This is a genomic window from Streptomyces sp. NPDC015130 (genome assembly GCF_043080005.1).
Classification (GTDB): Bacteria; Actinomycetota; Actinomycetes; order Streptomycetales; family Streptomycetaceae; genus Streptomyces.
The window spans coordinates 1-50,095 of record NZ_JBIBVC010000024.1 but is presented as its reverse complement, the minus strand read 5'-3'; the positions used below and the strand labels follow the sequence as shown (position 1 = coordinate 50,095).

78 protein-coding genes are annotated in these 50,095 nt (G+C 70.5%); 52 read left to right on the top strand and 26 right to left on the bottom strand.

Annotation, left to right across the window (positions count from 1 at the left end; all coding sequences use genetic code 11):
- Positions 1-68 precede the first annotated feature (68 nt).
- The 12 genes from ACF08F_RS34730 to ACF08F_RS34675 all read left to right on the top strand — a co-directional run bounded on the left by ACF08F_RS34730 (position 69) and on the right by ACF08F_RS34675 (position 5,596).
- A complete protein-coding gene (locus ACF08F_RS34730; RefSeq protein ID WP_392302529.1) occupies positions 69-605 on the top strand; it encodes a DUF3560 domain-containing protein in 537 nt (178 codons plus the stop codon).
- A 75-nt stretch (positions 606-680) separates the two neighbouring features.
- On the top strand, positions 681-1,082 hold the full coding sequence (locus ACF08F_RS34725) for a hypothetical protein (RefSeq protein ID WP_392302528.1): 402 nt from the start codon (positions 681-683) through the stop codon (positions 1,080-1,082).
- Between the two features lie 39 nt (positions 1,083-1,121).
- On the top strand, positions 1,122-1,292 hold the full coding sequence (locus tag ACF08F_RS34720) for a hypothetical protein (protein ID WP_392302527.1): 171 nt from the start codon (positions 1,122-1,124) through the stop codon (positions 1,290-1,292).
- Between the two features lie 22 nt (positions 1,293-1,314).
- Positions 1,315-1,509 carry a hypothetical protein gene (locus tag ACF08F_RS34715; RefSeq protein ID WP_392302526.1) on the top strand — a complete coding sequence of 65 codons (195 nt, stop codon included), beginning with the start codon at positions 1,315-1,317 and terminating at the stop codon, positions 1,507-1,509.
- Positions 1,510-1,583: 74 nt separating this feature from the next.
- Entirely contained in the window at positions 1,584-2,069 is a 486-nt protein-coding gene (locus tag ACF08F_RS34710; RefSeq protein ID WP_392302525.1) for a hypothetical protein, read from the top strand.
- Between the two features lie 56 nt (positions 2,070-2,125).
- Entirely contained in the window at positions 2,126-2,758 is a 633-nt protein-coding gene (locus ACF08F_RS34705; protein ID WP_392302524.1) for a hypothetical protein, read from the top strand.
- A complete protein-coding gene (locus tag ACF08F_RS34700) occupies positions 2,755-2,973 on the top strand; it encodes a hypothetical protein (protein ID WP_392302523.1) in 219 nt (72 codons plus the stop codon). The genes ACF08F_RS34705 and ACF08F_RS34700 overlap by 4 nt, the downstream gene beginning before the upstream one ends.
- Positions 2,970-3,326, top strand: a complete 357-nt coding sequence (locus tag ACF08F_RS34695) for a hypothetical protein (protein ID WP_392302522.1) — start codon at positions 2,970-2,972, stop codon at positions 3,324-3,326. Before ACF08F_RS34700 ends, ACF08F_RS34695 begins: the two co-directional genes overlap by 4 nt.
- Positions 3,323-3,913 carry a hypothetical protein gene (locus tag ACF08F_RS34690; protein WP_392302521.1) on the top strand — a complete coding sequence of 197 codons (591 nt, stop codon included), beginning with the start codon at positions 3,323-3,325 and terminating at the stop codon, positions 3,911-3,913. Before ACF08F_RS34695 ends, ACF08F_RS34690 begins: the two co-directional genes overlap by 4 nt.
- On the top strand, positions 3,910-4,275 hold the full coding sequence (locus ACF08F_RS34685; protein ID WP_392302520.1) for a hypothetical protein: 366 nt from the start codon (positions 3,910-3,912) through the stop codon (positions 4,273-4,275). Before ACF08F_RS34690 ends, ACF08F_RS34685 begins: the two co-directional genes overlap by 4 nt.
- Positions 4,276-4,291: 16 nt before the next feature.
- Positions 4,292-4,876: a hypothetical protein gene (locus ACF08F_RS34680; protein WP_392302519.1), complete on the top strand. Its 585-nt coding sequence runs from the start codon at positions 4,292-4,294 to the stop codon at positions 4,874-4,876.
- 81 nt (positions 4,877-4,957) lie between these two features.
- Positions 4,958-5,596 (top strand): hypothetical protein, encoded by a 639-nt coding sequence (locus ACF08F_RS34675; protein WP_392302518.1) that lies wholly within the window; start codon positions 4,958-4,960, stop codon positions 5,594-5,596.
- Positions 5,597-5,673: 77 nt separating this feature from the next.
- Here ACF08F_RS34675 and ACF08F_RS34670 read toward each other — a convergent pair whose 3' ends face one another.
- On the bottom strand, positions 5,674-6,162 hold the full coding sequence (locus tag ACF08F_RS34670) for a hypothetical protein (protein WP_392302517.1): 489 nt from the start codon (positions 6,160-6,162) through the stop codon (positions 5,674-5,676).
- A 278-nt stretch (positions 6,163-6,440) separates the two neighbouring features.
- Between ACF08F_RS34670 and ACF08F_RS34665 the strand changes: the two genes are divergently transcribed.
- From ACF08F_RS34665 to ACF08F_RS34655, 3 genes are all read left to right on the top strand, one after another.
- On the top strand, positions 6,441-6,821 hold the full coding sequence (locus ACF08F_RS34665; RefSeq protein ID WP_392302516.1) for a hypothetical protein: 381 nt from the start codon (positions 6,441-6,443) through the stop codon (positions 6,819-6,821).
- A 14-nt stretch (positions 6,822-6,835) separates the two neighbouring features.
- On the top strand, positions 6,836-7,225 hold the full coding sequence (locus ACF08F_RS34660) for a DUF6233 domain-containing protein (RefSeq protein ID WP_392302515.1): 390 nt from the start codon (positions 6,836-6,838) through the stop codon (positions 7,223-7,225).
- A gap of 249 nt (positions 7,226-7,474) precedes the next feature.
- Complete coding sequence (locus ACF08F_RS34655; RefSeq protein ID WP_392302514.1) at positions 7,475-7,744, top strand: hypothetical protein; 270 nt, start codon at positions 7,475-7,477, stop codon at positions 7,742-7,744.
- A gap of 47 nt (positions 7,745-7,791) precedes the next feature.
- Here ACF08F_RS34655 and ACF08F_RS34650 read toward each other — a convergent pair whose 3' ends face one another.
- The 4 genes from ACF08F_RS34650 to ACF08F_RS34635 all read right to left on the bottom strand — a co-directional run bounded on the left by ACF08F_RS34650 (position 7,792) and on the right by ACF08F_RS34635 (position 9,555).
- Positions 7,792-8,721: a Ku protein gene (locus tag ACF08F_RS34650; protein ID WP_392302513.1), complete on the bottom strand. Its 930-nt coding sequence runs from the start codon at positions 8,719-8,721 to the stop codon at positions 7,792-7,794.
- Between the two features lie 75 nt (positions 8,722-8,796).
- Positions 8,797-9,120, bottom strand: coding sequence for a hypothetical protein (locus ACF08F_RS34645; RefSeq protein WP_392302512.1), 324 nt, complete (start codon positions 9,118-9,120; stop codon positions 8,797-8,799).
- A gap of 23 nt (positions 9,121-9,143) precedes the next feature.
- Complete coding sequence (locus ACF08F_RS34640) at positions 9,144-9,395, bottom strand: hypothetical protein (protein ID WP_392302511.1); 252 nt, start codon at positions 9,393-9,395, stop codon at positions 9,144-9,146.
- A 4-nt stretch (positions 9,396-9,399) separates the two neighbouring features.
- Positions 9,400-9,555 (bottom strand): hypothetical protein, encoded by a 156-nt coding sequence (locus ACF08F_RS34635; RefSeq protein WP_392302510.1) that lies wholly within the window; start codon positions 9,553-9,555, stop codon positions 9,400-9,402.
- Between the two features lie 176 nt (positions 9,556-9,731).
- Here ACF08F_RS34635 and ACF08F_RS34630 point away from each other — a divergent pair, with 176 nt between their 5' ends.
- Positions 9,732-10,103 (top strand): hypothetical protein, encoded by a 372-nt coding sequence (locus tag ACF08F_RS34630; RefSeq protein WP_392302509.1) that lies wholly within the window; start codon positions 9,732-9,734, stop codon positions 10,101-10,103.
- 235 nt (positions 10,104-10,338) lie between these two features.
- Here the strand turns inward: ACF08F_RS34630 and ACF08F_RS34625 are convergent, their stop codons facing one another.
- Complete coding sequence (locus tag ACF08F_RS34625; RefSeq protein ID WP_392302508.1) at positions 10,339-11,952, bottom strand: terminase large subunit domain-containing protein; 1,614 nt, start codon at positions 11,950-11,952, stop codon at positions 10,339-10,341.
- On the bottom strand, positions 11,936-12,502 hold the full coding sequence (locus ACF08F_RS34620) for a hypothetical protein (RefSeq protein ID WP_392302507.1): 567 nt from the start codon (positions 12,500-12,502) through the stop codon (positions 11,936-11,938). Before ACF08F_RS34620 ends, ACF08F_RS34625 begins: the two co-directional genes overlap by 17 nt.
- A gap of 116 nt (positions 12,503-12,618) precedes the next feature.
- Between ACF08F_RS34620 and ACF08F_RS34615 the strand changes: the two genes are divergently transcribed.
- Positions 12,619-13,329 carry a hypothetical protein gene (locus ACF08F_RS34615; protein ID WP_392302506.1) on the top strand — a complete coding sequence of 237 codons (711 nt, stop codon included), beginning with the start codon at positions 12,619-12,621 and terminating at the stop codon, positions 13,327-13,329.
- A gap of 206 nt (positions 13,330-13,535) precedes the next feature.
- Here the strand turns inward: ACF08F_RS34615 and ACF08F_RS34610 are convergent, their stop codons facing one another.
- The 3 genes from ACF08F_RS34610 to ACF08F_RS34600 form a co-directional block, all read right to left on the bottom strand.
- A complete protein-coding gene (locus ACF08F_RS34610; protein ID WP_392302505.1) occupies positions 13,536-15,902 on the bottom strand; it encodes a type IV secretory system conjugative DNA transfer family protein in 2,367 nt (788 codons plus the stop codon).
- Positions 15,903-16,040: 138 nt separating this feature from the next.
- Entirely contained in the window at positions 16,041-16,418 is a 378-nt protein-coding gene (locus ACF08F_RS34605; RefSeq protein ID WP_392302504.1) for a hypothetical protein, read from the bottom strand.
- A 4-nt stretch (positions 16,419-16,422) separates the two neighbouring features.
- A complete protein-coding gene (locus ACF08F_RS34600; RefSeq protein WP_392302503.1) occupies positions 16,423-16,923 on the bottom strand; it encodes a hypothetical protein in 501 nt (166 codons plus the stop codon).
- Positions 16,924-17,326: 403 nt separating this feature from the next.
- Between ACF08F_RS34600 and ACF08F_RS34595 the strand changes: the two genes are divergently transcribed.
- Together ACF08F_RS34595 and ACF08F_RS34590 are read left to right on the top strand one after the other, a co-directional pair.
- Positions 17,327-17,596: a hypothetical protein gene (locus ACF08F_RS34595; protein ID WP_392302502.1), complete on the top strand. Its 270-nt coding sequence runs from the start codon at positions 17,327-17,329 to the stop codon at positions 17,594-17,596.
- Positions 17,597-17,608: 12 nt separating this feature from the next.
- A complete protein-coding gene (locus ACF08F_RS34590; protein ID WP_392302501.1) occupies positions 17,609-18,550 on the top strand; it encodes a hypothetical protein in 942 nt (313 codons plus the stop codon).
- Here ACF08F_RS34590 and ACF08F_RS34585 read toward each other — a convergent pair whose 3' ends face one another.
- From ACF08F_RS34585 to ACF08F_RS34530, 12 genes are all read right to left on the bottom strand, one after another.
- Positions 18,551-19,234 (bottom strand): hypothetical protein, encoded by a 684-nt coding sequence (locus ACF08F_RS34585; RefSeq protein ID WP_392302500.1) that lies wholly within the window; start codon positions 19,232-19,234, stop codon positions 18,551-18,553.
- A gap of 3 nt (positions 19,235-19,237) precedes the next feature.
- On the bottom strand, positions 19,238-19,747 hold the full coding sequence (locus tag ACF08F_RS34580) for a hypothetical protein (RefSeq protein ID WP_392302499.1): 510 nt from the start codon (positions 19,745-19,747) through the stop codon (positions 19,238-19,240).
- A complete protein-coding gene (locus ACF08F_RS34575) occupies positions 19,747-19,983 on the bottom strand; it encodes a hypothetical protein (RefSeq protein ID WP_392302498.1) in 237 nt (78 codons plus the stop codon). The genes ACF08F_RS34580 and ACF08F_RS34575 overlap by 1 nt, the downstream gene beginning before the upstream one ends.
- Positions 19,980-21,173 (bottom strand): hypothetical protein, encoded by a 1,194-nt coding sequence (locus tag ACF08F_RS34570; protein ID WP_392302497.1) that lies wholly within the window; start codon positions 21,171-21,173, stop codon positions 19,980-19,982. The genes ACF08F_RS34575 and ACF08F_RS34570 overlap by 4 nt, the downstream gene beginning before the upstream one ends.
- A 40-nt stretch (positions 21,174-21,213) precedes the next feature.
- Entirely contained in the window at positions 21,214-21,402 is a 189-nt protein-coding gene (locus tag ACF08F_RS34565; protein WP_392302496.1) for a hypothetical protein, read from the bottom strand.
- Positions 21,399-21,629: a hypothetical protein gene (locus ACF08F_RS34560; protein WP_392302495.1), complete on the bottom strand. Its 231-nt coding sequence runs from the start codon at positions 21,627-21,629 to the stop codon at positions 21,399-21,401. The genes ACF08F_RS34565 and ACF08F_RS34560 overlap by 4 nt, the downstream gene beginning before the upstream one ends.
- 43 nt (positions 21,630-21,672) lie before the next feature.
- Positions 21,673-21,912: a hypothetical protein gene (locus ACF08F_RS34555; protein ID WP_392302494.1), complete on the bottom strand. Its 240-nt coding sequence runs from the start codon at positions 21,910-21,912 to the stop codon at positions 21,673-21,675.
- 75 nt (positions 21,913-21,987) lie between these two features.
- Positions 21,988-22,179, bottom strand: a complete 192-nt coding sequence (locus ACF08F_RS34550; RefSeq protein ID WP_392302493.1) for a hypothetical protein — start codon at positions 22,177-22,179, stop codon at positions 21,988-21,990.
- Between the two features lie 72 nt (positions 22,180-22,251).
- Positions 22,252-22,434, bottom strand: coding sequence for a hypothetical protein (locus ACF08F_RS34545; protein WP_392302492.1), 183 nt, complete (start codon positions 22,432-22,434; stop codon positions 22,252-22,254).
- Between the two features lie 67 nt (positions 22,435-22,501).
- Positions 22,502-22,921, bottom strand: a complete 420-nt coding sequence (locus ACF08F_RS34540) for a hypothetical protein (RefSeq protein WP_392302491.1) — start codon at positions 22,919-22,921, stop codon at positions 22,502-22,504.
- The gene (locus ACF08F_RS34535; RefSeq protein WP_392302490.1) at positions 22,918-23,127 is read right to left on the bottom strand and encodes a hypothetical protein; all 210 of its coding nucleotides are present in this window, start codon (positions 23,125-23,127) and stop codon (positions 22,918-22,920) included. The genes ACF08F_RS34540 and ACF08F_RS34535 overlap by 4 nt, the downstream gene beginning before the upstream one ends.
- The gene (locus ACF08F_RS34530) at positions 23,127-23,447 is read right to left on the bottom strand and encodes a hypothetical protein (protein WP_392302489.1); all 321 of its coding nucleotides are present in this window, start codon (positions 23,445-23,447) and stop codon (positions 23,127-23,129) included. Before ACF08F_RS34530 ends, ACF08F_RS34535 begins: the two co-directional genes overlap by 1 nt.
- Positions 23,448-23,627: 180 nt before the next feature.
- Here ACF08F_RS34530 and ACF08F_RS34525 point away from each other — a divergent pair, with 180 nt between their 5' ends.
- The 6 genes from ACF08F_RS34525 (at position 23,628) to ACF08F_RS34500 (ending at position 29,266) form a co-directional block, all read left to right on the top strand.
- A complete protein-coding gene (locus ACF08F_RS34525; protein WP_392302488.1) occupies positions 23,628-23,927 on the top strand; it encodes a hypothetical protein in 300 nt (99 codons plus the stop codon).
- Between the two features lie 196 nt (positions 23,928-24,123).
- Positions 24,124-25,329 carry a helix-turn-helix domain-containing protein gene (locus tag ACF08F_RS34520; RefSeq protein ID WP_392302487.1) on the top strand — a complete coding sequence of 402 codons (1,206 nt, stop codon included), beginning with the start codon at positions 24,124-24,126 and terminating at the stop codon, positions 25,327-25,329.
- A 206-nt stretch (positions 25,330-25,535) separates the two neighbouring features.
- Entirely contained in the window at positions 25,536-25,811 is a 276-nt protein-coding gene (locus tag ACF08F_RS34515) for a hypothetical protein (RefSeq protein ID WP_392302486.1), read from the top strand.
- Between the two features lie 103 nt (positions 25,812-25,914).
- The gene (locus tag ACF08F_RS34510) at positions 25,915-26,910 is read left to right on the top strand and encodes a GIY-YIG nuclease family protein (protein WP_392302485.1); all 996 of its coding nucleotides are present in this window, start codon (positions 25,915-25,917) and stop codon (positions 26,908-26,910) included.
- Positions 26,907-28,466: a hypothetical protein gene (locus tag ACF08F_RS34505; protein WP_392302484.1), complete on the top strand. Its 1,560-nt coding sequence runs from the start codon at positions 26,907-26,909 to the stop codon at positions 28,464-28,466. Before ACF08F_RS34510 ends, ACF08F_RS34505 begins: the two co-directional genes overlap by 4 nt.
- 86 nt (positions 28,467-28,552) lie before the next feature.
- The gene (locus ACF08F_RS34500; protein ID WP_392302483.1) at positions 28,553-29,266 is read left to right on the top strand and encodes a hypothetical protein; all 714 of its coding nucleotides are present in this window, start codon (positions 28,553-28,555) and stop codon (positions 29,264-29,266) included.
- 107 nt (positions 29,267-29,373) lie between these two features.
- On the opposite strand, the gene ACF08F_RS34495 is transcribed toward ACF08F_RS34500, so the two are convergent.
- The gene (locus tag ACF08F_RS34495; RefSeq protein WP_392302482.1) at positions 29,374-29,814 is read right to left on the bottom strand and encodes a hypothetical protein; all 441 of its coding nucleotides are present in this window, start codon (positions 29,812-29,814) and stop codon (positions 29,374-29,376) included.
- Positions 29,815-29,873: 59 nt separating this feature from the next.
- On the opposite strand from ACF08F_RS34495, the gene ACF08F_RS34490 reads away from it, so the two are divergent.
- The 5 genes from ACF08F_RS34490 to ACF08F_RS34470 are packed head-to-tail and all read left to right on the top strand — an operon-like array spanning position 29,874 to position 31,869.
- The gene (locus ACF08F_RS34490) at positions 29,874-30,260 is read left to right on the top strand and encodes a hypothetical protein (protein ID WP_392302481.1); all 387 of its coding nucleotides are present in this window, start codon (positions 29,874-29,876) and stop codon (positions 30,258-30,260) included.
- A 2-nt stretch (positions 30,261-30,262) separates the two neighbouring features.
- Positions 30,263-30,628 (top strand): hypothetical protein, encoded by a 366-nt coding sequence (locus ACF08F_RS34485; RefSeq protein WP_392302480.1) that lies wholly within the window; start codon positions 30,263-30,265, stop codon positions 30,626-30,628.
- Positions 30,629-30,686: 58 nt separating this feature from the next.
- Complete coding sequence (locus ACF08F_RS34480; RefSeq protein ID WP_392302479.1) at positions 30,687-31,268, top strand: hypothetical protein; 582 nt, start codon at positions 30,687-30,689, stop codon at positions 31,266-31,268.
- A 53-nt stretch (positions 31,269-31,321) separates the two neighbouring features.
- A complete protein-coding gene (locus ACF08F_RS34475) occupies positions 31,322-31,618 on the top strand; it encodes a hypothetical protein (protein WP_392302478.1) in 297 nt (98 codons plus the stop codon).
- Positions 31,615-31,869 carry a hypothetical protein gene (locus tag ACF08F_RS34470; RefSeq protein WP_392302477.1) on the top strand — a complete coding sequence of 85 codons (255 nt, stop codon included), beginning with the start codon at positions 31,615-31,617 and terminating at the stop codon, positions 31,867-31,869. Before ACF08F_RS34475 ends, ACF08F_RS34470 begins: the two co-directional genes overlap by 4 nt.
- A 239-nt stretch (positions 31,870-32,108) precedes the next feature.
- On the opposite strand, the gene ACF08F_RS34465 is transcribed toward ACF08F_RS34470, so the two are convergent.
- Positions 32,109-32,792 (bottom strand): HNH endonuclease family protein, encoded by a 684-nt coding sequence (locus ACF08F_RS34465; RefSeq protein WP_392302476.1) that lies wholly within the window; start codon positions 32,790-32,792, stop codon positions 32,109-32,111.
- A 237-nt stretch (positions 32,793-33,029) separates the two neighbouring features.
- Entirely contained in the window at positions 33,030-33,584 is a 555-nt protein-coding gene (locus tag ACF08F_RS34460) for a hypothetical protein (protein WP_392302475.1), read from the bottom strand.
- Between the two features lie 184 nt (positions 33,585-33,768).
- On the opposite strand from ACF08F_RS34460, the gene ACF08F_RS34455 reads away from it, so the two are divergent.
- From ACF08F_RS34455 to ACF08F_RS34410, 10 genes are all read left to right on the top strand, one after another.
- Positions 33,769-34,338: a hypothetical protein gene (locus ACF08F_RS34455; protein ID WP_392302474.1), complete on the top strand. Its 570-nt coding sequence runs from the start codon at positions 33,769-33,771 to the stop codon at positions 34,336-34,338.
- A complete protein-coding gene (locus ACF08F_RS34450) occupies positions 34,332-34,616 on the top strand; it encodes a hypothetical protein (RefSeq protein WP_392302473.1) in 285 nt (94 codons plus the stop codon). Before ACF08F_RS34455 ends, ACF08F_RS34450 begins: the two co-directional genes overlap by 7 nt.
- Positions 34,613-35,620, top strand: coding sequence for a hypothetical protein (locus ACF08F_RS34445; RefSeq protein ID WP_392302472.1), 1,008 nt, complete (start codon positions 34,613-34,615; stop codon positions 35,618-35,620). The genes ACF08F_RS34450 and ACF08F_RS34445 overlap by 4 nt, the downstream gene beginning before the upstream one ends.
- Before the next feature lie 3 nt (positions 35,621-35,623).
- Positions 35,624-35,917, top strand: coding sequence for a hypothetical protein (locus ACF08F_RS34440; protein WP_392302471.1), 294 nt, complete (start codon positions 35,624-35,626; stop codon positions 35,915-35,917).
- Positions 35,918-35,919: 2 nt separating this feature from the next.
- Complete coding sequence (locus ACF08F_RS34435; RefSeq protein ID WP_392302470.1) at positions 35,920-36,732, top strand: hypothetical protein; 813 nt, start codon at positions 35,920-35,922, stop codon at positions 36,730-36,732.
- A gap of 130 nt (positions 36,733-36,862) precedes the next feature.
- A complete protein-coding gene (locus tag ACF08F_RS34430) occupies positions 36,863-37,408 on the top strand; it encodes a hypothetical protein (protein ID WP_392302469.1) in 546 nt (181 codons plus the stop codon).
- Between the two features lie 503 nt (positions 37,409-37,911).
- Positions 37,912-38,748 carry a helix-turn-helix transcriptional regulator gene (locus tag ACF08F_RS34425; RefSeq protein WP_392302468.1) on the top strand — a complete coding sequence of 279 codons (837 nt, stop codon included), beginning with the start codon at positions 37,912-37,914 and terminating at the stop codon, positions 38,746-38,748.
- Between the two features lie 92 nt (positions 38,749-38,840).
- On the top strand, positions 38,841-39,911 hold the full coding sequence (locus ACF08F_RS34420) for a PhlD (RefSeq protein WP_392302467.1): 1,071 nt from the start codon (positions 38,841-38,843) through the stop codon (positions 39,909-39,911).
- Between the two features lie 96 nt (positions 39,912-40,007).
- The gene (locus tag ACF08F_RS34415) at positions 40,008-40,271 is read left to right on the top strand and encodes a hypothetical protein (protein ID WP_392302466.1); all 264 of its coding nucleotides are present in this window, start codon (positions 40,008-40,010) and stop codon (positions 40,269-40,271) included.
- Between the two features lie 133 nt (positions 40,272-40,404).
- Positions 40,405-42,264 carry a hypothetical protein gene (locus ACF08F_RS34410; protein WP_392302465.1) on the top strand — a complete coding sequence of 620 codons (1,860 nt, stop codon included), beginning with the start codon at positions 40,405-40,407 and terminating at the stop codon, positions 42,262-42,264.
- Here ACF08F_RS34410 and ACF08F_RS34405 read toward each other — a convergent pair.
- Positions 42,227-42,979, bottom strand: coding sequence for a hypothetical protein (locus tag ACF08F_RS34405; RefSeq protein ID WP_392302464.1), 753 nt, complete (start codon positions 42,977-42,979; stop codon positions 42,227-42,229). The two genes, ACF08F_RS34410 and ACF08F_RS34405, sit on opposite strands and share 38 nt — an antisense overlap.
- A 270-nt stretch (positions 42,980-43,249) precedes the next feature.
- On the opposite strand from ACF08F_RS34405, the gene ACF08F_RS34400 reads away from it, so the two are divergent.
- From ACF08F_RS34400 to ACF08F_RS34345, 12 genes are all read left to right on the top strand, one after another.
- Complete coding sequence (locus tag ACF08F_RS34400) at positions 43,250-43,999, top strand: hypothetical protein (protein ID WP_392302463.1); 750 nt, start codon at positions 43,250-43,252, stop codon at positions 43,997-43,999.
- A 104-nt stretch (positions 44,000-44,103) separates the two neighbouring features.
- Entirely contained in the window at positions 44,104-44,859 is a 756-nt protein-coding gene (locus tag ACF08F_RS34395) for a hypothetical protein (RefSeq protein ID WP_392302462.1), read from the top strand.
- A 15-nt stretch (positions 44,860-44,874) separates the two neighbouring features.
- Positions 44,875-45,927 (top strand): major capsid protein, encoded by a 1,053-nt coding sequence (locus tag ACF08F_RS34390; protein WP_392302461.1) that lies wholly within the window; start codon positions 44,875-44,877, stop codon positions 45,925-45,927.
- Positions 45,928-45,933: 6 nt separating this feature from the next.
- Positions 45,934-46,233, top strand: coding sequence for a hypothetical protein (locus tag ACF08F_RS34385; protein ID WP_392302460.1), 300 nt, complete (start codon positions 45,934-45,936; stop codon positions 46,231-46,233).
- Positions 46,234-46,355: 122 nt separating this feature from the next.
- Positions 46,356-46,700 (top strand): hypothetical protein, encoded by a 345-nt coding sequence (locus ACF08F_RS34380; protein ID WP_392302459.1) that lies wholly within the window; start codon positions 46,356-46,358, stop codon positions 46,698-46,700.
- On the top strand, positions 46,697-47,545 hold the full coding sequence (locus ACF08F_RS34375; protein ID WP_392302458.1) for a hypothetical protein: 849 nt from the start codon (positions 46,697-46,699) through the stop codon (positions 47,543-47,545). Before ACF08F_RS34380 ends, ACF08F_RS34375 begins: the two co-directional genes overlap by 4 nt.
- The gene (locus ACF08F_RS34370; RefSeq protein WP_392302457.1) at positions 47,545-47,778 is read left to right on the top strand and encodes a hypothetical protein; all 234 of its coding nucleotides are present in this window, start codon (positions 47,545-47,547) and stop codon (positions 47,776-47,778) included. Before ACF08F_RS34375 ends, ACF08F_RS34370 begins: the two co-directional genes overlap by 1 nt.
- On the top strand, positions 47,775-48,167 hold the full coding sequence (locus tag ACF08F_RS34365; RefSeq protein ID WP_392302456.1) for a hypothetical protein: 393 nt from the start codon (positions 47,775-47,777) through the stop codon (positions 48,165-48,167). Before ACF08F_RS34370 ends, ACF08F_RS34365 begins: the two co-directional genes overlap by 4 nt.
- Positions 48,167-48,616: a DUF6093 family protein gene (locus ACF08F_RS34360; RefSeq protein ID WP_392302455.1), complete on the top strand. Its 450-nt coding sequence runs from the start codon at positions 48,167-48,169 to the stop codon at positions 48,614-48,616. The genes ACF08F_RS34365 and ACF08F_RS34360 overlap by 1 nt, the downstream gene beginning before the upstream one ends.
- Positions 48,613-48,999, top strand: a complete 387-nt coding sequence (locus ACF08F_RS34355; RefSeq protein ID WP_392302454.1) for an HK97 gp10 family phage protein — start codon at positions 48,613-48,615, stop codon at positions 48,997-48,999. The genes ACF08F_RS34360 and ACF08F_RS34355 overlap by 4 nt, the downstream gene beginning before the upstream one ends.
- On the top strand, positions 48,996-49,445 hold the full coding sequence (locus tag ACF08F_RS34350) for a hypothetical protein (RefSeq protein ID WP_392302453.1): 450 nt from the start codon (positions 48,996-48,998) through the stop codon (positions 49,443-49,445). Before ACF08F_RS34355 ends, ACF08F_RS34350 begins: the two co-directional genes overlap by 4 nt.
- A 98-nt stretch (positions 49,446-49,543) precedes the next feature.
- Positions 49,544-50,017, top strand: a complete 474-nt coding sequence (locus ACF08F_RS34345) for a hypothetical protein (RefSeq protein WP_392302452.1) — start codon at positions 49,544-49,546, stop codon at positions 50,015-50,017.
- Positions 50,018-50,095: the final 78 nt, after the last annotated feature.

Sequence of the window (50,095 nt, the reverse complement as noted above, 5' to 3'; positions counted from 1 at the left end):
CGGACACCGGTAGGGCGCGGTGACCTCGCCGCGCCCCGAACGCCCACACGGCCTTGAAGGAACAGCCCATGCCGAACCAGGACCCGAACGCCGCCCGCCGCCGTGCTGAAGCCGCCGAGCAGCGCGCCGACCGTCTTAAGGCGGAAGCCGAACGCCGCTCCCAGCAGGCCTCCAACATGTACGGCCGGTTCGCGGGAGGGCAGCCCCTCCTTCGCGGTCACCACTCCTACCGCTCCGCCCGCCGTGACAAGGCCCGCGCGGACGCCGCCTCCGAGCGCGCCATCGATGCCTTCAAGGAAGCCCAGCGCGCCGATCAGCACGCCCGGTGGGCCCGAATCACGGCTGACGCGAAGACGGAGATGGCTGAACGGCTCTCGAAGCGTGACCGTTCCTGGACGCCGGCGGACTTCCAGCCCGGCGACATCGTCGGGGTCCGCACCTTTCAGACCTCCGTCGACACGTACCGGGTGAAGCGCGTCAACAAGAAGACGCTCACGCTCGACGGCGGCGGAGGCGGATGGGACGACCCGAAGCGTGAGTACGACCGGGTCTTGTCCCGGACCCGCGACGGAGTGACCGTCACCAACCCGGCCGACCTCGACTGAACGGTACCTGCGGGGCGGGCTCGGCACGACGGCCGTGCCCGCCCCGCACTGCCACCACCCCGGAGACACATCGCAATGACCCTCGTCACCCGAGACCCCGCCACCGGCCTCAGCCGGAACCCGATCCGCTACCCCGACGGTCAGCCGCCCACCCCGTACGGCTGCCGCTGGTGCGGAACCGAACAGGGCGGACACGGCCGCCGCTGGAAGCCCGGCGCCGGGCTGCACGTCTGGGAGCAGCCGACCGACGCGCAGATCCTCGCCCGCATGCGCGCCCGCCGTACCGCCCGCCTCGCGGGACCGGCACCCCTCCACGCCACCACCGCCTGGGCGCCGGACCCCGACGGCGAAAGCGCCGACTCGTACTGCAGGGACTGCGGCACGTCCGCATGCCCCCGCTGGTGGCGGATCGACAACCGGCTCCAGCTCCGCCGCCAGGGCCTGCGCCGTTGGCCTCGCAACGACGTCCCGTTCTGACCCCGCCCGCTGACCCGCCACCACACCCAGGAGAACCCCATGGCCCGCCCGACGATCGTCCACGGCATCACCCGCGACGGCCACCACACCACGCACTGCATCACCCCCACCAGCCGAACCAGCGAGCACCGCACCGACTGCCCCTGCCACACCGTCGACACCCGCCCCGCCCGCATCCGGCGGCGCCGCAAGCCCACCACCAACGCCTGAAACCTAAGGAGACGAGACCACCATGCAGACGACCATCGACGACCTCCTCCACCGACTCGCCAACACCCTGAACGCCCTGCAGGACGCCGGGTACAGCCCCGACCCCCGCAACGGCGTCCACATCGGCCCCGGACACGGACCGAGCGCGGACCGACACACCGACCGAGTGGTCTGGGATGAGGACGCCGGCCGCTGGACTGTCGCCGACCGCGCCTGACATGCCGCAAACCGCCCCGCGGGAATCGGGGCGGTCTGGACACCTCGACCCTACCCACCGAAGGAGCAACACCCATGGCCGAGACCGAGAAGCACGAGCCCGAGAACTGGTTCTGGGACGCCGACAGCGGCGACTGCCCCCACGGCCCCCAGCCCGAGGACGACATGTCGGACGCGTGGGACGCGTGGATGGACCGCCACCAGTCCTACGCCGACGGGATGCTCTGCCTGGACGCCCCGGCCGGAGAGGCCTGTGGGGAGTGCTCGGCCGAGCACGGCGAGATGGTGCCGTGGTCGCAGTGCAGCGTCCGTACCCACCGTCGCCCGCGCCCCACCGTCGCCCCCGTGCCGGCCGCCGACCACGAGCAGGTCCCCATCTGGGTCGGCACCACCGAGTGCCTCGAGCGCGAGTGCGACGACTACTTCGACGACGACGGCGACGAGATCCCCGGCCTGGAGCACTGCCCGCACATCCGCGTGGAGACCGCGTGCTCCTGCCAGCAGCAGCCCGACGGCGACTACAGCGAGCAGCCGTGCCCGCTGGCCGTCTCCGCCGCCTGACCCCCGCCCCGCTGCCGGGCCGCGCACCACGGCCCGGCCCACCCAAGGAGCCCCGCATGACCGAACAGCCCGAGGCCTGCCGCAGCACCCAGCATTGCGCCACCCACGGCTTCTGCCACCGCTGCACGCCCTCCCTGGCCGACGCCTCGCAGCACCTCGTCAAGGCCATCGACGCCGCCGGGATCACCACCGGATCCGGTCGCGTCTACGCCCAGCTCGCCGCCACGGTCCGGGACGCCGCCCGTCAGACCGGCGCGTGCAGCTGCGGTGAGCCCGCCACCCCCGACGTCGTCCACTGCCAGGGCGCGCCCTGCTACATGGACCAGGACGGCGGCCTCCAGACCGTGGAACTGCCGGCCCCGGCCGCCCGCCAGACCGGACACCAGCCGGACACGGGCGCCCGCGGCAGGTGCCCCGTGATGTTCGAGGGCGGCACTCAGTGCGAGAAGGACGCGGACCACCGCGCAGGTCGGAGGTCGGACGACCCCCACGTGCCCGGGGCCGCCCCCGCTGCCGGTCTGGACAACAACCAGCCAGCCGACGCCCCGCTCACCGCCGCCGAGCGCCAGTTCCTCACCTTCGCCCTCGACCTCGCCGACAACCGCATGGCCAACCGCTCCGACGAGTTCACGACCGACGACTACGAAGCCCTCGCTCGCCTCCGCCGCACGGTCGAGGAGGGGCGATGAGTCGCATCTGCCGCCACCGCCTCCGCTACGTGCCCCACGCCCCGCAGTGGCTCGCCTGCGACACCTGCCAGGCCGACTTCCCCCACCGCGACGACTGCCCCGGCCACAACACCACCACCTGCGTCCTGTTCTGCCAGATGCCCGAAGCCGAACGGCAGGAGATCGCAGCACTCGAAGTCCAGTTCGCACTGCCCGCCGCCGAGGAGCGACGATGACCCAGCCAGCCGTGGACGACATGCGCCGTCAAATCGTCCTCCGCGAGATCAACCAGGGCGCCCTCGCCGGGATGCCCTCCGAGATCAGCGAAAACGCCGCCGACCTCGTGCTTGCCGCGCTCGACCGCTACGACGACTGGGCCGCCAAGGGCGCCGTCGGGCCCTCCGCCCGACTCGCACGCATCGCCCAAGCCCACACCCAGGACACGACATCGGGCGGCCTGACGACCGGCAACTGCGTGGAGTGCGGCCACCCGTCGCCGTGCCCCACCTACACCTGGGCCACCACCGACCGCGACCCGCTCGCCACCTGGGACCCAGCCGACGACGAAGACGAGGAGACCAACCGATGACCCAACCCAGCTACCCGCCCGCCCAGTGCGGGACGACATGCACCGAGCAGCACACCTACCGCCTCGACGAGTGCGCCCTCTGCACCGCCAACCTCCACGGCGGCTACGCCAGCCCCGCCTGGACCGTCCCATGCCCCCGCTGCTGCACCCTCGCCGACCGGCCGTGCCTCCGCCGCGACGGCGCCGCCGCCAGCGTCGACTGCCAGGAACGCTGGACCGCCCACAACGAGCAGCAGAACACCCAGCCCGAGCCCGCCCAGATCCGGCACACCGTCGACACGCTCCGCAACCTCGCCGACCGCGCCGAACACCACGGCGGACTCACCGGCCAAGAGGCCACCGCACTCCGCAACGGCATCAACGACCTCACCATCCGCGTCTGGGACGCCAAATCTGCCCGCGACGCATGGGCCGCCAAAGCCGACAAGCAGCAGCAGCGCGCCGAGCGGGCCGAGGCCGCCCTCGACGCGGTTCGCGCTTTTGCGGAGGACATCGACACCCCAACGTGGCGGGCACCAGGTACCGAAGTCGCCGCCAGGCTCCGCGTCGCCCTCGACGCCCACACCAACCTCAAGGACCAGACGTGATCCAGCCCGGCCAGATATACCGATCCGCCGACCCCCGCGGCGGCCCTCGCATCCGCATCGAGCGCTTCACCCCCGGACACAACCACGTCTGGGCCGTCGACGCCCAGAACGGCAAGCGGGCCCGCTGGATCCTCATCCGCAACCTGCACGCCACCGCGACCACGAAGACGGGCGCGCGCCGGCGGACCGGCTACGTCCTCGAGCAGTCGGACGTGCCCGAGCCGGAAGTGGACCCGGGCGTGCAGGCCTTTCTTGACCTCCACGCCCCGCTGGCGTTCCCGCTCGCCGACCACGGCCGGGCGTGCGGCGGGCCGGCCGTTCCCCAGCTGCGCCCCATCACCGACGTCCTCACCACCCTCTGATGCGAAGGAGCACCCCATGACCGCGCGGAACAGCAGCGCGGCGGGCCCGTCACCGGCTGGTGGCGGGTCCGCCGCGTCTCTGACAGACATTGAGCTGGCTGTCCTTGAAGCTGTCAGCACCGGTGCGACCTACCGAGCTATGGCGAAGCGGTTCAGCATGCACGTGAACACTCCCAGCAAGATCTTGCCCCGGGTGGTCAGGAAGTTCGGGGCTCGGAACGTCACCCATGCTGTCTACCTGGCCTGCCAGTGCGGTCTGCTGCCCATACGGAGCGCGGGAGACGCGGCGGGTATGACGCAGGCTGGGCCGAGCCTGCGTTTGTTGCGGTCGCTGGTGGCTGAGGGCTTCAGCGTCTCGGTAATCGCTGGCCGTATGGGCATGGGGCAGCCCGAGCTGAGCGACGTGATGGCGCGTACGACGATCACCTTGGCCATGGAGGCCCGGGTGCGCCTCGCCTTCGCGGAGCTGGCCGGCCGAGACCCGCTGGCGCTGGGTGTGCACCCCCGCGGCGTGACACGGGCGCGGAATCGGGCGCGCGCGGAGGGCTGGGAGATCGTTCCGCCGATGTCCGCGCCGACCGTTGAGCCGCACGCAGCCTGATTTCGGTTGCCGAGAGTCACGAAAGGCACCGCACCCCACGGGCGGGCGCCTACCTACTGTCACATTCCCAGAAGGAGGGCCATGTCCGCCCCTAAGCACGTCTGCCGCTCCGGCGCGAGCGTCTACTACTGCCCCGAGGCCGGCCAGGTGGAGTCCGAGTGCCACGGCGGGTTCGACACCTGCTGCGGGCACCCCGAACTCCACGAGCCGATCGTCGCGGCCAAGGCCGAAGGACTGGATGCCCGACGCCGGTACCTGGTGCCTGCCGGCGTCCTGCGGCTCTCTGGCGAGCCGGACCATACGCATCTGGCGTTGTACACGTGGAATGCGCGGATGGACGGCTGGCTCGTCGGGCAGGGCCTGTGTGGGCGCTCCGTCGGGGGCACGCCGCGGTTCGGTGGGCCGGCTGTCGCGTGTGGAGCGTGCGTGGAGTACCTGCCGGTGTACGAGGCGGCGCTCGGGCAGGAGATCGCCGGCCTCCACGCCCGCGCCCAGGACCGTACGGCGCGCGCCGATGCCGGGGACACGGTGGAGAACGGGGCCTGGCACACCGTGTGGCTCGAGGGCCGCTGGGCGTGGGTGACGAAGAAGATGACGACCGAGCAGCGGGAGTTCGCGGCTGACCGGGTGGCGGCGTACAGCGCGTTCCTGGCGGCTGTGGACGGTGAGGTCGAGCGGGCGGAGCCGGAGGGCCTGCGGTGGTGGCGGGAGCCGAGCTAGGGATGGCGCGAGGCAAGAGGGCGACGGCCCGCCGGCTCCTTTCGGGGCGGGCGGGCCGTGCTGCGTAGTGGCGGGGGTCAGTCGTTGAGGCCGACGAGCTTTGCGATGCGTTGGGCGTCGAAGTGGCTCTGGAATGGGCTGGGCTTCCAGCCGGTGAGCTGCTGGATGAAGCCGCCCTTGTCGTTGTGGCTGGAGTCCCAGAGCTTGTCGGTGACCGGCAGGCGGGCCCAGTTCAGGCGCTCTCCGGTCTTGGCGTGGGTGGGCCAGGTGTAGTGGGTGAGGAAGTCTTCGGGCAGGTAGGGAGAGGGGCTGAAGGGGGCGGTCTCGAAGATGTTGGTGCCGCGGACGGACCAGTTGATCGGCGCTGGCGCCTTGGTGGCGTGTGCGGCGAACCAGAGGTCCCAGAGTTCGCGGGGGGTCACTTCATCGGGGGTGCACTCGTCGGTGAGCCAGTCGCCTTCCACTTCCCAGTACAGGCACAGGGGTGTGGTGGGCTCGTAGTTGCTCGTGCGGGTGCGGAAGGTCCAAGGAGTGTCGGTCGGATACGGCTTGTGCTGTGTATGCATGGCGGTCATCCTGCGGCCGGGCCGGCTCTCGCGGTGGCGTGATTCACCCGTGAGGGGGATGATCTGGCTGATCGCCTTGCATTCTGGGCGACCTCCATGATTGGGGGTGTTAGTCCCAGTCGGGTTCGCGTGCTGCGCCCCACTCGGGGTCGGCGGTGAGTCCCCAGCCGGTGTCGTGACGCATGGTGTCCTCCCGTGTGTGAGCTGTTGGGGTGACCGTAATCGCAGGTGGCGTGTGTGACTAGCCTCCAGAAATCGAACAGAGGTACGTTTCTCTTGTGGCAGACACCCTCCCCTTTCCTGACGACCTGATCGAGCTCCAGCAGCGCCTGCACCAGGCACGTGCCGAGCACACAGCCCTGTGTCGAACCCTGCCCTGGTCCGTCGAGCCGCTCCCCGGATGGCCCGGCACAGCCCACCCGCACACCGGTGAGGTGACCGGCGGCCGCGAGCCGTCCCCCGGCTATACGCCCGAGCAGGCGGCCGAGGAGACGCGGCTGTGGGACCTCGTGCGCGAGCTGTCGATCGAGGTGTCCACTCACCCGTACTGGGCGACGCTCCCGAAGGACGACAAGCTCGTGAAGGCCCGTATGGAGCTCAAGCGGCACCCGAAGGCCCAGCCGGACGCCGCCGGGGCGGGCGACGCGCTGGCGGCGTGAGCGGGGCGGTCTTGATGGAGATGCCGATAGCCGTCCGGCTGGAGATGAAGCGGACGGTGCTGAAGTGGCTGCGGTGGCAGGTGACGGTGACCGAGCGGGACATCCGGGACCTCGAGCAACAGGAAGCCGAGGAGCGCCGGCGCCGGGAGGTAGCGCACCGGGAGCTCCGCTGGACCGTGAGCGAGCCCCGCGCGGTCGAGGGTCATCCCGTCCTGCACCGGGGGAACTGCTCGCTCGCGGCCCAGTACGGCGGGGCGCAGCTCCTGGACCGGGACGGCGTGATTGCCGCGGCGGAGATGCACCCAGACCTGGAGATGTGCGACGTGTGCGCGCCGTGGGGCAGCCTCGGCATCGACAAGCCTGCCGGCAGGCCGCTGACCGGTCGGGAAGGCGAGTTTCCCTAGCCCATCCCGCTGATAGGGCGCCCTTCTCGTCTGACAAGATGAGCGCCCTATCTAGAGGGGGGCACTATGAGTGAATCGGCTACTTCGCCTGGTAGACCAGGGAGCAGCCAACGACCTCGCCGCCACTGGGGGGTCGTCGCGGCGCCAGTTCTTGTCGTAGCTCTTGCCGCAGCATTCCTCGCTGGAAGGGTGACGGCAGACGACTCGGGAAGTTCCGCTGCCGGGTGTGCGCCTGTCCAGGACGCACTGATGGAGGAACTCGGCATCATTGACTCGCTGAGCACGAAGGCCGGGACAGGTTCGCTGACGGCAGATGAGCAAGCGAGGCACGAGAGTGGGCGCCGGACGGCCGCAAACTTGATCCTCACGAACCCGGACTGCTTCGATCGAACCGAAAGGGCCACCGCGCAGTCCATCCGGGACCAGCTGAGCGCCGAGCGCCAGAGCCAGGACCTCGACGATTTGCGCCGCTCCGTGTGTGCCGCATCGGATGAGCCCTGGTGGGAGTGCGCCAACTAGCCTTCCGGGCTCGGCGGCGGCAGACACAGGCCAAGAGCAGGCCGAGCCTAAGCGGACTTCTTCCGCCGCGCGGGCGCTGTCTTCTTCGCCGCGGACTTCTTGGCCGGCGTCTTCTTCGCGGCTGAGGGAGCCTTCTTCTTCGGCTTCGGCATCTCGTGCACGGTCGCCTCGCCCCCGGGTGGCGTCTCGCCGCGGGACTCCTTCGCCTTGGCCACAGAGGCCTCCAGCGCGGCCATCAGGTCCACCACTGGCGCCGCCATGCTCTCCTCACCCGCGGCAGGCTTCGGCGCCCGGTGCTCGGCCTTCGCCTCGATCACCTCGTGGAGCGCCTCGGTGTAGTGGTCGGCGACGTCCAGGTCGGCGAGGTGCTCGACGGTCATCGTGTCCATCAGCGCGAGCGCGCCCTCGATCTCGTCCTCGGTCAGCTCGGTCTCGGGCGGGGTGATCTCCTCGGAGGAGCGGATCTCGTCCCCCCAGTGCAGGCCGGACAGGAGCAGCGCGTCCTCGAGGGGGCGGAGCAGGCCGAGCCGCTCTCTTCCGCGGAGGGCGTACTTGGCGACGGCCACCTTGTCGTTGCGCTCCAGTGCCTTCCTGAGTAGCACGTATGGCTTGGCTGCGACCTGGCCGGCCGGGGTGATGTAGTACGAGCCGGCGCCGTGCTGGACGGGGTCGACGGAGGCCCGGTCGACGAACGCGACGATCTCGATGGCCTTCGCGGTGGGCAGGGGCATGTCCGCCAGGTCCTGGTCCGTGATGGGGATGATGTGGTCCTTGCGGTCCTCGAAGCCCTTGCCGATCTCGTCCTCGGTGAGCTCCTGGCTGTCGATCTCGCACGTCTTGCGGTACCGGATCCGGCCGCCGTCCTCGAGGTGTACCTGTCGCAGTGACACGTCGTGCTTCTCGGTCGCGTTCTCCAGCTTGCAAGGCACGGTGACCAGGCCAAACGAGATCGCTCCGGACCACAGAGGACGGGGCATGCGTGCTCCTCACAGGCCCCCCTGGGCGTGCTCCCAGGCTATCCAGACCCGGCCCGTGATCGCACGCCCCTGTGGCTACCCGGTGACGCGGACGCGGAGCTCGTACCGGGCGCCGGTGCTGATCGCTTCGGCCTGCTCGGCGAGGTCGGCGCCGGTGAAGCCGAGGAGCGCCTTGTCGGCGGCCGCGCGGAGCAGCGGCTCGATCTCGGCGACGGGCCGGCCGCGGCGTGTGGCGGCGAGGTCGGCGAAGGCCTCCTGGTAGGAGACGTTCGTGCTCGCCGGGTCGTGGAGCAGGTGGTCGATGCGCTGCGCGCTGACGGTGATCTCGCCCATGACGGGCTCCCAGAGCCTGGGGCCCGGCCGTTCCAGGCCCTCGTTCATGACGGTACGGGCGGGCACTGACAATCCGGGCGGTGGCGGGGTCAGCCTCCGTCGACGTGGTCGTACAGGATGACGGGCGTGTCGTCGGTCGGCGGCGCGTACCGCGGTGTCCGGTCGGGCTCGCTCTTCTCGAGAAGCTCCGCGTCCGACAGGGCGAGCGTGGCGGCGGCCTGCTGGTCGGTCATTCGGGCGACGCGGCGGGCCAGGAAGGCCTCGTCCGCTTCCCGGTATCGGGGTACGGCCTGGAGCCTGGCGAGGAGCTGCTGGCGGGCGGGGTCGAGGTCGTGGGCCACCGCGTTACTCGCCGGGCTTCACCGGGACGATCCGCACGTCGGTAACGCCGTCCTCCTGTTCCAGGCGGGCCTTGCGGCTTTCGGCGCTCGGCTGGTCGTAGGAGACGCCGGACCGCTTCTCCCGGCCGTCCTGGACCCACGTCACCCGGTAGTTCTGCACAGGTCGCTCTCTCTCGTCGTCTGGGGCCCGGCGGCAGCATCGGCTTGGGTGCCGCCGGGTTCCGTCAGGGTGCCATGGGGGTCTGACAGGGGCGCGCGCCAGCTGTAGACGCCTCTACAGCTGATCTGTAGAGTGGTCTACATCGAGAGGTGATCGCCACCTCGGAGGGGACCGCTATGCAGCGCTACGAACTCGACGCCTGGCTCGGAGACGACCACGGCCTCACCGAAGAGCAGCTCAGCGACCTCCTCTGGCAGGCCGACGAGATCGAACTCGCCTACCCGGACCCCGACGACGAAGACGAGCGCACCGCCGCGCTCACCGTCGCCTACCGCATCATCAGCGGCGAGGAAGGCGTGGTTGAAGAACTGGCCCGCGCCCGCGCCCAGGCCAAGGCCGCTGAAATCCGCGCGCTGGCCGGACTGAAGCGCGCCGCGATCATCCAGGTCTCCGGCATCGGAACCGAGTCCGAGGCCGGATTCGCGCGACGGGCGAACGTCGACCGCATGGCCGTCCGCAGCTGGCTCGGGAAGCGCGGGAAGCACTGACCCTCCCCGAGGGTTCTGTGCGCGCCTGTGGCCTCCCGTGGGGAGCCGGGAGGCGGGCGCGGCCCTGCCCGCTGTCGGCTCGCGGAAGGTGCCGACGAAGCGGCCCGCTCGGGCAGGGCCGACGGGCGACCCGCGGGGGTGAGGGCGGGGCGCCGCATGCCGTCCACCCTGCCACCGGGCCGTACAGGTACGCCAGAGGCGTGCACGAAACGGCCTCCGGCATATGCGGCCCGGTTCAGCGGCGTCCTGCGAGCCGCTGGTCGCTGTACGAGCCGCTGCTCGTCGCCGCGGCGGCCGGGTCGGCGAGCTCGGTGAGCGCGTGCACGAGTGCGTCCATCCGGTCAGGGGAGTCCATGCCCGGGATCCACGTGACGAGCTGCCCCTCCAACCGGGGGTGCTCCCCGACGTGGTGGACGAGGCCCTGGGCGTAGAGCTGCGCGATCGGCTCCGCCCGCAGCCGCTTCGACTGCTTGGCGCGCACCGGGATGATCGCGGGCATCAGCCGGCCCTTCGTCTCCCCGTCGCGGACGAGGTCCGCCCACGCCTGCCGGATGATCTGCTCCATCTGGTCCCCGCCGAAGTTGTCCTCGACGACGATCGCGTCGGCGTCGACCTCGAGGGCGAGCCGGCCGACTTCATGGCCGCGGGTATCGGCGCCCATACGGTCGGAGCGGTCGGAGACTACGTAGTAGTGCCCGTCGCTCGTGCGTCCGGTCGCTACAAGGCCGGTCTCGTCGTTCTTCTCGTCTCCGCCGCCCGCAGTGTCGACGGCAACGACGACGCGCGATAGGTCGACGCCTCGGAAGGCGACCGGGTTGGTGCGGTTGTCCATGATCCACGGCCACTTCCACACACCTCCCTCGAGCGGGCGGGGCTTCTGTTGGTAGAGGCTCCACCAGACGCGTTCGCCGACTGCGCGGCGGATGGCCTCGAGCGCGCGGCGTCCGTACCGCTTGGGCCACAGTGCGGCGCCGATCGGCCGGCCGAGGGGGTCGTCGTCGGAGTCGCAGATCGCGGGGAGGTCGAGCTTGATCCAGTCGGAGGTGTCCTGGCCTTCGAGGATCCGGCCGGCGAGGTCCTGCTCGTGCCACCTCGTCTGGATGACGATGATGGACCCGGCGGGTTCCATGCGGGTGTTGAGGACGGCGGTCCACCAGTCCCACAGGCGGCGGCGCATGGTGGGGGACTCTGCGTCGGCGGCGTCTTTGATCGGGTCATCGACCAGAGCGACGTGGGCGCCCTTGCCAGTAAGGCCGCCGCCGACGCCTGCGGCGACGAGTCCTCCCTCGAGTCGGTCGCCCGTGACGGGGTCGGCGAGGTCGAAGCGGCCGGCGGCCTTGGAGCCGGCGTGGAGTGCGATGCCCAGTTGTGGGCCGTAGGTGTTGATGGCGTCGCGGATCCACCGGGAGTGCTCCTCGGCAAGGTCCGCGCCGTATGACGCGATCATGATGCGGTGGTCGGGGTGCCGGGCCAGGTACCAGAGCGGTGCCCACCGTGCGGCGCGCCGGGACTTCCCATGGCGAGGAGGCATCGTGATCAGGGCCTTGATGCGCTCCCCGCGCGCGATCCGCTTGAACAGGCCGTCGATCAGGTCGAGGTGGGGCGCCTGCATCTCACGGCCGTCGGTGAGGATCGCCGCCATCGACCCCGGGGCGCGCTCCAGCGCCATCGTGCGTTCGACGGTGGCGAGGACGGCCCGGACTTCGGGGCTGGCGCGGCGGGCAACTCGGCGGCGTTCGGCGCGGCCCAGGCGCCGGTAGGCGGCTGTCAGTCGGGTGAGCTGCTCGGCCTCAGAGACGACCTCGACGCCGCCTTCGGTGTCGAGGTCGAGGTCAGGCTGCGTCGCCATCCTCGTCCTCGTCCTCGTCCTCGGGGTCGTACGTGCCGGCGAGATCGGTGTCGTCTTCGTCCTCGGGGTCGGGCTCGCCAGCTGCGGAGATGAGGGTCTGGAGTTCGGTCAGGCCGACGGTGTTGAGGCGGACCGCGCCGCCACCAGGTCCGGAAACCTCAAGTGCGGCGGGCATCTCGAGGCCGAACAGCTTGGCGCGCAGGGCGATGATCTGGCGGACTTCGCCGACGGCGCGGGTGTCGACGCCCTTGCCGACGTACTGGCCTTCCTTGCCGTAGATGGGGCGTTCCTCGGTGGCTTGGGGCCAGAGGGCGGCGAGCATGGCGTCGAGGCGTTCGCCTTCCTGCTGCCGGTACACCGACACCTCGGCTGCCTCGTCGTCGCGGTTCGTCTCCAGGGCGCGGATGAGGTCCTTCGACGCGGCGCCGCGGGAGGCGTAGCCGAGGCCGAGGATGCGGGGGTCGTCGAAGGGCACGCCCTGGCGGCGGAGGCGGACGAGCTGGGCGCGGCGGTCGGCGGTTTCTGCCTGTTGGGCCTTGGAGGCTGGCACGGTGGGGCTCCCGTGTGTGGTTGTTGGGGCCCCGCGCCCTACTGGTGATGATCCCCGATCAGGGCGTTTGTGATGCCCCGGGCGGGTTGCGGTGGCATTCTGCGCGGATGAGACACATGCGCAAGGTGGGTGCCGCGGTGGCCGGGTTCGCCGTGCTGGCATTGCTGGGAACGGGGTGCGGCGGCAGCGGCGGTGATGGGGCGTCGGAGGAGCCGGCTGCGGTGAGCGAGGTGCCTTCGGAGATGGTCGAGGAGACGCCGAGCGAGGATCCGTTCGCGACGGAGACTGAGGAACCGCCGGTCACGGAGGAGCCGACGAAGTCCGGGCCGGCCAGTGAGATCGATGCCATGGCGGCGACGAAGGGCTGGACTCCGGTCGGGTACGCCACGGCGTCGGAGTTCGTTCAGGACATGTGCGATTCGCTGCCGGTGAGCGCGATCGATGGGGCGTCGCGGCCGCAGTGGCTTGCCGAGGGCGGCTACATGGAGGGCGATGGCGCGGCGATCCTGCAGTACGGGGTGCCGAAGATGTGCCCGAAGTGGACGTCCGCGGTGAAGCAGGCGGTGTCGGGGAAGTTCGACCGCTGGTACGGGAACGGCACGTACGTGGTGTCGTCGGAGCCGGTGGAGGGCGAGGAGACGATCCCGCCGGGCACGTATCAGGCGACGGGGAAGATGGACGACTGCTACTGGGAGCGGACCAGTGAGTCGGGGGAGATCATCGACAACACGTTCGCGACGAGCGCCCGGAAGATCACGGTGACGATCCGGTCTTCCGATGGGCAGTTCACGTCCGAGGGCTGCGAGGTGTGGAAGCCGGTGAAGTAGCGCGGCGGGTCGGGGTATGGGTCGGCCCCGCCAGACGAGCGTCTGGCAGGGCCGGGGTGGATGAGGAGCGGACTCCGAGAGCGCGGGGACACTTCGAAACGAGGAACTTCTGCATCCGGGATTCATGGTGGCAGTCCGGACGCGGTTTGTCTGAGGTGCTATCCCCCGGTGGCCGGGGGCCGGTTCGTGGGCGCAATGTCGGGTGTTCAGTCGCTTGAGTCGCTGGTCTCGTCCGCGCTGTCGTCCGCGGCCGGGGCCGGGGCCGGGCCGTGGCCGTACATGCCGCGGACCTCTTCGCCGCCGCCGTCGAGCTGCCGGTGGATCTTCCCGGCCTTGACCAGGGCGGAGAGCCGGTTGTTCAGGGTCTGCTCCTTCACGCCGGCGAGCGCCCCGATCTGGTCGCGGTGGAGGTAGACGACGTCGAGGCCGGCGGGGTCGGCGACCTGGGCCAGCGCGGCGAGGATCTTCTCGTCGGCGGTCTCCGGCTTCTTCGGCGCGGCGACGAGGGACGGCGGCATGGATCCCAGGGTGCCGAGGCCGCTGTCGTCGAGGTCGAACTCCTTCCCGTCGTCGATGACGGGGGTGGCGGCGATCTCGTCGCGGCGGTCCCAGTCCGGCCAGTCGGCGGGGTAGGCGATGGCGTTGGTGTCGATGTAGGGGGTGGCGTCCTCGAGGAGCCAGTTCCGCATCATCTCGGGGTGCGCGCCAGGGCTGGCAGCGAAGCCGAGGCCGAAGGTACGGGACGGGTGGTTCTCGGGGAGGTTCGGGTCGAAGATCAGGGCGCGGTCTTCGGTCCAGGCAGCGGGGATGTCGGCGGGGTTGCAGCCGGCGAAGTTCTCGGGCAGGTCGATCAGGTGTTTCTGCTGGGAGTCGGAGCGCAGCAGGATCAGGGAGCCGCCGTAGAAGACGTTGTCGCGGATCGCGGCGTCACCGCCGAGCTGGGCAAGCTGCATCAGCTGGTTGGCGATGGTGAGAGGCATACCGAGGGACCGGGCCAGGGTGGCGCCTGCGTTGATGATGAAGGTGGCTTCCTTGCGGTGTGGGGCGTTCTCGCCGAGGAGCTTGCTGGCCTCGTCGAGGATGAGCGTGGCCCATGGGCGGTCGGGGCCGGGCTGGAAGTTCTTCATGCCGAGGCGGGCGGACTCTGCGACGCGGTATTGGAGCAGGGCGTACCAGACGCGCAGCGCTCCCATGGCGGCGTCGGGCCCGAGGCCGGAGTAGGCGGCCATCTTGTCGATTGCGGGGTTGGAGGAGCCCTTGGGGTCGGCGTTGAAGATCGCGGATCCGTTGACGTGGTGGGCAAGGGCGATGAGCTGGAGGGTGCCGCCCTTGCCGGAGCCGGTGACGCCGGCGATCAGGGCGTGCTGGGCGCCGAGCTTGGGGTCGAAGAGCTGGATGCGGGCGGGGAAGCCGGAGATGCCGCGGCCGATGGTGACGTAGCCCTGCTCGTTGGCCTTCAGGACGTGGGTGCCGGGGAATTCGATGCCTTCCTGGAGAGGGTTGTGGTCCATCACGCGGATGACGGCTTCGCGGGGGTTTTGGCGCGGCTCGTAGGAGACGAGGAGGGGGGTGGTGCGCAGGGCTCCGGCGAGGGAGGCCCGGTCGGGGGAGGGCAGTTTGTCGAGGTTCTCGTCGGCGACGACGCGGGCGACCTGGCCGCCGGTGTTGGGGTCGTTCTGGATGTCCTCGAGGTGGGTGTGGGCGAGGACGCCGCCGCTACGGGCGACTCGCTTGGCCCAGGCGCCGGCGAGGGTGGTGAGGTCGAGGGCGGCGGGGGCGGTGCGGTGGACGGTGATGAGCTGCTCCCCAGCGTGTCCACCGGGCAGGAGGTCGACCCAGTCGGGGCGGACCTGGTAGACGCTGGAGACCTTCTCCTGGGTCACGTTGACGCTGGTGCCGATGGGCGCGGTGATGGTGCCGGACCAGGCGGTGTCGTCGAGGGCGGTCAGGGTGAGTTCCTGGAGCTTGTGGGGCCCGGTGTGCGGGTTGGAGATGTGCTGGGCCCACAGGTAGGTGATCTCTTCGGCGAGGGTGACCGGGACGCGGGCCTGCTGCGGCCCGTACGTGCCGGCTGCCGCGGGCTGGTGCGCGGTGTGGTGGGGCTTGCGGCGCAGGACGCGGCGGAGCTGGAACGGCACGAACGCGACGCCGGCCCACCAGCCGAGGGACAGGATCCCGGGGATCGACGGGAGGTCGAGGATGCCGCCGCCGAGGGCGTCGGCACCAGCGGGCCCGGCGAGCGCTCCGGCGGCGAGCGCCATGCCGGTGGTGAGGGTGGCCGCGAACAGCGGTACCCGGTGCGCGCGGACGATGTCGGCGCCGGGGATCTGGGCAAGGACGTGGTCGGGGAGGCGGTTCATGTAGTTGGCGCCGAGGAACCCAGCGATGCCGCCGTAGGCGACGGCGGTGAGCCAGGTGGCGCTGTCGGCGAGGAACGGGGTGCCAGCGACGGTGACGAGCGGGGCGATGGTGGTGGCGAGGGCGACGGTGCGTTCGGCGGCGGGCCGGGGCGCGGCGGCGGCCGGGGTGGTGGGCGTCGGTGTGGGGGTCTGGTTCGGGGTGGGCGTGGTCACGGAGGGCTCCAGGGGCGGCAGAGAGAAGGCAGCAGGAGGGGCGCGGGGGTGCGGGGTGCGGGGTGTCCGGGCCGGGAATGGGCGAGGGCCCAGAGGGAGACGCGGGCGCGCGGGGTGGCCCGGCCCCGCGCGGGGGAGCTACTCCTGGCGGAGGAACTCGCGGCTCACGCCGGTGATGTCGACCGGCGCCCGGCTGACCTGCTCCTTGATGCCCGCGTGGGTGGTGCGGGCCTGCTGGGCGGCGGCCGCGGCGACGCGGGCGGTGGTGTTCCCGGCAGCGGAGTAGGCCAGCACGGCCGTGCCGACACCACGCAGGGCCCTCGCCACCTCCTTCGCCTCGGCGATGGTGAACGGGTCGACGGCGAGGGCGCTGAGGACGTCGGCTTCCCGGGCGGTGTCGCCGGCCATCTGGTCCATGGCCTCGGCGTTGCTCCGGATGCGCTCGGCATCCTGGAGGAGGAGCTTCTCGAACGTGGTGATCGCCTTGAGGAGCTGGGTGTACGTCATGTCGGCCATGGGGTCAGTCCTTGTAGAAGTGGAGGTCGGCGGGCGCGGTCTCGTCGCTGTCGACGACGGCCTGGAACACGCCGCCGTAGCGGGTGGAGACGTTTGCGAGGAGCGCGCCGGTGGCGTCGGTGGCGCGGGCCGCGCGGGTGAGGGTCTCGACCGCGAGGGTGGCCTGTGCCTTGGCCTGCTCCTCCAGCCGGGCGAGGACGGCGCCGAGGTTGTTACCGCCCTTGACGGTCTTGGCCGCTTCGAGCAGGCGGGTCGCGTGGGCAGCGCGTTCCTCGGCGAACTGGGCCAGGGCGCGCATCCCGTCGGAGACCTTGCCGACGTCGCCGTGCCGGACGGTGAGACGCCGCTCGTAGTCCTTGAAGGTGCGCAGCTCACCGCGGGTGACGGAACCGGCGGTGGCTTCGGGGCCGAGGTGGACGTGGGAGGCGTCGACGCTGGTGACGGTGATGGGGGAGCGCGAGTCCGCGGGAGGTGTGGTCGGCTTCGGCGGGGCGGTCGGCGGCACGGGCTGGTCCTTCCGAGGAGCGGGAACGGGCGCAGGAGCAGGGGTGGGGGTGGTGCGGTTGTCGCGGGCCTGGTCGAGGAGCTGCTTCTCCTGCTCGCCGTCGCGGAGGGCGCGGTCCCAGCCGTCGCGGAGGCCGTCGCCGTAGGCGCGGGTGTGCGCGGCGATGACGCCGGCGCGGTGTCCGTCGCGGTACCCGGTCTCCCGGGACGACTTGGTCCGCAGCTGGCCGGGGGTCTTGCCCTCCTTGGGGCCAGCGCCGGGGGCGCCGTGGGGGGCCGGGGCCGGAGGGGTCTTCGGGTTGATGGGTGTGGTGGGTCCGGTCGGCTGGTTGTTGGACTTCGAGGTGGGGCCCTGGGGCTGGGGGTGCTTGAGCGGCTTGGCCGGGTCGTTGGTGTGGCCGGCCTTGAAGCTCCTGCCAGCGCTGCCGTTGGCGGGCGTGTCGGAAGCCTTCGGGGACGTGGAGCCCGGTGCCGTGGTCGGTCCCGGTGCCGGAGCGGGGGTGGGCGACGACGGCTTCGGCGTGGACGAGGTGCTACTCCCCGCGGTGGAGCCCTTGCCCGTTCCTGCGCTCGTGGTGGGGGTCGGCCCCTTGTGCGTGCCGGTGGAGCCCTGCGGCGTGAGGGCCTTGCTCGGGCCGGTGGTGGACGTCCCGCTGCCCTGGGTGGGCTTCTGAGGCTTGTTCGGTGTGCCCGCCGACGAGGTGTTGCCGGTCGGCGTGCTGCCGCCGCCAGCGGGCGCCTGGGGGCCCGCCGTGGGCTTCGGCGCCTTAGTGGCCGGGGCGGGGTTCGTCGCGGTCGTGCTCGAGCTCGCCGACTTGTGCTGCTTCGGCGCGGGCGCGGGGGCCGGGGCGTGCTGCGGCTTGCTCTGCTTCGGAGCAGGGGCAGGGGCCTTCGGGCCGGGCGCCGGTACCGGGGCCGGGGCCTTACGCGGCGCCGACGACGACGATGACGAGGCAGGGGACGAGGGAGCCTTCGGCGCCGGGCCCGGGCGAGGCGCCGGCGGCGACTTCGGGGCGGGCGCGGGCTTCGACGGCTTCGACCCAGCCCCCGACGCGGACGACCCGGACGGCTGCTTGGGCAGCTGGTTCACCGGCGCCTTCCGGGCCAGAGCCGCGTCGGCCGAGGCTTGCGCCTTCTTCACGTCCAGCCGCTTCAGCTTCGCATCAGCGCCTTTGCGCCAGCGCTCGGCACCCGCGAGAAGCCACGCCCGAATAACACTCGGCGGGGTCTTTCCAGCGCTGCTCCGGTTCTTTTCCGTCGCGGAATTCTGGGCGGTATTCGTGGTGTCGTCGACGGGGGTGTGGAACGCGGAGCTGCTCGCGGCCTGCGGGCCCGTGGGACCGTTCTGGGCGTCGGCGGGTGGCGTGCGGGCGGGGGTGACAGGGGTGAGCAGCGCACCCAGCAGGGAGGCCGAGGTCGGGTTCGCCGGGGTGCCAGACGTGCTTCCGGCGGGGCTGCCGGGGACGGGAAGGGGGGCAGGCGGCGTGCTCGCCGACATCTCGATCCTCACTCTCTGCGGGTACTTACGACTGACTTCCTCGCGACCGGAAGCCCGGAAAACCACTGCTCAAGGCCCCATACAGGCCGGTAGGGCGGGGTTTTCCGGGCGGGAAGTCGGAAGTAGGTAACTAGGCGTGGTTGGGGCGGGTGCCGCGGCGCGCGGCGACGACGAGGAACACGACGAGCGCGCCGCCGGCCAGGAGGAAGCCGTCGTTGATCTCACCGTCGGAGGCCTGCGGGCTGGCGGTCGTGGAGCCGACCGTCTTCATGTCCAGGCCCGAGGCAGGGCTCGTGTACTGCGCCTGGCAGTCGGCGACGATGTCCCCGAGCGAAGGCGCCCCGAGACCCTTCCCGATCAGGTTCCGGTTCGTATCCACACAGGAATCCACCGACACCTGCCGTGTTTCCTCGGAAGCCGCCCGTGAATTCCGGGTCGATTCGTTGACCCGGTTCAGCTCCTTCATTTCCTCAATGCGCAGGATCTGTGCGCGAAGTTCGAGTTCCTTCGCGCGGTTCTCGTTCTCGGCGACTGTGGTGGTGTGGGACTGGTAGCCGATCAGCGCGCCGCCCGCGAGGACGGCGGCGCCGACGCCGAGGGCGACCTTCCCGCGCTTCGTCAGACCGGGCTTGGCCTGCGTGAAGGTCGCCTGCGGGTGGGTGGGCGCGTGGGTGGGCGGCGGCCCATAGGGGTGGGGGTCGTACATGCCGGTGGAGGTGGCGTAGCCGTTGTGGTGGCGGGGCGCGGGGTCCTGGCCGAGGCCGCTCTCCTGCATCATCCGCGTGAACTCGGCGTCGTCTCGGGGGGCGTTCACGGGTCAGTCTCCGATCGTGTGGGCGTGCTCGGCGGCGCGGGTGAGAAGGGCTTTGACGTGCGGAAACGTGCGGCCGGGGAGGTCGTTCCAGGCGAAGAACAGCGTGTGAACCCCGGCCTGGGCGAGGACGGTGTGCATGTGGCCTACGGCCCGCTCGCGGTCGGCCGGGGTGACGTGCCCGGTGGTCATGAGCAGGCGCTGCGCCCCACGGACGCACATGCGGCCGGCGAGGTCGACGTCGAGGGACTTGCACCAGCCGTACCGCTCGAGGACCGAGATGGTGTGGAGCAGGTGCAGGGACGGGGGGAGCGGGGTCGGCGCCTGCCACATCCCGAGGCCGGCCATGAGTTGCTGGGCGGGCCGGGGGACGATCCGCTGCCCCCAGGTCGGGGGATCCGGGGGCGGGGGGATCTGGGGCGGGCGGGGGTTCCTCGGCGGCCGGAGCGGCGCGGGGGTGGTGGGCCGCGGCCGGGCGGGGGCGCGACGGGCAGGGGCGAGGGCCGTGGTGTCCATCAGTGCTCACCCCGTACCTGGCGGAGGAAGACGTGCTGGTCGTTGACCTGCTGGACGAGCGCGCCCTCGGCGATGGTGATGTCGAGGTTGATCGGGGCTGTCGCCTGGGCCTTCCAGCGGTCCGCGGGGTCGCCGGGGGAGAGCGTGAGCATGCGGGCCTCGATGAGCTTGCGGGCGGCGTCGAGGATGTTCAGGGCTTCCTGGACGGTGTTCGCGGTCCAGCGGTGCTCGGTCATTCCGTGTTCCCCTTCCGGGAATTCTCGAAAGCGGCGTGCATTTCGTTGTAGAGATCCCGGAGGGTCTGGTCGGACTCTCCGAATCCCCGGTCGCGCCATTCCTTGATGAAGGCCCGCTGGGAGGGCTGGCCGAGGTCGGCGTAGACGCGGAACGCGCGGGACTTCCGCTCGGCGTCGGTCGTGGCGGGGTTCGAACGCGGCTGCGGCTTGTCGTTGTGCGGCCCGGCTGCGTCTTCGGCGTGGCTGGGGGGTGCGGCTTCGAAAGCCGCGCTGGTCAGGAGCCCGACGCCAAACGGAGGAGCCGAGTCCAGTCCCGGGGTTCCGGTGTTCGACCGCACGCCCTGCATCAGGGCGGTGTCGAAGCGGTCGCCGCCGATCTGCATGCCCTTCTCGTAGGCGATCCGGTCGACGAGAGTGGCCTCCGCCATCTGCCGCTCGAATCCCTCCAGGCCGTGCAGCGCGGCCCGGCCGGACTTCACCAGAGCGCGCCGGTACATTCGGCCGGTCATGTGCCGGGGCTTTCCGAGGGAATTCAGGTTCACGAACTGGTCGGAGGCGTTGCTGCGGGAAATGGCGAGGGCGTCCGCGCCGCGCGATCCAATGCCCAGCTTCGACTCGAACCGGTTGAGTCGGTCGCGCCAGGCACGGGCGATGATGCTGTTGGACTTGATCTCAACCTTGCCCAGCTTGGCCTCAAGGCCGAGGAGCTTGTGGAGGCCGTAGGCGAGCATGACCGGGCCGACGATGCGGACGACCGCAGTGCCGATGTCCTCGTGCTCCTGGATGACAACCTCGATGGCGCCGATGGCCTGGGCCAGGACCAGGAGGTAGACGACGCGGGTCGCGCCCTTGTCCCTGAACGCCCAGGCGTAGAAGGACAGGCCGAGGACGATGGCCTCGAGGACGAGGCCGACCGTCATGTGCCAGGGCGAGTCCATGTGGAGGCGCTTCTCGGCGAAGCGGGCACTGGTGTTGGTGGACAGGGCCAGGCCGGCGACGATGACCAGGCCCATGCCGAGGAGACCGATGAGGCTGCGACGCTTCTCAGGGTCGCGGGGCTTGCGGTGGCTGGTGCGGGACCGGAGCTTGGGGCCGAGGTAGTAGCCGACGGCCAGGGCCACGAAGGCGAGCAGGACGGCCCATGCCCACACGGGCACCTGCTCGACCGCGTTCTGCATCTGGGAAAGCACGGGCGGAGTCCTTCCGGTTTGAGTGGGTGGAGCGGGAGGGTCAGGTACGGGTGTTGGTCTGCTCGGCCAGGCGGGCGTGAACGATGCGGTCGAGTTCGGTGGCTGCGGCGTGCGCGGCATTGAGGACCGGGTCTCCGCCGTGCTGGTCGGCGGCGGCCTTGTCGGCGGCGGTCGCGGCCACGATCTGCGCCATGGCGGCCTGGGCCTGGGTGTGGTCGTAGGTGCTCATGCGGCGGCCTGCCCGGCCTGGGGGAGAACCTCGCCGCCGCGGGTGGTGCCGCCGGCCAGCAGGTGTACGGAAGCGGCGGGCTGCAGGGCCGCGGCGTCGATCGCGGCGAGGTTCTCGTACGCCTCGAAGACGGCCGGCATCCACGTGGTCGGGTCGCCGTGCGCGGTGCTGAACTCGGTGGCGGTGGGAGGGAGCATGGCGATCAGGTCGGACGTGCGCGTGGCCATGGTGTGCTCCTTCGGGATGAGCTCTCAGGGACGGAACGCGGGGTCAGAGGGCGTTGGGTTCGAGGGCGAAGAACAGGACTGGCAGGTCCTTCTTGCCGAGGTCCGTGGCGACTCGCTGGAGGACCGCGTCGAAGACCTGCCTGCGGGTGACGCTGGCGGGGAAGGAGCCGGTGTCCTTCGCGGTGATCTCCTTGCCGTCGACGCGGACGGTGATGATCCACAGGTACTCGCGGGTCGTCGGATGGGCGGGCGCGGGTACCGGCGGGGTGATGTGGCTGCTCACGTGCTGCTCCTTCACGTCGAGGGGTGGGGGTCCGGCCCGTTGTCGGCTCCCGAGCCGAACCCCGCAGGGGGGTGGCTAGCGGATGTCGTAGACCAGGCCGTTGTCGGTGACGGTCAGCGCGGTCTTGCAGTCGCCGCACTGGAACGTCTGCCGGTCGCCGGTCATCGGCAGCGCGTCCATCTCGTTGTCCCAGCAGTCCGGGGTGAACCCGATGCCGAGGTCGTCGCCGATGGTGAGCTCGTAGCCGTCGATCGTCGGGGTGCTCATGGGACGGGCTCCTTCGAGGTGTGGAGGGGGAGGGGCCCGGCGGGTGGTGCCGGGCCCCAGGGGGTGGGGCGGCTAGCTGACGGCCTTGGCGGTGGCCGTGGCGTTGCGGGCCGCCTGGTGGTTCGCGATGGCGGCGAGGGCCAGGGCGACGACGGCGAAGGCGAAGATCGGCTCGTCCATGCGGATCAGGTAGCTGGCGATACCTCCGCCGAGGAGGGCGTAGTTCAGCTGGTTGAGGTCGACGGTGCTGGCCATGGAAGGCTCCTTGAGGTCTGCAAGTTGGGGCCTGGCCGAACGCCGGGCCCCAGGGGGTGGGGCGGGGTTAGACGCCGTCGATGAGGGCGGCGGCCTCGGTGGTGTGCTCGCCGGGGGCGAGCTCGGCCAAGTCGTACGCGAACCGCTCACCCAGCACCTGCACGGCCTTCGCCTTCTCCGCGTCGAGGTGGTCGAGGGCCGGGTTCTCGTCGGGGTTCGTCAGGCGCTGCACGAGGAGGCCGAGCGCGCCGAGGATCGTGGCGTCCGCGCCGGCGATCGTGGAGAGGATCGTCTGGGTCTGGTCGGCCGTGAGTCGGTCGAGGGCGAGGAGGCGGATCCCGTCCCGGATCATGTCGACACCGGCGTGGATGCTGGCGGTGTCTTCCAGCTGGCCGTCCAGCTCGTCACCCAGCGCCGGAACCGGCATGGTCCGGGAGGGGATCGGAGCTGCGTGGCCCGGGACGTGGGTCGAGGGGTAGTCGTTCACTGCTGCTCCTCGTCCCAGCCGTCGACCGTCTCGTCGTCGTCGGGGATGGTGCTGAGTACCAGGTCCGCGAACGCCTTCTCGGCGGCCTCCGGCACGACGGAGGTGCGGACCTCGTCGACCAGGTCCAGGGGGTGGATGGCGGCGAACATGTCCTCGATCGCCGCGACCAGCAACGGGTCCAGCTCGTCGTACTCCAGCGCCGCCATCACGCCGCCACCTTCAGCGCCGTGCCAGCCGGGACCGGGGCGAACTGCTGGCAGCTCACGCCGTCGCAGAGCCAGCTGTCGCAGAACAGACAGCGCTCGTTCGACGCGGCCGGGGTGGCGGGGACGAGGCGGAGCACCGGCTGCCGGACGAAACCCGGCGCCATCTCGGCCAGCGTCCGCCGCGCCGGGCGGACAACCGTGAGGTTGGTGGCACGGGCCCGGCGAAGGGCCTCGGAGTGAAAATCGGGGGTGGTGACCTTGTTGACGACGTCGCTGGGGTGCGTGGCACTCCCGAGCGTCCGTGTGCGACGATCCATCATGGAATCGGCCTCCTGGTAGTGCAGGCGGGCGGGTTCTACGTCCTTGCAGGTGCGACCAACACCGGCTTGGACACACGACCCCGGTTCCGGCGAAAGCTGGCGCCGGGGTCGTGCTGTTTTGCTGAGACGACGGTAGCGGACTTCCTTGTATGAATGCAAGGAAGTGTGGGAGGATTCCTCATGACCGACTCCCCGCAGGGAGCAGAGACCCCGAGAGAGAAGAAGGGAGAACCCGACTTGGTGTCCTTCGCCGACATGCCGGCCCGGCTTGAAGAGCGGGGCCTCAAGCGCATCAGTGCGCAGAGAATCAGGCAGCTGGCAGAGACGGATCCGGACTGGCCAGTCCCCATGGACAAGGCCGCCAAGGTGGGCCGCATCCGACTGTTCGACTGGCGTGACCTGGAGCCGTACTTCGTCAACCGGAAGTCCAGACAGGGACAGCGGACCGACCGCATGCACGGCACCGACGGGAAGGGCTAACGGGCAGTTCACGGAGGCGCTCCCCAGGGTGTAGTTGCTGATGCACCCATCGCACCACCGCTAACTCGCCTCGCTGCGCAGGCTGTTGTTGTCAGCAGTCGCCGGGATGATCTGACAACAGCTCAGCTCCCGGCATCACCGGCATAAGCCGCAACCGTCCCTGTCGACGAGACCAGAGAGGAGGAACACTCACCCCATGACCACGTTCTCGGAACGCCTCAGGCAGCTCCGTATGGAGGCTGGCTGGTCGCTCGCTGGCATTGCCCAGCACGTCCACTACGACCGAACCTCCCTCCACTCCTTCGAGACCGGCCGACGCCCCGCCCCCCTGGCGGTCGCCGAACGGGCCGACGAGGTGCTGCACGCCAACGGCGAGCTCGTCCGGCTCTGGCGCGAGGAGGACAACGAGCGCCGCGCGGCCGCCGCCGCTCACAGGACTCGCGCCGCAGCCCTGGCAATGTCCAGGGACCTGACCGCGCTCGCCGACCTGGACATTTCCCAGCTCCAGGAAGGCATCGAGTCGACAGCCTTCGACTACCTCGTCAACCCGCCGGCCCCGATGATGAACCGGGCCCATGCCCTACGCGGTGAGGCGTTCGAGCGACTGCGGTCCGGACACTTCCGGCCCGGCGACCGAGCCGACCTGTACGTGGCCGCAGGAAGGCTTTCGGGCGTCCTCGCGTACGCCCTGCTCGACCTGGGCGACGCCGACGAGGCCCATGCACATGCGACCGCGGCGGGTCGCTGTGCCGAGTTTGCTGGCGACTCCGAGCTTGCGGCATGGGTTGCAGGCACGAAGTCGCTCATCTCCCGCTTCCAGGGTGACTACGGCCGCGCGCTGGAGTACATCCAGGACGGGTACCAGTGGGTCGGCTCCGGGCGCGGCACGGGAGAGGCCCGGCTGCGGTGCGGTGAGGCCCAGTGCCTCGCCAACCTCGGCGACTCTCGGGCCGCGAACGCTGCGCTCGACGAGGCCGAAGCTGCACGCGAGCGGATCCGGCGCCCGGACTCTCTCGACGGGCTGTTCGGGTTCTCGAGGGCGAAGCAGTGCTACTACGCCGGCTCATCCCTCATCTGGCTCCAGGGAGGTCACGACGCCGAGCGCGCGGAGCGGGAGGCGACCACGGCAATCGAGCTGTGGCGCACCGGCCCTGCGGAACAGCGGTCACTGGACGATGAGCGCCTCGCGCACATCTACCTCGCGACGGCTCGTGTCCAGCTCGACGACGTTGAGGGTGCGGCCGACGCCATCCGGCCGATCCTCTCGTTGCCCGAGGAGGAGCAGATCTCATGGATCGTGAAGCGGGCCGAAAGGCTGGCGGGGATGCTGAGTGCGCCCCGGTATGCCGGGAATCGGACCGCTGCTGAGACCGTCGCCGCGATCAACGCGCTGGCCTCGTGAGAAGGAGAAGAACGTGATGGGCCCGTAGAAGCCCCAGAACGTCAATGACGGCCGACCGGCTTCCCAACCGGCCGACCGCCCTTATGGCCGCTGTCCTGCGAAGACTTCTGCGGCCACGTGAACCACCCCTTGCGAGAGAGGTTCGGCATGAACCATACGCTTGCGCTTCGCGCTGTGCGAAGTGCCCCGTGTCCGGGGGCGGCCCGATGAGCCCCCGCAACCCCGATATCGACGACGACCCGCGCCTGCCGCCCGCCGTGACGTTCACCTCCGGCGCCGAGCTGCTGGTCCGCCTGGGGATCGTCGAAAGCATCACCCGTGAGGGCGTCCGCCACATCGCGGCGTCCGACAAGTACGCGGACTCGTGGCCCTTCGGGCCGGACAAGCCGTACCCCTACGGGAAGGCCGGGAAGGCCGTCTTGATGGCCACCGAGCCGTTTTTGGAGTTCTTCCGCACGGTCTACAACCAGCCCGACGGCTGACATGCCGAAGGCCGGTGAGCTTGCGACTCAGCCGGCCTTCGAAGCACCACAGCGGGTGGTCGCCCGCTGCATCAGACCGCTCTCGTGAAAGACAGGTCCACGCATGACTGTACCCGGTGTTCCCTTCATGGTGGTGCCGAGCAAGCCTCAGAAGTTCGATCTGAGCTTCAGCGAAGGTCAGCCCCCGTGTGATAGCCCCGGAGCCACAGCGCTCTACCGGTTCTTCGACGCTGAAAGCCGTCTTCTCTATGTGGGAATCACCTCTCGGCTTCGGGTTCGCATGACCGAGCACGCCCGGGACTACGCAGGCACCTGGTGGCCTGAGGTAGACAAAAGGTCCGTGGATTGGTACCCCACTCGTACCGATGCAGGGCAAGCGGAGCGTACGGCCATTAAGGACGAGCAGCCGCTTCACAACGTGCTTCACACCCCCAGGCACCGCCTCCCCCTGTCACGTCGGCGTCGCTGGCGTCCGTCCCCTGGCCAGGGGGACACGTTGCTGGAGGTGGTCCTCGAACAGTTCGATGACCGTCCGTTTACGGCGGCTGACCTTCTGGCGGTCGGCCTCCTGCGTAAGTCGGCAGTCGACAAGGGGATTCGGGGCCTGGTCGAGAGGGGGCATCTGGTTCCGGTAGGAACCCGCCATCTTGTCTCCGCGCTTCGCGGCGTCCCTATGGTCAAGAGTGCCCTGTATGCGCATGTCGGCAGTGCGGCCGCCGGCTCGTCTCAACCTGCGTATGAATGGGTCGACATCACCTCTGAATCCCGGCCTCCCCGTGCTCGCACCCGCCGTGGTGCCCCACGGCGGCGCCAGGGCGTAAATCGGTGGGCGCCCAGGTACCCAGACGGTAGGCCCGCTGCCCTGCTTGAGGACGCTCGGCGTTCCTTCGGAGACCGGCCCTTCACCAGGCCGGAGTTGGCTGATGCCGCTGGTTACGAGGTTGAAAGCATCGCCAAGTACATCCGCGCACTCGTGGCCACAGGCGACTTCGTGCATGCCGGCCATGCTTCCAAGCCGCAGGGGTCCCGGGGTAGGGCCCCCGTGCTGCTGCGCGTGGCGGTATCGGCTACTGAAAGCGTCAAGGGTGGTGCCCGGTGAGGAAGCGGCCGTCGAAGCCGTACCGGTTTGCGGCTGTCGAGAACACGGCGATCGATGCCCTTCCGTCGATCCTGGCCACCGGCCTGTTGACGAAGCTGATCCGGGCGCAGGACGGCGATGAGGTGACCGTCGAGGGCCTGTGTAAGACCCACGTCGAGGGCCGCGAGGCGCTGACGAAGGCGATGCGGATGCTCGTCGACAAGGCGTTCGTCGTGAAGTTCAAGATCCAGCGTGCAGCCTCGGAGTTGGTCGAGGAGGACGGCGAGCGCGTCGCGAAGCGTGGCGGCTCCTGGTACACGACGTTCACCGTTGACTCGAGCGGGTTCACGGCCGATGAGGTGGCTGCGATGCTCGCCGAGATCTACGACGAGGGCAACGTGAAGGCGCATCGAGTCGAGCCGGAGTACCTGGACCCGAAGAAGAACGAGATCGGCTGGACTCGACCGACCTACGGCTCTCCGTCGGTCGGTGCGACCAGGGAGAACACTGAGCCTTGGCCAGAGGATGACTCGCGACCGACCTACGGCTCACCGACGGTCGGTCCACCGACCGTCGGTCACCCGGCGGCTCATATAAGGAAGAAGACTCTTCTCTCTGAGACTGAGAGCGAAGACGAGATGCCCCTGTCGGGGCGTTGCCCCGTGGATGCACGTAGTGCCTCTACCTCAGGTAGTGGGAGCTCGAGGCAGGGCGGCGATGCCGCGCCCGCGACAAGCAAGCCCCGTCTCTCGAAGCAGGAACGCGACCAGGTGCAGGCCGTTCGGGCCCTCCTGCCCCGCGAGCTCGACGCCGCTCTCGGGGACAAGACGCCCCCGAACGTCTCTCAGGCGATCTTGGCGGCGCTCGCCATCGGTCAGCCGCGGGAGCGGACCGTGCAGCAGCTGGTCGAGTTCCGGATCCTGCCGCGCTGGAACGGCTACTGGGCTGAGCAGCTGCTCTCGGCGTGGAAGGTCGAGCGGGATGCCGGCCGGACGCCGCGGGCGCCGTTCGGGCCGCTGACGTCGATGCTGAGGGACACCGCCGAGTGCGGGAATCTCTCCTGCGACGACCGTGTGGATATCCACCTTGAGGAGATGTGCGGAGCGTGCGTCATGCGGGCCGAGGACCGGCGTGCCAGCCGCAAGGCCGCCGAGGTGGCCGTGGATACCCCCGAGCCGGCGCCCGCCGTACCCGGGCCGCGGCAGCACCAGCCGATGCCTGAGTGCAGCTGTGGCAACCCGCTCGCCAAGGGCGGCTCGCTCACCGTGTGCTGGGAGTGCCAGGAGCAGCAGGAGGCCGAAGCCGCAGGCGCGGCCCTGGCCGCTCAGTGGGCAGCTGAGGAGGAGTACGTCGCCGAGCAGGCCGCTGCTGACGCCCGGCTCGTAGCCGAACTCGAGCAGGAGGACTCCGAGCAGACCGCCCACGCGGAGGCCGAGGCTGCGGAGCGGGCAGCTGCCGAGGAAGAGCGACGTCGGCTGGCCGCCGAGGAGGACGCCCGGCTCCGTGCCGAGTTCGCCGCCCAGCACCCTGACCTTGTGGCCTTCAGCAGTCAGGGTCCTGCGCCGTCTAACTCCTGAGGGGGTGGGATCCTGACCGGATTCCACCCCTCCGTCCTGTCCCGCGGGTGAAGATGGGCGCAGCAGCCATCGGCCAAGGGGGGACCTTGACGAGCATTGACCTCGAGATTTTTACTGACGACCCCACGGAACAGGCCGCGCTCTTCGCGTACTGGTTGCTTGCGGACGACGGCGAGACGTGGCTCCAGACCGTCGCCGAGATCCGGGCCCAGCTCGGCTTGACGCAGCAGCAGATGACCCGAGTAATCCGGGAGGGCGCTGAAGCCCGCCTTCCCGAGATTTCCTGCCCCACTTGCGGCGAGCCGGCAGTCGCCACCAGCCGAACTAACTGCGTCGAGCTACGACGACTCGGCAACGTCCTCTGCGCCCCCTGTAAGGCGGCTGCCCAGGCCGAGAGGGCCCAGCAGGAAGCTGAGCGGACTGCCGCTCGGTACCGAGCGCTCGCCCAGACGTTCCAGATCAGCGCCGCCGCCGACCGGGCCCGGGCCAACGGGTGGGAGATCAAGTCGTTCGGTAGGCCGTGGAATCTGCCCATGACGGCCATGGACGAAGTGTTCTTCAGCAAGGTGCTGTGGCAGCCGGACATGATGCAGACAGTCGCTCGAGAGGCCACACCGCCTCCTCACGCCTGGGCGGCGGCGCCCATAGCCGCCACGGATGCTGATGTCGACCCATGGTCAGTCCCCGATCGACCGTACGAGCGACCCGAAGACCCATCAGACGAGGAGATCAACGACTGCGTCGAATGCGGGACCCGGATCTACCGAGACACGCTGTGCGAGCCGTGCAAGCTGCTGTAGAGCGGAGGAGCGCGGCGCGGGTGGTGGTCTCGGCTGTGTGAGCGGTGACCACCCGCAGGGTTGAGGCCCGTCACCAGCGGGTGGCGGGCCTGATGAGGCGTGGCCGATCAGGGCTCGGTCAGGGCGTACCGTGCGGCAGCGATGTACGCCTGACGCTTCTCCTCCACCTCGTTCGGCTGCGCCTGCCCAGCGGCGGAGTTCGCGTACTCCTTAGCCGCCTGGAACACTCGCCCGGGTCCTTCGAGGCTGATGACGTTCAACGAGCGCAGCGCCCGCTTGCCATTCTCGTCTGACTGCTCCAGGTCCAGCTCGGCGACAGCCTCCAGGAACTCGATGTAGGCAACGCGCCTGTGCCCTGCCATGCGGGCCCGGTACTGCTCATCCAGCGTCACCTGAACGGTCGTCATCAGCGCCTCTGCCTGCGCCTGCCCGGCGGCCTCCGCGGCGGCGGCTTGGCGGTGGCCGGCCTTCCACGCGAAGAACCCTGTCACGCTGCTGCCCAAGATGGCCGACCCGGCGGCGATCAGGGCGATCCCCCACTCACTCATGCCGGGGATCCTGCCACGAACCCCCGACACCGGGCCCGCCCGAGTCTTAGGCTCGCGGCATGGACGCCCCCTCCCTCAACGACCTCGGTGACGACGCCTGGATCGAGGCCGGCCAGACGGTCAGCAGCCCCGACGAGCTCCGCGAGTACATCGCTCACCTTCGGACCACCGCCCAACACATGCGCACTGGTCTTCTTCGAGCAGCCTCGGGCGCTCTCCAGGGCCAGGCATGGAATGACATGAGATTCGAGGAGAAACCCCTCCTGGAGAGGGACATTCCCGCAGCGTTCAACATGACCGTCACGCCGTCGGGGACGATGGCGAAGGACGCCGTCTACCGGCAGTCCATCGGAACGCTCCTGGCCGCCCTGGACGCCGTCGACCAGGCGACGCTCACAGCCTGGCTCGCCCAGGTCAACGCAGCCGACCCGGACCGGAAGGCGTGACCATGGCTCTCGGCCACATCACCATCACCGATCTCACCGGCTGGCAGTACCGGGCCATCGGCGTTCTCGAGGACCTCGTGAAAGCCGGCCTCAAGGCCGAGCGGCATCCGCTCGAGTGGACGATCACCAGCAACGGCGCCCTGCGCGGCACCGTCGACCCCCACCAGCCGGGCCAGACCGACAACGACCGGCGTGCGATCTTCGACGAGTGGTGCCGGGTCCTGAACGCCGGCGAGGTACGCGAGTCCAAGCGTCTCTCGGGCGGTATCACCCTCCGGGCCGTCTTCACCCAGCCCGCCAATCGCGGCAACGTCCAGGGTCACATTGCCCTTGATGTCGACCCGCCCTCCGAAGACGAAGAAGGCTGATTCACCCCGCCCGACGGGCGCCTGCTGTCAGGATGGTCGGGAGCGCGAGGAGGCTGTCGTGACTGATCCGCTGCCGATGGACGGCAAGGGCCCGAAGGTGCCGCCGTCCTACCCGCCCCGGACCCCACCGCCGCAGAAGAAGCCGGTCGAGGCTCCCAGGCCGCAGCCGTCTACGAAGCCCGGCACCTCCTCCCTCCCGCTTCCCGGCCCCCAGCAGGCCCGCCTGGACACCCGCCGGCCCCGCATGGCCATCAAGGACCGGCGCGCCGCGAACTGGGCGCTCACCGCCTACCCGTGGACCGCGACCCAGGCCGTCCGGAAGGTCACCGAAACCGTCCGTACGTGGGGGTACGCCCACCCCAAGGACGACGTCCTCGAGCAGACCGTACGGCTGCTCGTCGACGCGGCCACCGCCGACGAAGGCCGGCGGATCAGCGTCCACCTCGCTGACCAGGACGCCATGCTCCTCGTCGTCGTCCTCAGCCACACTGGCGCCGGACCCGACGACACGGTCCTCTCCGACCTCGCTGCCGTCCCGGGCACAGCCAGCTGCGGCACCGACACCTCCGACGAAGGACGACGCGTGTGGGCGGTGCTGTCCACCGAACGTCCCCGCAGCCGCACAACTCCCGCGGCCTGACGGTGGCCGCGTAGGCTGGCCGGTGACAGCAACGACGCCCCGGGGAGGCCCTCGTGACCGCACAGCCCGAGTACACCGGCCCGACCGGCCCCGAGCCGCGCATGCGGACGTTGGCCGAGCTCCGTGAAGCTCTCACCGCGCACGGCTTCGCGGGCGACCGGCAGGAGTTCGACGCCGAGCTCGGCGCCGTCGACCTCGACGACCTCACCCGCGTCCGCGAGATCGTCCAGGCCTACCGCCACCGCGTCCAGCTCGCCCGCGACCCTCACGCCACGGCAGCCATCGGACGCAGCAACGCCGACGTCGCCGCCGAGCTCCGCCGGAAGCTGTCCGAGGCCGACGCCCGGTGACCCACGCGTTCCACTCCGACGCCGCCGAGAAGATCCTCGCCGAACTCTCCGCCCGCGAGCAGGCCGCGGTCGAGACCGTACGCCGCGCCCTTGAGGACGCCGCCACTCTCGGCCGGCCGCTCCCCGGCACTGACACCCGCGTTGTCGAGGTCCTCCCCGACGCGACCGGCAGCCGCGGCCTGTCCGTCGTCTACCGCCACGATGCCGACCTGGACGCCGTCCTGATCCTGTGGCTGATCGCCGGACCCTGACAGTTCGCACGTCAACGAGCCCGTCACCCCGAGCGCGACGTCGTAGCTCGTCGGCGTGGTGTCGCGCCTTGGCCGACCCCGGGAGAGTGAACCCAGGCCGTCGCCCGGCAGCAGCGCCGCTACGGTGGTGAGCCGTGGGGAGGTCGAACCGGCAGGTCAAGCATGTTTTGTGCCTCCCTCGTGCCCCACGCTCCGGTACACCGAGGCGTGGGGCACAGTGCGTTCCCGGGGGCGGGCGGCTAGGGCGCGGGCGTGTAGTGGACGACCGTGGTCTCGCAGGACTCCGCGTACACCGTCAGCGCGTCGGCCTCGGCCTGGTCCGCGGACAGGCCCCAGCGGAGCTTCGTCGCCGTCCACTCGCTGATGTAGCGGCAATTCGCGTCCGGGAGCGGCGGCATCCACTGAGCCGGATCCTGGTCGGCCTTGGAGCGGTTCGTGCGGGCGGTCACCGCAACCAGGCTGGCCGCGGCGTCCTGGTCGTTCGCGTACGCCTCGCGTCGCTTCGCATCCCAGTTCGAGGCCCCAGAGTCCCAGGCCTCGGCCAGCGGCACCATGTGGTCGATGTCGAGCTTGGCAGGGTCGTTGACCTCCTGCCCGTCGTAGTACGACAGCCATTCACCGCCGGACAGCTTGCAGCCGGCCGACACCGTCGGCGACTCGGCAGCCTCGGCAAGGAGCACCTCGGAGCGCGTGTTGCAGCTGTCCCCGAGGTCGAGGCCGGCGTTCCAGTGCTTGAACTTGGTCCGCTCGTACCCGGTACGCGACTCGTCCGCGATCGGGATCTGCTCGACCGCATCAGGCAGAGCCAGCACGACCGCGGTCGGCGCCTCGGGCGCGGCCGCTGCGGTCGCCGAAGCGGGAAGAGCAAGAGGAGACAGGAGGAGGGAGAGTGCGGCCGTGCCGCGCATCAGGTTCTTGATCATGACCCAAGGAATATCGGCCGACAGCCCTCTGACGTGCCATAACCCAAGATTCGGTCAGCCGTCCGGGGGAACAGGTTCACCGGAGAAACGGTGCTGCGGCCGGGCCCGCCTCGGCGCGCGCCGAACAGGACTGCGGTGGACGATGGAGGTAGAGCCCGCCCGGGAAGCCGTCGCACGTTGCACCGGGCGGGCACCTCTGCACCTTCAGGGCAAGAACGGAACCCATGGCATCGTGCGTCACGGCTGCTTCGGCGTCGGAGCCGTCTGCATTGCCTTTCGCGCCGCCGTCACGAACGCCTGTCGGCGGTCGATCGTGACGTTCATCGCTGCCTGGAACGCGCCCCACGGAGCCTCACCTTGCGGCGGCGCGTACTGAGTCACGAGGCTATTCGCCAGGTCGACTGCTGTGTTTGCCATGGCTCTCGCGGTCGTGTCGACCAGGTCCGGGCCGAGCATGTGCACACGCTCCGCCGCCAACACGACCGGCTCGACGAGAGCCACTGCCAGGACTTCCATCCCGTCGGCTGCATCATCCTCGAGATTCCCATTGGCGATGTTGGCCAAGTCCTCATCGCACAGCTGGTGCTCCTTGAACCTCGGCACAGCCTTGTCCCATTCGGCCAGCAGCGTCAGGTATGCCTCCTGACGCTGCCCTCGAAGCCACTGCTCATGCTCTACCTGCGCCTGGTCCTGGATTGTCCGCCGGCCCAGCCACACGCCGATGAAGGCGCCGATCAGCGCGACGATTCCTGCTACTCCGGCCGCTATGACGGCCGCCCACCCCTGATCCATGGACGTCATCCTGCCGCAACTGTTCGCGGGGAGACCGAGAGCGCCTATAACCTATTGCGAGCGCAATAGGTTATAGGTTAGAGTGGGCCCGCCCCGAGCACCACTAAGGGGCGCCCGATCAGGGGCATCAACCGCGCCGATCCGCGCGACCCTTGACCCACCCCACCTTCCCCCGGAGGCCCCCATGGCCGACACCACCCCGACCCCCGACCGACAGCGCGCACTCGCCATCAACCACGTCAGCCGCATCCTCAACGCCGCCGACCTGTGGGCCGAACCCGAGACCTGCGACGCCATCGTCACCGCCGTCCTTGCCGCCCACCAGGACCCCAGCCCCAATTCGCAGCAGACAGAGCGCCGCCTCACCGTCCGGGAGCACGGCAAGGCCTGGCACGCCATCGAAGGTGCCTCCGGTGCAGAGGACGCCGACCCCGGCACCGTCCTCGCCGCCGTACTCCGAGCGCTGGACATCACCGCGCCCTCGGCCGAGGACGAGCTGGCCGACAGCCTCCGGCGCAGGCAGGACGCGAAGCGGCAGGCCAGCGGACAGCAGCCGGACACAGCCATCGTCAACCAGTTCATCCACCACATGGCCACCGATCATCCGGCTGCCACACACTTCTGCGGGAGCTGCGACGGCACCGACCCCACCAGCTGCCTCATGAACCCGGACCCAGGCGTGAGAGAGCACCTGGACCGACTCCGAGACGAGTGCGCCTCCCAACTGGCCGCCGAGGACCAGCCGCAGTGCTGACCGCCGTCATCGCCGCCACCGCGCTGGCCGCCGGCTACCTCCTCGGCCGCGTCCGCCCCTGGGACCGGCTCGACACCTGGGTCTGGCGCCGCTTCACCTTCATGGGCACCTGGACCCAGTCGAAGCCTCAGACCGTACTCACCATCGCGGCTCACATCCTGGCCCGTCCCCGGCTCTCGTACGACATCTGGCGGCGCCGCAACGACCCGCGGCCCCCCGAACGCGCGCCCAGCATTCGATTCCGCAGCCCCACCGATACCGAGGAGCCCACCCCGTGACCGACGAGGCCCCCACCCATTGCTGGGCGTGCTCCCACCCGGTCGTAGACCACGACCTCCAGCCCGACGGGACCCGCCCCTGCCGCAGCCCCGGCCACCACAAGGGCGTCCCCTGCAGTGGGTGCCGCGCCCTCCTCACTCCCGAGCACCGCGCCGCCATCCAGGACGAGCGCAAGAACGACTCCTTCGCAACGGCGTGGGGCGCCTACACGGTCACTCTTCAGGACGCCCGGAACGCCTTCGGCGAGCACGCGGCGGTCATGTTCTCCGACATCCACCAGTCCGCCCTCGCGTCCGCGCTCATCGCCTTGCGCCAGCACGACGGCGAGGCGCAACTCCTCGGCCCGGGGGAGCCCCGGTACACCATGGACACCGTCACCCCGGAAGCCCTTCACCAGCTGCAGGTCGACCGCGAGAGCGCCATCTCCGACCGCGACACGTACAGGCACCGTGCCGAACGGTGGCACGCCAAGTACAGCCAGTTGAAGACCGCCAGCACCGTCCCCGACATGGAGCCGCCCTCGCCCGCCGAGCCGGAGCCCCGCGTGCCGCTCGCCGAGCACACCGAAGCCACCCTGGCCGAGCTGTACGACCGCGTCGAGGACGCCGACGCCGACATGGCTGAGCTTCGGTCGGTTGCCAGCGAGATGTACCGGGCTTGGAAAGCTGCGTGGGAGGCCGCAGGCCAGCAGGCTGCGCTCGCAGCTGGCGTGCACAACGCCCTCCTTTCCCTTCGCCTCCGCATCCGCTACGCCAACCGGGACTGGGACCAGAACCCCACCGACGCGGGCCTCTACGCCCTCCTCATGGGCTGGGACTGCGAGCAGCAGCACGATCACACCGGCGACTGCCCCGCAGGCCTGGACGCCACCGCCGCGAAGCACGGCTGGTCCGCCGACGTCGGCAAGGCCCTCCGCCGCCACCGCGCAACCCTTGCCCAGGCCGGCCCCAACGGAGAGACCGACGCCGCAGCCCAGCGAGCGGTCGATGGAGAGGAAGACTGACCCATGGTCGAGAACCCCCTGATCCCGGACGACAGCTGGGACCGCTGGCCCCGCATCCCCATCGACACCAGCGAAGAAAGCGACTTCGCCGAGATCGACCGCGTCGCCGGTTTCGCGGCCACCTCATGGGCACTCAACAGCCGCGATGGCGTACTGGCCACCGGAATGTCCCTCGTGCAAGCGATCGACGGAGCCGTCCACGAAGCCCTCCTCCACCTCCTGGAGATCGGCTTCATCGACATCGACACCGAGCGCCTGCACGCAGCAGACGGCTACCCGATGAACAGGGAGAGCTGACCATGTTGCGCGCCGTCCCGACACCGGCCAGCGAGCAGCGCCCAAGGCGCTCGTTCCCCGAGATGGTGGCCGCAATTTACGAAGACCCCCGTGTCGGACACGAGTCCCGCGAGCTTCTCCTCGCCGTCGCCTACGCCGTCGACCTTGCCAAGCGGGAACCTGACGTCAGTCCTCTGCAGGTCGCCCGACGCAAGCTGGGTGTCGAACCCGGCCGACGGGCTCGCTATGACCGGCTGGTCGCCGACGACGCACCCCGCTACAAGCCGCCACACGACGTTGAAGCCCAGAGCGGGTACTGCGATGCCCCGCGCCTGCGCCCCTACCAGCCCCGGCCCTACACGCCCCGCGAGAAGCCCAGCCTGCCCGCGGCCATCCCCCTGCGGCCCCTGCCTCCGACCATCGTCCACGTCGACCCCGGCTACACCCCGCCCCGCGACTGGCGCACCGAAGACGGCGTCTGCGGCGCCACAGCGCACCTCCGCGTCATCGAGAAGGCCCCGCGCACCGGCTGGGTCACCGCTCACTGGTTCTGCCGCCGGCACCAGGTCCACGCCGACCGCGTCACCGAACAGCTCCGCGCCCACAACGAGCAGGCCCCCGAGCCCGTCCCCAACACCGGAGGCCTGCTGCCCTGCTACTTCAAGGCCGACTGGGCACGCGTCTACCAGCACTACAGGCCGCAGTGGACCCCTCCCCATTACGGCCTCAGCGCCGACGACTGGCCCGTCTTCGACGACGCCACCCCCCGACCGACACGTCACTCCCGACTACGCGTCCTGTCCGGCGCCAGCCACGACCTCCCGGAGGCCCAGTGACGACGCCTGAGACCCGCGCCCGCCTCGGCGCGCTGGAGCAGCAGTTGGCCGCTCCGACCCCCGACCCGCTCGACGGGCAGACCACCATCACCCTCGACTGGGTCTGCCCCGACTACGACCAGGAGACCCTGTGGCCGACTGCCCCGACTGCGACCACCCCCACGGCATCGCTGGCTGCACCTGCCGCCCCTGGACCAGGCAGACCGAACCACCCCGCTACCTCGACCAGCCCGGCGACACCGTCGACATGATCGGCGGCTGGGAACCCGGCCTGGACTGCCTGCACCACCGTCCCGCTCTTACCACGACCTTCCCCGAGAGCGACTTCATCCTGCCCTTGCCTCTGGAGCCCACGATCGGCATTCAGGGCCCGGACGGGCAGCCGCTCGTCACACTGAACACGGCCACCGGCGAGATGACATTCGGGCCCTCCTACACGCCGGACGCCGCGGCTGAGGCGTTCTGGGACGCCGTCGACACGATGGGCCTGGCCCCGGTCCGCCAGGACCATGCGGCGCGCGCGGCGAAGGAACGGGCGTGGGCGCTGGTGGGGCAGTGGCGGGCCGCGGCCTCCGCGCGCGGGGACGACCCCTACGCCGATCCGTACGCGCAGGCCCTCGCCGCCGCGCTCACCGACAGCGTCCCCCGGCCGGCTGCGGATGCCGGTGAGGGGTAGCCGAAGGCCCCGGACGGGGGTGGAGTTTTCCGTCCGGGGCCTTCTCGGATGGCCAGCGGGGCACCGGGGGAAGCACCCTTGCTGACCCGTAACGCGCGGTCGGCGCCGAGGATGCGGCATCGGGGCGATTTTCGACGTCGACCGTAGTCAGGTGAGCCCTCAAAGCCCCGGCATCGGCGAACCGGAACGGTGCCGAGCTGCGAAATCCGCACCTTCGCACGGAATACAGCACCGTCCGGCAACGCCCCTGCCGGAGCCCCGACGAGGGCAACAGGACTTTCCAGCAAGCCGATTTGACGGATTCCCCGTCAGTAACTCGCAGGAGCGTCCTGGGGTGTTGCAGTGTGGCCGCCCTATCCCGCTTCCCGGCAGGTCAGCGCGCCCACGCAGGACAGCTTCACCGTTCAACCGTCAGAAATCCACACGCAGTTTTTATTACGAAACCGCGCATCAATAAATACACTCCCAGGGCACGCGTGCACGGTACACGGGGAAAGGCAACGATGAAGATGAACCGCAAGGCCCTCAAGGCGCTCCTCGTCGAGCGCCGAGCCCTCATAGAACCGGAAGACCACGGCCTCACCCGCCCCAGCCGCCAGGGCCGCCGCGCGCCCGGCCTCGCCCAGCAGCAAGTCGACGAACTCACCGGCCGCGCCGCGAACACCTACTACCGGCTCGAGTCCGGCCGCTACCCCAACCCCCCAGTCGACTACCTCGAGCAGGTCGGCCGCCTCTTCGGCCTCAACGAACAGGAGTGGGGCAGCCTGTGCCGGTACGCCGGCATCGGCGACCCGCCCACCCCCCTCAACCGCTCCGCTGGCCTCGAAGTCGCCGGAGTCTGGCAGAAAGCCCTCGAAGGCATCTCCCACCCCGCCTACGTCAACGACGCCTCCTGGAACCTCCTGGCCCACAACCAGGCCTTCGCCGACCTCTTCCCCGGCGGCCAGGTCCCCGCCAACACCATGCGCTGGATGCTCCTCGACCCCCGCGGCCGCGACATGCTCCTCAGCTGGCGCACCGTCTGGGCCCCCCTCGTCCTGCCCCAGCTCCGCGCCGCCCTCGCCGTCCGCCCCGACGACGAAACGCTCCTTCAGATCGCGAAGGAAGCTGCCGAAGACCCCGACCTCGGCGCCCTGTGGGAATCCGGCGGCGGCCACATCCACCCCGACGGCGACGAACGCCCCATTCACCACGCCCTCCGCGGCCCCGGCCACGTCACCATGTGCGCGGCCGAGCCCCTCGGAGCCCGCGGCGCCCGTTTGATCATCCTGATCTACCACCCCGGACACACCAAGCAGCACACCAGGCTGCCCATGCTCCGCGCCCGTCGAACCAACTGAACCGCAGGTCAGGGGGACCAAACGGGCGGGGTGTGTCGTACGTTGTCCGGACCTCGCTCACGCCCGTTCACCCCTTGTGCCGGAGGCCCCGCGTGCCCTACATATCCCGCCCCTTCACCATCCTCCCCGACTACAAGATCAGCACCGGCGAGATCATCGACGACATCGTCGCCCACCACCCCGACCACCCCCGACTCCGCGTCATCCGCCGCGCCCTCGGCAACGTCGGAGTCGACACCCGCTACTTCACCCGCCCCCTCGCCGCACGCACCATCACCGGCGACGCCACCATCGAAGAACGCTCCAACAGCGCGTTCGCCGACGCACTCGCCCTCGCCAGACGAGCCGCCACAGAAGCCCTCGACGCAGCGCATCTGGGCCCGGGACCGGACCCGGGTTCCTACGCCGACATCGACGCCATCATCACCACCCACTCCACCGGCTGGTCCGTCCCCAACCTCGACATCCACCTCATCGGCGCCCTCGGCCTCCGGCCCACCGTCCGCCGCATCGCGCTCACCACCATGGCCTGCGCCGGCGGCACCCAGGCCCTCATCCGCGCCATCGACTTCATTGCGGCCCGCCCCGGCAGCCGGGTCCTCGTCGTCGCCGCGGAGGTCATCTCCAGCGTCTACAACCACAACGACGACTCGATCGAGGCCATGATCTACAAGGGCCTCTTCGGGGACTCCGCCTCCGCCTGCATCGTCAGCGACGAACCCCTCGGCCCCGGCCTCCACGTCGCCGGCCCCGACGACACCCTCGAGTACGTCTTGCCGGACAGCGTCGACCGCTACTCCGGCCGCATCGGCATCGACGGCTTCCACTTCGACTCCACGAAGGAAGCTCTGAGCGCCGCCGACGACGTCCTGCCCGCCATCCTCGACTGGATCGGCCCCCGCCAGGCCGTCGACTGGGCCGCCATCCACCCCGGCAGCCCCCGCATCATCGCCGACACCGCCAGCGCCCTCGGCCTTGACTCGGTCGACAGCCGGCACTCCACCGACACCCTCGCCGCAGAAGGCAACCTCGGCGGCGTATCGATCCTCCGCGTCCTCGAACGCACCCACGCCGACCCGCCCGAGCACGGTGCCCCCGGCGTCGTCATCGCCTACGGGCCCGGCTTCAACACCGCGGGCATCCGAGGCACCTGGCACGCCTGACGCCCTGAGTTCCCGGGGGACTGTCAGTGGCAGGTGCAAGGCTGACAGGAACCGCGACCACACCGTGGCCGCCCCTTCCCGGAAGGACTATCCACCATGTCCGAACTGAACTGGCGCACCGCCGACGTCACCCTGAACGACGGCCTGATCCCCGACCCCAACGCCGAGCACGTCCTGCTCAAGAACCTCACCGGCGTCCACGTCGCCGTCGAGGGAGCGTTCCTCCACATCGACCCGCAGAACGGCGAGCCGGCCTACCACGGCCAATCCGAACGACACGTTCACATCATCCCTGCGAGCGCAGTGCAGAAGGTCAGCTACAGAGTCACCAACCTCGACCCGGCCCCCAAGGTCTTCTGACCCTGACACCGGTGGCCCGTCCCGAGCAGCACACGGGGCGGGCCACCGGCACGCCTGGCAGGGGGAGCACCCGGTCGCCCGAACCGTACGCTGATCACAAGGCGCGGGGCCCGACACCAGAGAGGTGCGCCCCGTGGGCCTCATCAGCGGCATCAAGAGCGTCGTCATCGACACCTGGGGATGGGCGAACTACAAGCCCATCTACACGGACGCCCGTGGCATGCCCCACCGGCGCGCCTTCCCCGAGGCCGCCGCCACCTGGGTCCCCGCCGGGGACGAACGGCGGATCGCCGCGTACAAGCTCCTCGCCGCCTACACCAACAACCAGGCCGCCGAGCTCGCCCAGTTCAACGACCCCAACGCCGCCGACCGCCGCGAGTTCGGCGACCCCAGCATGTTCGTCGAGACGATCCTCGCCAACGTCCTCGGCCGCGAGCAGACCATCACCGTCCCCGGCGCCGAACAGACCGGCACCACACCCGACGGACAGGGCCCCGACCAGGCCATGGCCGAACGGGTCCAAACCCTCCTGCGCGACTGGGCGAAGAAGGAACTCCTCGAGACGAGGATGCTCCAGACCGAACGCAAGGCCGTCACCCTCGGAGACGGCGTCTACCTCCTGGCCTGGGACCCGGCCAAGCAGCGCGTCCGGCTCAAGGCGTACGACCCCGGGTTCTACTTCCCCGTCATCGGCGAGGACGACGACGGAGCCGACTACCCCGACCGGATCCACCTCGCCTGGGACCTGCCCGAGGACCCCCGGCGCGGCCTGAAGGCACGGCTGCGCCGCGTCACCTTCGAACTCGACTGGATCCGCCCGGCCACCGCCTCCGGTGTCGACCGCGGCGGACGGCCCGTCCGCGCCCCCGTCATGACCGACCCCACCGACGACGTCCCCGCCCAGCCCGCGCTAGGGCCCGGCGACATCCCCACCCCGGACGGCCTCATCGCCCGCCAGTACGCCTGGAACAGTGCACCGTCGTACGTCACCTGCTACCTCACCGACGCCGTCTGGGACCTCGGCGACCTCAAGGAACCCCACGACGTCGACAACCTCCCCATGGCCAAGGCGCAGTACGCGACCAGCCCGGCCGGCGAGGTCCTCGACCACCTCGACCTGATGATCGACTTCATCCCGATCGTCCACCTCCCCAACACCGTGCCCGACGCCCAGGAGCACTGGGGAATCTCCTCCCTCGCCAGGGTCCTCCAGGTCTTCGACGAGCTCGCCAGCACCGACACCGACTCCGCGCGGGCCTCCGCCACCACCGGCTCCCCGATCCTGGCCATCACCGGCAGCCGCAACGGCAGCGGCAAGCGCAGCGAACTCTCCGTCGCCCCCGGCACCGTCCTCGAACTCCCCGAAGGCGGCCGGCTCGACTCCGTCGACACCTCCCCCCAGCTCGCCGAACTCCGCAACCAGCGCGCCGACCTGTCCGAACGCGCTGCGACAATCGCCCGCATCCCCGCCGTCACCCTCGGCACCGTCAACCCCAGCGAGGTCCCCTCCGGCTACGCCCTGGAGATCTCCCTCGGACCCCTCGACTCCCTCGTCGGCGCCATGCGCCTCGCCCGCGGCCCCAAGTACGACCTGCTCCTCAAGATGGTCCAGCGCCTCTCCCTCGCCGGCCAGCACCCCGACTGGGCCGGGATCACCGTGCAGCCCGCCGAGCTCGCCTTCGGCTCCTACACCCCCACCGACAAGGCCGCCGTCCTCGAACAGGTCGTCCGCGCAGTCGAAGCGGGCGTCATGTCGCTGGAGAGCGCCGTCCGAATCCTCACCGAGGCTGGATGGGCCATGGACGATGCCGACACCGAGATCCAAGCCATCCAGTCCCGCCGCTTCGAGCAGGCCCGCTACCTGGCCGACGCCACCGGCTCCACCCAGGCCGTCGGCGACTACCTCGGCCTCGACATCGAACCCGACCCCGCGCCCCCGGTGGTGCAGCTGCCTGCTACGCCTGAAGAGCAGGAGGAACCGGAGGAAGCGTGACCCCGCTCTCCTCCGCCCACACCTCGCCGACTCGGTTCCACAGCTTCTGCTGCTTCGTCCTGCTCCAGCCGAACTGGATGTAGATCCGCCGCACCAGGTTCAGGTAGGAGATCGGCGCGATTGCGTACCGGGCCGCGGCCTGGCGGTCCGTCTGGGCAACGGGGCCGGCTCCGGTGTCGTCCTTGTCGAGCAGCATGGCCAGGCCGTACCCCACCCCGTGGGCAACGGCGGAGTGCAGGCGCCAGCTCAGCTTCCCTATGCCCGGCGCGATGTCCTCGGCCAGATCGGTCGTGCTCGGCACCGAGCCGTCCTTGTGCTCCGTCACGATGCTCGCGGGCGTGGGAGACGTCGCCTTCTTCGGCGTTCGCACCTCCCATCCCAGTTCCTCAGCCGTGTCCTTGATCGCCTGAATACGGGCCTCCGCAGCCGCAGCCGCCTGGGCAGCCTCGGCACTGGAATCCTTCAGGCCCGCCATCGAGTTCAGGACTTCCTTGTGGCTCTTCAGCTCCGCGTTCATGTAGCGCCTGACCCGAGTGTCGGGGTCGACTCCCGGCTCCATGCGATACCAGGGGTCACATGCCTGGTCCAGGACGCCACGGGCCAGCGTGAAGGCCGGTATCACCGTGGGGGAGTGCTCCAGGGCAACGCCCAGCGAACGCAGGTGCTCGGCCGTTCCATGGACATGGAGCAGTACGGATTCGTGGGCATCACGCACCGGCGTCTGGCCCCATGCGCCAGCGAGAGGGTCCGTCCGGACCTCGCGAGAGGCCGGGGAACCAGACACCCAGGTTCCGTCGTGGGCCCGAAGGTCGTTCTCGAATCGGTCGGCGCAGTCGTAGAGCGTGGCAGCGAGTCGCCGCCGAGAGGTAGTCGTCATGCCCGGGACGCTACGACGGAGAAGTGGGGCAGGGGGATCGAATTTCCGAGAGTGTGCTCTCCTTGGATCAAGGCGCGGGGCCTGAACTCCTTGGGAGGTTGTGCCCTCATGCGTCGCCCCACGCAGCACCCCGCGCGAACCCCGCGCGACGCCTGGTCCCACCCGTACACCGGCATCCAGGCGCTCGGCGTCTTCTACAACGACGGCGGCGACCCGACCGACCCGCCGACCGGGGGAGCTCCGGCCGCCCCCAAGCCCACCGCGCCGGCCGCGCCCGCGCCGCAGGTGTCGATGTCCCAGGACGACCTCACCGCCCTGGCCGCCCGGGAGAAGTCCCAGGGCGAACGCGCCGGCGCCCGCAAGGCCCTCGGCGACCTCGCGGCCAAGCTCGGCTTCAGCAGCATCGACGACGCCGAGACGTTCGTCGCCGCCGCCCGCCAGGCACAGCAGGACGCCCTCACCGACGAGCAGAAGCGCACCGCTGAGCTCGACCGCCGCGAGCAGGACCTCGCCGCCCGCGAACTGTCCGCCGCCAAGGCGCAGCGCGACGCCGACCGCCGCTCCGCCCTCGCCGGGCTCGGCGCCACCGGCGACGACCTCACCGACGCGCTCGCCCTGCTCCAGGTCGGACTCACGGACGACGCCGACGCCCAGGCGCTGACCGCAGCGGCCGAGGCGCTCAAGGCCCGCCGCCCCGAGCTGTTCGGCACCTCCCAGACCCCCGCCACCCCGCCGCTTCCCCCGGCGCCGGGCGGCGCCCCCGCGGGCACCCCGCCGGCCCGCCCGAGCGGAGGCGAGAAGCCCGGAAGCCGCGGCCTCGAGATGGCCCGCCTCCGCGGACACCGCACCGCCGCCTGAGACCACCCGGCGCCCGCCGCCGGGATTCAGGGACCACGCCCTCTCCTCGTGGACGCACCCGCCGGGGTGCAGCCGTCACACAGGCTCCATGAGGAGAGGCAGTCGTGAACGACTTCCAGCCCTACTCCTACAGCGACCAGGTCACCGCCGACCGGCCGTGGCTCGCGTCCCTCGTAGGGGTGCAGGACACCAACACCATCACCCTCGACCTGAGCAAGTTCACCGCTGGCGTGCACTACGCCGTCTCGGCGAACCCCCTGCTTCAGGGCCGCAACGTCATGAAGTCCGGCATCCCCCTCGGCCGCGTCACCGCCTCCGGGCTGTACGCGCCGTACGCCGGCCCGACCGACGAGCTGCAGACCGTCACCGTCACCGGCTCGCCCACGGGCGGCACCTACACGCTGACGTTCTCCGGGCAGACCACCGCGGCGATCCCGTACAACGCCACCGCCGCTCAGGTCCGCACGGCCCTCGAAGCGCTGTCGAACATCGAGGTGGGCGACGTCACCGTCGCGGGCGGCCCCCACCCGGGAAGCCCGGTCACGGTGAAGTTCACCGGCGGCGCGCACCAGGGCGAGGACGTCGCGCAGATGACCGCGTCCGGCGCAGGCCTGACCGGCGGCAGCTCCCCGGCCGTCGCGGTCGCCACGACCACCGCCGGCGGCGCCGCGACCGCAAGCGACGGCACCGAGGTCCTCCACGGCTTCCTCGTCTCCGAGATCAGCTTCAACCCCGGCTCCCTCAAGGCTGGCGGCGCTCTGCTCTGGCACGGCGAGATCTTCGCCGCCGAGCTGCCCGTCCCGTTCGACCCCACCGACGTCGCGTCCACCGCGCCCGGCGTCTCCGTCCACTACCGGTAAGAGGAGCAGACCACCATGGAAGCTCTCGAGCTCCTCCTGCGCGACACCAACGACACCGACCTCACGGTCTTCGCCCGCCAGATCGACACCCCCGCGAACTACCGGCTCACCCGCGAGGTGCTCCCGGAGACCCGCATCCAGGGCGTCCGGTTCCGCACCACCTCCGCGAAGCGCCGCGTCAACGCCGCGAAGTTCCGCGCCTACGACGCGCCGACCGCGATGGCCAAGCGCCAGGCCGAGCGCGTCGTCAACGAGGGCATGCTCCCCGCCCTCGGCCAGACCCTCGCCGTCTCCGAGATGGACCAGATCCTCCTCGACGTCGGCCACGGCAAGGACACGCAGGACTACATCGACCTGCTCTACTCCGACGTCGAGCGGCACGTCGAATCCATCCAGACCGCCCAGGAACTCGCCGCCGGCCAGCTTCTGGCCACCGGCACGGTCACCCTGCCCGGCCTCGGCCTCGACGTGAACTGGAACGTCCCCGCCGACAACCGTCCCACCGCCGCGATTCTCTGGGATGACCCGGACGCCACCCCGCTGTCCGACGAGCGTGCCTGGATGGACTACCTCGCCGACTCCGGCGCCCCGGCGCCGCGCGAGGTCATCACCTCCCGACGGGCCCGCGCGCTCCTCGCCTCCAACGCCGAGTACCGGGCGGCGTACTACGGCTCCAGCACCATCGGCGGAACCCCCACCGCCACCCTCGCGCCGAACGAGGTCGACACCGTCCGCGCCCGCTACGGCCTGCCGCCGATCGTCACCTACGACGTGCAGGTCTGGAACGACGACGTCTACCAGCGCGTTCTCCCCGACACCAAGTGGATCATGGTTCCGGACGTGCCTGCGTCCGAGTGGGGCCAGACCCAGTACGGGCAGACCCGCGAGGCCGCCCAGTTCACCTCCGGCACCAACCCGGCCCTCACCCGTGAGGAGGCCCCCGGCATCGTCGTCGTCTCCAAGGTCGAGGACAACCCGGTGCAGATCTACACCCGCGGCGCCGCGATCGGCATGCCGGTCCTTTACGTGCCCGACATCCACATCTCCGCCACCGTCCTCGGGGGCTGATGCGCCATGGTCACGCTCGCCACGGTCGTCTACATCCGCGACCCCGAACGCCACCGCGTCGTCGTCCTGCGCCCGGGGGAGGAGCCCGCCCCGCACCTGGCGGCCCTCATCACCAACCCGGGGTGCTGGGAGGGCGGCGAGCTGCCGGACCTCGGCGAGGGGCCCAACGCCCCGACCGAACCGGTCACCGACCCGGAGAAGGAGACGGAGCCGGTCAACGACCCGGAACCCGAACCGGATCCCGAGCCGGAGCCGACCAAGCCCACCCGCAAGACGGCCGCGCGTAAGACCGCGGCCGACCAGTAGCCGACCGCCCTCGAGGGCACGGCGGTCACCGCGGCGTACGGGCCCGGCCCCCTGGTGGGGCGCCAGGACCGGGCCCGTACCCGCACCCCCCTTCCCACCCCACCCGATGACGGAGGAGCCGCATGGACGCCGACGTACGCGCCTGGCTCATCTCGCAGCTCGGCACCAGCACCGACCTCGCCGACCTCGACACCCGCTACACCCGCCTCGGCACCTCCCGCGCCGTCGCCCTTGAGGTCCTCCGCGAGCGCCTCGCCGCCCTCGTCCACGACCAGCCGTCGAACCTCAGCGTCTCCGGTGTCGTCTCCCTCTCCTTCGCCGAGAACATCAAGGCCATCGAGCGGCAGATCGCGGCCATGGAAAACGGCGAGCCCCCGGCTCCCGACGACCCGGGCGCCACCGGCCCCGACGACGGCATCCCGAACGGCTACGGCGTCATCCAGCTCGTCGAACGGCCCCGGCGATGACCACCCCCACCCGGCGCCGCTCCCTGCGCACCCGGCTCCTCGCCCTCATCACCAGCGCCACCGACGCCCTCGCGGCCGCCTGGCGGATCCTCACCCGCGCTCAGCAGACGCTCCTCACCGTCCTCGCCCGCATCCGGCCCGGCCGCACCGCCCAGGCCGCCATCCGCGCCGCCGACGCAGCGTTTCAGCAGGCCATCGCCGCGTTCGACCGTACGGCCATGGGGCTGATCGAACGGTGGGCCGCAACCGACCTCCCCACCGCGTACCGGGCCGGCGGCGCCGAAGCTCTCACCCTCGCCGACCGCGACCCGGGCCAGTGGACGTGGACACCGCGGCACCAGACCACCATCACCGCGCTGTCCGCGCAGTACTACACCGACCTCACCAACCGCGTCCGCGAAGCCGTCCGCCGCGCCCGCGCGTTCCTCCGCGACGCCCTCACCGCCGCCCGCGGCCGCGTCGACCAGTTCCGACGCACCCCGTGGCCCGGCCGCGCCGCGCTCCTGGACGCCCACCCCCTCGACACCGTCATCTACGCCGGGAACACCCGCCACCCCGCCGCCGCCTGGGCCCACGCCGCCATCGCCTGGCAGACCTACACCACCGCCAACACCGGCCTCCTGCGCACGACCGCGGACGAGGTCGGTGCGAACTGGATCGAGGTCCGCGACGGGCCCGGCTGCGGCTGGAAGTCCCACAAGGACGACGACGAGGCCGACGGCTCCCTGCGCACCATCCAGGACGCCCTCGCCCACCCCGTCGCCCACCCGCACTGCCGCCGCTCCTTCCGCCCCCGCCCCGACGTCATCTCCCGCACCGACTACGCCTTCGGAGGCCCCTTCTGATGCGCATCCTCCTGAGCACCGAAGGCCGCACCGTGCAGATCATCACCAGCGCCAAAGAGCGGGCCCCGCTCGCCGACGTCGAAGCCGCCGCGCTCCGCCTCTACCAGGCCCTGCCCGGCCCGGCCGCCGAGCCCGACAAGCCGCCGATCGGGTTCGCCGGGACCGTCGACTCCGACACCGAACGCGCACCCGCCCCGACCGAAGCCGCCGACGACGACGAGGACACCGCATGACCACCCCCACCGGCCCCTCCCTCGGCGACGAGCCCCGCCCCGTCCGCATCACCACCGACGGGGTGAACGCGAAGGTCGAGATCGACGGCGTCGACATGTCCCGCCGCCTGCGCGGCTACACCCTGGAGCACCGCGTCAGCGAAGCCCCGCTCCTCGTCCTGTACGCCGGAGCCGCCACGGGCACCGTCTTCGACGGGTTCGCGCACGTCGTCGTCGGCAACACCCCCGACCCGGGCCCGACCATCGCCGACTTCCTCCGCTCCGTAGACGCCAGCGCTCTCGAGCGCGCGGCCCTCGACCGCGACGACCTCGACGGCTCCCGCCACGAACTCACCCGCGCCATGCTCGCCCAGCTCACCGACTGGGCCCTCGGCAAGGCCACCGGCTGATGGCCGGCCTCGACAAGGCGCTCGCCGGCGCCACCCGCTGGATCGGCACCAACCTCCTCGTCGACACCGTCCGCGTCCGAAGCGCCGCCACCACCGAACCCGTCCTCGACCCGGACACCGGCGACCTCGTCTACCCCGACCGGCCGGTCCTCTACGAAGGCCCCGGTGCCGTCGTCCCGTTCTCCATCGCCGTCGGCCGCTCCGCCACACCCGAAGAATCCCGACCGTGGATCCAGCAGGCCCGATCCGCCTACGTCCTGCTCACTCCCCTCGACGCCCCGATCCCGCCCGAGGGCGCGCTCGTCGACGTCACCGCCGTCCACGACCCGGGCCGCACCTCCCTCATCGGCCGCACCTGGCTTGCCGCCGACCGCGGTCAGGCCTCCACCGTCGAAGTCGTCCGCCGCACCGCCCTCGACCAGAACCGCACCCCGGCGGCCGGACCGTGACCCCCGACGAGTTCGCCGACCGCCTGGACGCCGCCGCCGACCGGCTCCCCGACACGATCGCCGACGGCGTCCGCCACACCGCCATGGTCGGCATCGGGCGCATCCGCGCGAACGCCTCTGGCCGCCCCGGGCCCAACGTCATCACCGGCGTGTACCGCTCCTCCTGGCAGGCGGAAGGCCGACGCATCCCGTACGGCGCCGAGTGCACCATCGGCACCCGCCAGCCGCAGGGCCGGCGCCTGGAGTTCGGGTTCCACGGCTACGACTCCCTCGGCCGCTTCTACGACCAACCGCCATTCCCACACGTCGGGCCCGCCATTCCCGTCATGGAAGGCGTCCTGAAGGACCGAATGCGCCACGCCGTCGAGGAGGCCTTCGCATGATCGACCGTCTCCCCGTCACCCAGGCCGTCGCCACCATGCTCGCCGCCGCGTCCGGGAAGCCCGTCGGCCGCGGCGCGCGCCCGATCGGAGTCGAACCGCCGTACTACCTGCTCACCGTCGTCTCCACCGACGTTTCCGGGGCGCCGCTCGCCGACGACAGCGAGGACCTGAGCATCGTCTACCAGGTCACCGCCGTCACCGGACCCGCGCCCAGCACGGCCGGCTCGTACGCCGTCGCCGACCAGGCCGACTGGCTCGCCGACAAGGCCCGCGCCGCGTTCCTCGCCCGCGACCCGGACACCGGGCAGTGGCTCCACCCCATCACTGTGACGGGCGCCCGCGTCATCGCGCGCCGCCTCGACAGCGAACCAGGGGGATCACGGGACGATTCCGATGCCATCATCAACAACGTGCAGCGTTTCAGGCTCGACCTGACGCCCTCCTGACCCCCGGTCAGGCCCGCACCCCGCACCGCGGCGGACCCCACGCGGACACCACCACGCAGGTGGCAGCCACCAACCGGTACACACCCAGGGGTCCCACCATGCCGCGTTTCAGCCGCAAGGGCGTCACGAAGATCCTCTTCGCCGAGACGATCGCCGCCCCCACCTACATCCCGACCCGCGCCGAGATCACCGGCGCCACCGCGCTCACCAAGCAGATCGCCGAGGTCGAAGGCTTCGCCCTGGAAAACCAGGAGATCGAGACCCCGGACCTCGAGAGCACCTTCACCAGCAAGATTCCCGGCGACGACCAGGCCGCCGACTCCTCGCTGACCTTCTACGAGGACGACACCAGCAGCACGCTGGAGGAGGCCCTCGCGAAGGGCACCACCGGGTTCATCATCATCCTCCGCAAGGGCGACGTCCCCGCGAGCAAGTCGATGGACGTCTACCCGGTGCGCGTCGCCTCCAAGTCGGCCGCGATCACCGTCGACAACGAGGCCGCCAAGTGGACGGCCCGTTTCTCCATCACGGACACGCCGGTCCTCGACGCCGCCGTCCCGGCCTCCCCGTAACCCGCGCGCCCGCCCCTCATGCCCCTGGCTGGGCCGCCCCGGAGCGTTCGGGAAGGGGCGCCCCGCGGGCGCCCGGCC

Bases quoted from the DNA above. Each gene is read 5' to 3' on its own strand.
- ACF08F_RS34730 (WP_392302529.1), top strand. From the start codon at position 69: ATGCCGAACCAGGACCCGAACGCCGCCCGCCGCCGTGCTGAAGCCGCC.
- ACF08F_RS34725 (WP_392302528.1), top strand. From the start codon at position 681: ATGACCCTCGTCACCCGAGACCCCGCCACCGGCCTCAGCCGGAACCCG.
- ACF08F_RS34720 (WP_392302527.1), top strand. From the start codon at position 1,122: ATGGCCCGCCCGACGATCGTCCACGGCATCACCCGCGACGGCCACCAC.
- ACF08F_RS34715 (WP_392302526.1), top strand. From the start codon at position 1,315: ATGCAGACGACCATCGACGACCTCCTCCACCGACTCGCCAACACCCTG.
- ACF08F_RS34710 (WP_392302525.1), top strand. From the start codon at position 1,584: ATGGCCGAGACCGAGAAGCACGAGCCCGAGAACTGGTTCTGGGACGCC.
- ACF08F_RS34705 (WP_392302524.1), top strand. From the start codon at position 2,126: ATGACCGAACAGCCCGAGGCCTGCCGCAGCACCCAGCATTGCGCCACC.
- ACF08F_RS34700 (WP_392302523.1), top strand. From the start codon at position 2,755: ATGAGTCGCATCTGCCGCCACCGCCTCCGCTACGTGCCCCACGCCCCG.
- ACF08F_RS34695 (WP_392302522.1), top strand. From the start codon at position 2,970: ATGACCCAGCCAGCCGTGGACGACATGCGCCGTCAAATCGTCCTCCGC.
- ACF08F_RS34690 (WP_392302521.1), top strand. From the start codon at position 3,323: ATGACCCAACCCAGCTACCCGCCCGCCCAGTGCGGGACGACATGCACC.
- ACF08F_RS34680 (WP_392302519.1), top strand. From the start codon at position 4,292: ATGACCGCGCGGAACAGCAGCGCGGCGGGCCCGTCACCGGCTGGTGGC.
- ACF08F_RS34675 (WP_392302518.1), top strand. From the start codon at position 4,958: ATGTCCGCCCCTAAGCACGTCTGCCGCTCCGGCGCGAGCGTCTACTAC.
- ACF08F_RS34670 (WP_392302517.1), bottom strand. From the start codon at position 6,162: ATGCATACACAGCACAAGCCGTATCCGACCGACACTCCTTGGACCTTC.
- ACF08F_RS34660 (WP_392302515.1), top strand. From the start codon at position 6,836: ATGGAGATGCCGATAGCCGTCCGGCTGGAGATGAAGCGGACGGTGCTG.
- ACF08F_RS34655 (WP_392302514.1), top strand. From the start codon at position 7,475: ATGGAGGAACTCGGCATCATTGACTCGCTGAGCACGAAGGCCGGGACA.
- ACF08F_RS34650 (WP_392302513.1), bottom strand. From the start codon at position 8,721: ATGCCCCGTCCTCTGTGGTCCGGAGCGATCTCGTTTGGCCTGGTCACC.
- ACF08F_RS34630 (WP_392302509.1), top strand. From the start codon at position 9,732: ATGCAGCGCTACGAACTCGACGCCTGGCTCGGAGACGACCACGGCCTC.
- ACF08F_RS34625 (WP_392302508.1), bottom strand. From the start codon at position 11,952: ATGGCGACGCAGCCTGACCTCGACCTCGACACCGAAGGCGGCGTCGAG.
- ACF08F_RS34615 (WP_392302506.1), top strand. From the start codon at position 12,619: ATGCGCAAGGTGGGTGCCGCGGTGGCCGGGTTCGCCGTGCTGGCATTG.
- ACF08F_RS34605 (WP_392302504.1), bottom strand. From the start codon at position 16,418: ATGGCCGACATGACGTACACCCAGCTCCTCAAGGCGATCACCACGTTC.
- ACF08F_RS34580 (WP_392302499.1), bottom strand. From the start codon at position 19,747: ATGGACACCACGGCCCTCGCCCCTGCCCGTCGCGCCCCCGCCCGGCCG.
- ACF08F_RS34575 (WP_392302498.1), bottom strand. From the start codon at position 19,983: ATGACCGAGCACCGCTGGACCGCGAACACCGTCCAGGAAGCCCTGAAC.
- ACF08F_RS34565 (WP_392302496.1), bottom strand. From the start codon at position 21,402: ATGAGCACCTACGACCACACCCAGGCCCAGGCCGCCATGGCGCAGATC.
- ACF08F_RS34560 (WP_392302495.1), bottom strand. From the start codon at position 21,629: ATGGCCACGCGCACGTCCGACCTGATCGCCATGCTCCCTCCCACCGCC.
- ACF08F_RS34550 (WP_392302493.1), bottom strand. From the start codon at position 22,179: ATGAGCACCCCGACGATCGACGGCTACGAGCTCACCATCGGCGACGAC.
- ACF08F_RS34545 (WP_392302492.1), bottom strand. From the start codon at position 22,434: ATGGCCAGCACCGTCGACCTCAACCAGCTGAACTACGCCCTCCTCGGC.
- ACF08F_RS34535 (WP_392302490.1), bottom strand. From the start codon at position 23,127: ATGGCGGCGCTGGAGTACGACGAGCTGGACCCGTTGCTGGTCGCGGCG.
- ACF08F_RS34530 (WP_392302489.1), bottom strand. From the start codon at position 23,447: ATGATGGATCGTCGCACACGGACGCTCGGGAGTGCCACGCACCCCAGC.
- ACF08F_RS34525 (WP_392302488.1), top strand. From the start codon at position 23,628: ATGACCGACTCCCCGCAGGGAGCAGAGACCCCGAGAGAGAAGAAGGGA.
- ACF08F_RS34520 (WP_392302487.1), top strand. From the start codon at position 24,124: ATGACCACGTTCTCGGAACGCCTCAGGCAGCTCCGTATGGAGGCTGGC.
- ACF08F_RS34515 (WP_392302486.1), top strand. From the start codon at position 25,536: ATGAGCCCCCGCAACCCCGATATCGACGACGACCCGCGCCTGCCGCCC.
- ACF08F_RS34510 (WP_392302485.1), top strand. From the start codon at position 25,915: ATGACTGTACCCGGTGTTCCCTTCATGGTGGTGCCGAGCAAGCCTCAG.
- ACF08F_RS34495 (WP_392302482.1), bottom strand. From the start codon at position 29,814: ATGAGTGAGTGGGGGATCGCCCTGATCGCCGCCGGGTCGGCCATCTTG.
- ACF08F_RS34490 (WP_392302481.1), top strand. From the start codon at position 29,874: ATGGACGCCCCCTCCCTCAACGACCTCGGTGACGACGCCTGGATCGAG.
- ACF08F_RS34485 (WP_392302480.1), top strand. From the start codon at position 30,263: ATGGCTCTCGGCCACATCACCATCACCGATCTCACCGGCTGGCAGTAC.
- ACF08F_RS34465 (WP_392302476.1), bottom strand. From the start codon at position 32,792: ATGATCAAGAACCTGATGCGCGGCACGGCCGCACTCTCCCTCCTCCTG.
- ACF08F_RS34460 (WP_392302475.1), bottom strand. From the start codon at position 33,584: ATGGATCAGGGGTGGGCGGCCGTCATAGCGGCCGGAGTAGCAGGAATC.
- ACF08F_RS34455 (WP_392302474.1), top strand. From the start codon at position 33,769: ATGGCCGACACCACCCCGACCCCCGACCGACAGCGCGCACTCGCCATC.
- ACF08F_RS34440 (WP_392302471.1), top strand. From the start codon at position 35,624: ATGGTCGAGAACCCCCTGATCCCGGACGACAGCTGGGACCGCTGGCCC.
- ACF08F_RS34435 (WP_392302470.1), top strand. From the start codon at position 35,920: ATGTTGCGCGCCGTCCCGACACCGGCCAGCGAGCAGCGCCCAAGGCGC.
- ACF08F_RS34425 (WP_392302468.1), top strand. From the start codon at position 37,912: ATGAAGATGAACCGCAAGGCCCTCAAGGCGCTCCTCGTCGAGCGCCGA.
- ACF08F_RS34415 (WP_392302466.1), top strand. From the start codon at position 40,008: ATGTCCGAACTGAACTGGCGCACCGCCGACGTCACCCTGAACGACGGC.
- ACF08F_RS34400 (WP_392302463.1), top strand. From the start codon at position 43,250: ATGCGTCGCCCCACGCAGCACCCCGCGCGAACCCCGCGCGACGCCTGG.
- ACF08F_RS34390 (WP_392302461.1), top strand. From the start codon at position 44,875: ATGGAAGCTCTCGAGCTCCTCCTGCGCGACACCAACGACACCGACCTC.
- ACF08F_RS34385 (WP_392302460.1), top strand. From the start codon at position 45,934: ATGGTCACGCTCGCCACGGTCGTCTACATCCGCGACCCCGAACGCCAC.
- ACF08F_RS34380 (WP_392302459.1), top strand. From the start codon at position 46,356: ATGGACGCCGACGTACGCGCCTGGCTCATCTCGCAGCTCGGCACCAGC.
- ACF08F_RS34375 (WP_392302458.1), top strand. From the start codon at position 46,697: ATGACCACCCCCACCCGGCGCCGCTCCCTGCGCACCCGGCTCCTCGCC.
- ACF08F_RS34370 (WP_392302457.1), top strand. From the start codon at position 47,545: ATGCGCATCCTCCTGAGCACCGAAGGCCGCACCGTGCAGATCATCACC.
- ACF08F_RS34365 (WP_392302456.1), top strand. From the start codon at position 47,775: ATGACCACCCCCACCGGCCCCTCCCTCGGCGACGAGCCCCGCCCCGTC.
- ACF08F_RS34360 (WP_392302455.1), top strand. From the start codon at position 48,167: ATGGCCGGCCTCGACAAGGCGCTCGCCGGCGCCACCCGCTGGATCGGC.
- ACF08F_RS34350 (WP_392302453.1), top strand. From the start codon at position 48,996: ATGATCGACCGTCTCCCCGTCACCCAGGCCGTCGCCACCATGCTCGCC.
- ACF08F_RS34345 (WP_392302452.1), top strand. From the start codon at position 49,544: ATGCCGCGTTTCAGCCGCAAGGGCGTCACGAAGATCCTCTTCGCCGAG.